Genomic DNA, 48,935 nt, shown 5'->3' with positions numbered 1-48,935 from the left:
GACCGCTAATTATCAACAAGCAGAGCTTATTGATAATAATTTATGAAACACTTAGTTTTTGAGGATTGGTAGTGATTGGCTCAAACACAGTCAGGTAATTGATTTGATGATGAGGCTAGCCTCATCGAACTCAGGTTTATAATGTCCTGGGCATCCCGATCGCGGCGGGAATTCTGTTCCCAATTACTGGCTGGTTGCTCAATCCAGCGATCGCCGGAGCAGCAATGGCATTTAGTTCGATTTCAGTTGTCCTCAATGCTCTGAGATTAAAGGGGCTAAAACTATGAAACTTGTAGTAATTTCGATTGGGGCAATGCTCTCGATCTTTCCGATGGAGATGAGTAAATCTCAAATGCAACACTCGCCCACAAATCGTTCGTTTCGTCAGATCGAGCAACCTTTACCCGTCAAAGTCGGTGTAATCCTTGGTGGACTGACGCTAGTTGGTGCCGAACTGTGGTGGTTTCTGGGACGCAAACAGCAGAAACAACAAGCGACTCAAAGTAATGGGGTGCAATCGGTATTAGTAACGGTTGATGGTGGCTATCGTCCCGATCGAGTTATTGTCAATAGTGGTGAACCCGTGCGGTTGTCATTTCATCGTTTGGATAGTAATTCTTGTCTGGATGAAGTGTTAATTCCCGACTTTGGGATTAGTACCCGTCTACCCGTCGGACAAACAACAACTGTTGAATTTACGCCAACTCAGGTAGGGGAATATGCTTTTACTTGTGGGATGAGAATGTTTCGCGGCATTATTGAAGTCAAAAAACCAAATCTGACAACAAATTCGATACTTTCTTCTGCAAACTCTAACGACTATCATCATAACGCCCGATCGCATTAAGATCTGTATGACCGCTCAAATGTTGCAGCACTGCCAATTAATTACTTGCGATCGATGGCACCTTCACACGCAAAGCCAGAGATGCAAACCTATGCTTACTCAACGGCATGGCTGCTGTACTCGGAATTCTCGATTAACGGCTGATAATCATCGTCGGCAAAAGGAGTATGATTTTTGCTGTTAATAGTAGCATGGCAGAGTATTTTGCCAAATTGGTATATATCGTGATTAATTTTGGCAATGCTGAGATTAAAAGATGCGTTATGACGCTCTGATAGATATTTGATATATCCAGGTGTTTCTCCCAGTAAATATCCATCGTGGTAAACACGCCCTTCCCGAATATTTAGCATATTGCCAACTTTTAATTGACGAATATACTCACTGATATCATGACCTTCAATGGCTCCAATTCCAAAGTAATAATGATAGAGGCCATTGCGATCTGGAGTAGTTTCGGCAAATATATCAGAGGTATCGCCTCCAGTCTTACCGCCGCTTCTGGCGATATACTCAAATGGGTCGAATTGGGCCAAGTCAGTAGATAATCCTAGTCTGTCTAATCTTTCGGTGTCATGAAAAGGTCGGTTGACGGGCATCCGCACTTTGAACGATACTTCAATATCTTTAGTAGTCTCTACTCGATCGAGCTTAATTAATCCAACCTTGACGGCAGTACCCTTAGATGGATTAGCTGCGATCGCCGATAACATTCCTTTGAGGTAGACGGTATAGTATTTGCCATTTCCCCACGTCATCTTTTTGATGGGGAACCATCTTTTGCCGATCGGATCTGTCCAGCCCATATATAGTCCAGTAATCATTTTTTAACCCATTTTTATGATGGTATGAATAAATTCCTTTGATTTTACCAAAACTTCTTTGTCCAAAGTGAATAAATCGCTAAAAACGTTGATGTGACTGTTATTCAGGCGTTTTCCTTGTTAAGTAATTACTTAACAAGAAAAACGCCTGAAAATAGCTAGCGGCAACCATTACAGCGATATCTTGCAAAGCACAATATCTGGAACGAGTGTTGACTTTGTAGAGAAGTCATTCTCATCCTCGCAAAAGAGAGGCTTTAACTTAATTAAGTTAAAGCCTCTCTTTTTTTCAAGCCCAGTCAACCAAAGTTAATGCTCTTTACTTAATTTTCTCCAATGTCAACAGATGTTGTTTTGACGCTAGATATTCTTCATCCGACATTTGTGATTCATCGTCTTCATCATCATCCTCGTCTTCGTCGTCCTCATCTTCTTCCTTAGCCTTTTTAACGATCGGAATCTCTTGTAAATCGGCAATCACCGAAGATTGTGACGGTACTGCTATAGAAGCAGATACTGCTCCGTTCTCAGAATGAGAAGCTACACCAACGATGCTAGATGGTTGTACTAACGGCAATAAACCGAGATTACTTGGCGCAGATTGATTGATAGTTACAGTGCTGAATTCGTCAGCATTCATTTTGATCTCGTCATCCCGATAATGCTTATCTATTATGTAACACATCTGTTGCTTCAATTGACTCAAGCAATAATGTTCGGCTCTGCGGATTTCTTCTGATGTACTATTGGGGGATTTGGCGATCGCTAAAGAAAGATAAAACGCTTTAAGAGCTGCAATCGATCGAGAGCTAATTTCCCCGTCTCGCAAAAAATCAACTATGATTTCCAACTCACTATCATCATCCTTGATATTGATATAGAGATTATTTTTCTTTGTCATCTTCCTCTTTCTCGTATCTATTTTGATTTTTAAATTTAGATTCAATTCAAGGGAATATTCAGGTATTCCCTTGAACTTAGTGTACCCAGAAGATCCCTTGAACATATCAAGGGAATATCAGGAGAAATGCTAGGTAAATATCAGGGAATCACCAAGTCTTTATCTTTCGATCGACGATCGAGGCTTTAAAGTGGCAAAAATCATAAAACAGCCTAGTTTTCGATCCAAAGGAATACCTAAAATTATTCAAGGGAATCCCTTGATAATACCTAGAGAATATCAAGGGATTCCCTTGGTATTAAATCCTTAATCAACCCTTACTTCGCCTTGAATTGCGCCTAATTCGACGATTCTATTGGCAATTCCCCATCTTTCTTGCTATAGTTTAAATCCCTGGTGACGGGGGCGTTGACGGTGTGCGGCGTACCCCCTGAATTCGGAGGAGCTAGCAGTGTGTATCGCCTGACGGCTTTTGATTTCTGCGAAATCAAACACAAAGCAGGTTGGGGAAACCCCAAACCCCAAAACCCTAGATTTTAATCTTTAGCTAAATATTCAGTTTTCAAACATTAGCATTACCTGATTGTAATTTTTAGCGGCTTTTTCGTATTTCACAAATGTAGTGATTCGTTTTATCTTTGAAATTAAATTAAACACATGAGTACTCGTCGTCCTGCCAAAATTAATAAGGTTACGTTGCGATTCACTGACGACGAATTGCTTATAATTCATACTCGCGCTGCTCAAGCTGGGGTAACAGTAGCGGGATATATCCAGCTCTTAGCTCTTGATCGGGAGTTGGAAACCATTACTATCCCAACTCCCGATCCGTCCAAGGCTTTACTCTTCAAAGAATTAAGAATCCAGGGTAACAACCTAAACCAGATCGCCAGGGCACTTAACCGCGCTAGTCTGGCTAGGCAATCAGTTGGCAACTATCGCCAGCAATTAATCGACATCCACCAAGAATTAAAAAAACTTTGTCATGATTGCTAAAATTTCTACTCCCGATAACTTCAGACAAATACTCGAATATCTACTCCGCGAAAATAAATGTCCTGAGATTCTACCCTCATTCATGACGGGTACTAATTCGGCAGATTTAGCTCGCGAATTTCAGGCTGTGGCAGATCTTAGACCATCGACACAAAATAATGTTCGCCATATCTCGCTAGCTTTTGCAACTGGGGATGATGTCAATAATGTCGATAAATCTTCGATAGTTGATCGAGTGATGCAGGAAATGGGATATCAAAATTGTCAATATGTGGCAATTAATCATCACCGCGACGATCCAGGTCATGACCACGCCCATGACCACGACCATTTACATATTGTGGTAAATACTATCGATTTTTATGGGGAGCGAGTCAGTGATAGTTTTGAATGTTATCGCATTCAAGAAATATTAAGAAAAATCGAGATCGATTTTGGACTTGAACAAGTTAAAAGCTCGTGGAAAGTTAAACGTGATAAAGCTCAAACTATTTACCCCACAACTAGTTTATCGGTTGCGGTGGTAAAATCTCTCGAAACTAGTTGCGATTTAAAAACTTGGCTCGATCGATTATCCGAGGATGATATCGATGTGAGGTTTACATTGAGAAAGGATGGAGCGGTGAGAGGGATATCATACTTGAAAGACGGTGAAATCCATAAAGGATCTTATACGGTTGGGGCGAGTTGGGCGATTGTCGATGAAAAGTTGGGGACTAGTCCCGCCGATCTCCCCTTAATTACCGCTGCGAACCTCAAAAGCAATCAACATCCGATAAAAATATCCCCTGAGACGCTTGAACAGTTAAATCACGCGGCAAAAATGGCGATCGCAGCTCTCAATGGTAAGTCACGACTTAAAACGGGGCGAGTCGATATCCAAATAGCGGGGGAAACCCTTGCTGTATATAGGATGCGTCCATCTAAGCAGATGTTTGTGATGTCGAAAACACCCCAGGGGTGGGAACCTGTTGGTTTTCCAAATCTAGAATTTAAAGATATGGATCTTTTGTCTAAAATATCGGGACTGCCCAAAGATTTCGTTGTTACTCTTCCAAAAATCGACGAAATTGTGGGAGTAACTGCATCTACATCGGTGGCTGTCCCCCAAAATGTCAACAAATCATCCCCAGTGAAGAAAAAGCGGCGGCCGATCGAACGTTAACGCTGGGGCAACTAGTTGGGGATTGGCGACTAGTTGGGTAACTAGTTGGGGCACTTTCTGCACACTTGCTACTCAAACACCAACAATTAAAATAAAAAATTGCATGGCAAATCACGCCTACTTAGGTAAACTCAAAATAAATAGATATAAACGGGTGCTTGGTTGTTAATTAACTAGCAATTTGAGTTAAATTCATTTGAATAACTAACTTTTTAAGGATAATTCTCTGAGCAAAAGTCAGATTTTTGCTAGCCAAGTGTAAGAATTCTGCCGTCCAGACCGATCGAATGTCATCTAGTGCCTCAAGTGCCATATCTAGAGGATAAGTAACGATATCAGCCAACGTATCAGTGCCGGACTGAATATTAACCAATTCCGCTTGGGGTAAAGGTTTCGGCTCAAACGACTCAGCCGATTGCATAGCCGCGCTCTTTATATTAGGGACAATATTAAAGACCAAGACTATATCCTCTAGGCCTAGTTCGCCAGATAGGTACTCTCGGTGCTTTTGGTCGAGGGACTGATAGATTGTTTGTCGATGAGGACAATTGCCGTTAACGACCGCATATACGCGCTCCTGCGCCCCTGCCTTGCCTACTCGCCGCACTGATTTGGCTTGGTAGCCCAGTAGCTTGATAATCTTATTCACAGTGGCGATCGCGCTATTTTGAGTCGAGCCAGCACCATAGCCTTTACCTAGAGCTGATTCCTCTTTGATAATCAATCCAAACAGATTAAAGAACTTCTTGTAGTGTTTGAGCGCGTATTGTTGAATTGCCACAACAGCTTCGTCACCAGTCATATACTCCCGACCAGTTGTTAAATCGTTGATATATGACATTATTGGTAACAGCAATTTAATTCTTTGAGATTGGATCGGAACTTGGCTGTAGATAATGTGCGGCTGTTGAGCTTGCTTGGCTAAGATGGCTAACTCGATATTTTCGGCTAAATCTGGATATTTCAACGCCCAGCTCATTTCACATTGCCGTAAGTATGTAGCATTCTTACGGCTCCAGATTGCCATCAAAAAATCCTCAGTAAATTTTTCTTCAGGTATGGAGGGGAGTCGCTCTTGGAGCACACGTTTTCGTGCTCGTTGCCGTTCCTCAAATCGTGAGTTACTGCTGTGTAATATGGCTTGCGCTTGAACGACAGATAGTTCTTCAGTATCAGAGATATACATAGTATGGTTGTCCTCAACCAAAATAGTCTCTTTAGTCTCCTGGTAAATTACTCCTAATTCCTTGCTTGATACTGCATCCTCGATATTATGATCGACCTGTTCCTGCGATCTAACTTCTTCCCAATCGACTTGAGTAACATTGTGTCCTCGCGCAATTAGCTCCAATTCTAAGTACTCAGCCATGTATTTGGAGGATAAATGCGATCGAACTGAAAACTCAGCATCTAAACAATTCCAAACATTACCCTGACGACTCATCGGAATGCGACCAGCTCCATGCAGCAAGCTAGTTTCATTAGCGATTGCCGAACGCATCCGTAACAATGCCACTGGATCGCGACCTCTAGTACTACCAGCTTCCACGCCCTTAGCTAAGACAAAAATGTCGCGGGGAATGTCGCTCCGATCGCGAGACAACATTTGAATATGAGTCCGAAGATCGAGATTGGTGAAATAACCCATCGATCGATCGAACCAGTGCTTATAGGCTTTCAGCTTGATACTGAAACCACTCTCAACGGTAGGAGATAAAAATAGGATGCGGACTGGGTGTTTCTGTTGTGCCAACCAGCCGTCAGGGTCGGCTAATAGATCGTGCAGATCGGGGGCAGTTTTAGCGTCCAAACGAACGACCGAATTCTTCAGCTCTGGCATTTGATTGATAATCATCCGCTCTAGAGTTTGAATAAACTTTTGGTTAGTACTAGGAACAATAATGTTCTGACCACGTTTGAGCCGATCGATAATTAAGCCCATGTAGTGAGTAGGATTACCACCACCCATTTTGACATCCCAGTGAAATTTCTCCATCGTGTTACGAAGAATTTCAAAAGGATATTTGCGATCGAGCAAATCTAGGATTCCATTAATCGATAGATCGGTCAGATTATCCTCTAAACCAACCACTGCGCCGCCTGTTGATAATACTCGATCGATAATCGCAACCAGATGAGCTTGAACTGCCGCTCTTTTGCTTCCTAGCGTACTGCTTTGAGTGCCGTGCTTTAAAATCGCCTCAAACTCATCAAAAAAGACGAGCGAATTCGTTGTAATACTCTCTAGACGTAACTTGAGGAGACTATCGAGACAGATCGCTAATTTTTTGTAACTATTGATTGCCGCATCATCTTGTCCGTAGCCTACTCGGTAACTAGGAATGTTCAGACGATTGCGAGTCTGATCTAATAATCCATTCCGGTATCCGAAGAAGAAAAACTTGCCCTCTGGACATTTTTTCTCCCATCTAGCGATCAGTCCGACAAGCTGTTCTGTTTTACCAGTACTGCATGGACTGGTGACAAAACTTAACTTTCCTGGCTGAGGCAATGGTAGTTCGGATAGATACTCTTCAGAACGTTCGTGGGTAACGGGTAAAGACAATTTAGATAAACGAAGAAAGATTTGGCGATCGAGAGCAGCCTGAGCAGCCCGATCGGGAAGTTTGAGAAAATAATCTAAGTCAATTAACCTTGCATTTCTGAACTTCTTGGTAGAAATCTCATCGATATCATTCTTTCCCTTATTAAACTGACTCCACCAAAGGAATTTGACCTTGAATCCCAGCGACACAAAAAATTCATACTGTCGTTGCCAGTGCAACATCCGAGCTGGGTTAGTCACGTCCCCGCCGTCTAATGTAATGACAACAGTTTTAATGACCTCCAGTGCCGCTTTAACTTGGACTGGGGAGCTACTAAAATTCCCACTACTAGCTCCGACAAAGTATGCATCGTGTTTGTAACCAGCAAGTTTAGGCTTGAGCGTACCTTCACACAAGTAAGCAATTTGTTTCTTGCTAGGACTACCGACAACTTGAATTGGCAGCTCACCGATCGCATCCCCTAGCGGCAGATGGCTTGATTTTACACCTTTAGCCCAAGGATATTTAGAAGCACCCTCAATCCGAGGCACTGACAATATTTGCCAGCCAGTAGCCAAACCAGCATCATCAAAGGTAACGATCGCGATTCCTCGACCGTTTAATTGTCGATCGCCAAATTTGGAAACATATACCCCAGGCAAATTCAGAGGATAGTCGTCGCTAACTTTCTGCCATTTCTCAATCGAAAAGAACAGACCCTCATCGATTTGAGATTGAGTCAAACCGCGATCGAGCAACATTTTTCGATGCAGTGTGTAGAGTCCAAGTTCTTTGGAAAGAGCGCGAATGAGTGGATCGCGTTGGGTGGCTGTTAGACTGCCCTGACGCTTTTCCAGATTGGCTAGGCGTTGATTCTCTTCCCGTTCGAGTCTATTGGCATCCCATTGGGCTTTTTTCTCTTGCCAGTCGGGATCGTCGCCTTCGAGCGCGAAGAGGAAATGTCCCGCACTATCTTGCTTGCTAGTCTTGCGCCAGCCATCAGGGGCGAAATCAGACCGCTTGCAGACCCACAATGAGCCACTTAAATTGTAACACCAGTCAGTATTTTGGCAGATCGGGCAAGGAGCAGTTTTAGAGGCGTGAAGTAGGTTTTTCATTACCTCACACCCCCTAAATCACAAATAACCAGTAAGTTTTTTAAGACAGACTTACACGCACATTTTGCGATGCCAGTACTGTCTGAGCAAAGCTTTGAGCTGGAGAGCCACGATATCGAGCTGTCGAAACGAGCGGCTGAGAAATTTAGAAGTTGTTTGTTATTTAGATGTTTTTGTTGTGCCATAGTCTCCTTGAGACTACAGACCTGTCAGTATGGTACAGGAAGCTCCGCCGTTGTACTGTTTCCTTGCACCAAAAATTCGGGTACAATAAGATTAACTTTTCTTTTTAACCTTGTCTGGCAGGTCTGTAGCTAGAACAATTTGGCGGATTGGTACCCTTGTTTATTCTTAGTTAGGTCGCATTAAGCGACAATCAAACTCAGAATTTACGGACAACTAATCCGCCAAACTTGGTTTGTATAGATATCTCTATCAGTGCTGTGAAATCCAAGCTTCCACGAACTCAACGATATTCTTATCCATTACTATATATATTACCCCAGGAATGTCGATAGTACTCACTTTCATGTCGCCTATTTTTCGCTGAAGGGATTTTGGAAAGTCTGGTTGAATTTGACCTTTTCCGCATAAACAGATAATTCTAGCAATGGGATGTTTGGTATCACGAGAGTTGCCTCCCATCAAGTCTCGATGTTTCTTACGAAGTGTAACCTGCTGATGAATCAGGACATCTAGTTTGTCTCGCTTGAGGTCTCTGGTTTTTCCATTCTTATTTTTGAGATAGAGTATCTTCTTGATCGGGCTGTAATGGACGTTATTATTGCCAATGCCTTGTAAGGCAACCATCAAATATTTGCGCGTAGGAAATCTGATGTAGAGGTCGATCGTCCCAGCACCTTCAAGACTCGTTCGGGGAAACACCTCAATTCCTTTATCCTCAAACTTTTCTACTAAAGCCCTAGTGATATCCCGAACCTGCAAAATTTCTAGGATTTGCATGAAAAGATTGTAAGCTGGAGCAATAAAAGGTAGTCCTAATGCAGAAAAACCCGTCCCTAACAATGCTGCAACAATCACCCCACTAGTTACACCGTAGCCAAGCATTGGGATCATTAACTCATCGCGCTCTTTTTCTAAATCCGCAATCGCATCCCAATTACGCCGATTTGGCACCTCAACCGCAAATTTGGGAAAAGGCGATCTGGTGCTATTTTCTATATGCGGCTTGGAATTGGCTATAGTAGTCATATCTGGTCGGGACACACGGAATATATCTAATATCATAACAACACAATATCCTTGGGTTTGTCGCTTATTTTAACTGTTGTTAAGAGCCGAGTTATACTTAATGTAATTTTCAAAATGTCAAAAATATAAACTTTCAAGCTTTCATATTTTTGCATTTTCACGTACTCAAAAGTTTAAAGATGATTATTACTGTAGCTGGCTATAAGGGCGGGGTGGGCAAAACTAGTACCGCAGTCCACCTCGCTTGTTACTTTCATACCAAAGGTTCGACTCTATTAATTGATGGCGACCCCAATCGCTCGGCAACAGGTTGGAGTAAGCGGGGACAGTTACCTTATCAAGTTGCCGACGAACGACAAGCAGCTAAACTCGCTCGCGATTACGACCATATTGTGATCGATACTCAAGCCCGTCCCGAACCTGAAGATTTAGCCGCTTTAGTAGAAGGGTGCGATCTATTGGTGATTCCCTCTACTCCAGATGCCCTAGCTCTAGATGCGCTGATGCAGACTGTAGATGCTTTGCGTAAATTCAAAGCCGAACAATATAAGATCTTATTGACGATCGTGCCGCCAAAACCATCGCGAGATGGCGAAGCAGCTAGAGAGGAGATGCTCGGAATGGGATTGCCAGTATTTCAGACGGGGATTCGTCGCCTAGCCGCTTTCCAAAAAGCTGCATTAATGGGCATTCCCGTTTATGAGGTCAAAGATCCCAGAGCGGCAGATGGTTGGGCTGATTATCAAGCTGTAGGCAAGGAGATTAGATCTTGAGTAAACCGAGCAAATTTAAAGCTGTCTTTGAAAATCGACAGGAAGAGGAGCCTGTAACATCCGAACACGATGGTAGAGATGCCACCACAGCTTCAATTGAAGTAGTAGCAGCTACTCCAACTCAGAGCGAGGGAAAGCTTGCCGTAGATAATGTAGCAGCTAGCTCGTCAGAGGCTGTTCAAACACCGATCGCCAAGAAAATGGGTAGACCTTCTGGCAAACGGAGCGATCCAAAATACACGCAGGTAACAGCTTACATTCAGAGCCAGACCTATCGAGACGTAAAAGTCGCATTGCTGATGGGGCAAGAGCCACAGGAATTTTCTGAATTAATCGAGGATTTACTAAGTAAGTGGTTGAGTACGCAAAAGTCTAAATAGTTAAAAACTCGAAAATACATCAGACCGATCGAGACGTAAAAATGGCATTACTGATGGGGCAGGAGCCACAGGAATTTGCCGAATCGAGCGAATATTCAACCAGCGAGTGACTGAGTACGCAAAAGTCCAAACATCTAAAAACTTAAATATACAAAAGTGCAAAAACCTGATATTATTGTGGTAGTTAATGTAAACGCGACCGCACATTGTTACTAGCAATGTGCGGTCGCTAATCTCCCAATGCCGAAACATTGGATGACTAACATGAATATAGCAGAATTTGAATTCGACCAATCGACAGCTAGCGTTCAGGCAATCGAACGCGCCACCTCGATCTTACAATCGGTAGGAGTAGATTCACCCCACATTGCGATCTGGCGACTACGCCAGTACGCTAAATTCGATCCAGTCCACGCGAATGTCTATGAAGATGCGATCGAACCAGTTGAATGGCTAATCACTCAGCCCAAGCGACCCCAAGAGTTGGTAGAAACAGAATTATTGCCTACTGTAGACATGCTAACCGCTACCCAAATCGGCAAAATGTTAGCACAACAAGTTACCGATATTACCTATTCCCCTTCGGCACAACAAATCAATCAAGCTCTCGAACAGCTCAATTTTCATAGTCGCGATGGTAAAAAAATCTGGCAGTTGACAAAACTGGGCCAGCAATACGGACGACTTATTAGTGTGACTGACGAGCAAGAAAGAACTCGGTTACAAGTACGCTGGTTGCCAACAGTAATCGAACAGCTTGCTCCACTATTTAACGTAAGCTGAGGTAACGTTTCCAGTTCGCTGAAACTTTCCCCGACCAACAAATTGTCTCCGCAGTGCGGAGACAATTTAACCGCTCTTCCTGACTGGGAAAGAGAGATTGATGATGCTTGCTCGAACTAGCTCTCACCGTGAAGATCGCGCAGCCTCGCTCTGGAAGTTAGCAAGCCCTGATTCGCTAAAGTTTCCAGACGTTAATCGCAACAGGCGATCGCTCTTTACCTGCTCGATTACATAAAGTTGGCTAATTTCCAGAGCGAGGCACTTTTTGCTGCCGCTAATTGTTGTTACTGGCAGCAAACTTTTGCCATCCTCTAATGCGATCGCATTCAAGATTAGACTACTGTAGAGAGTAAAACCTTTTTGGAGCGGACATTACAGCCTCTAAATTCTCTCCCAATCTCACTCATAGTAGGCGATCTCCTTCAAGATCGGACTCTCTCCACAAGTCTAATTAGCTTAGAGCAACAGTTTGAGCCTTAAAACTCCCAAAAGATCGAGACTCACTTAATCCGATCGTCAATAGCATTAAGTAAGTCTCGATCGGATCTCAACAAAACCCCTGGTCTAATCCCAAGGCGCAGGACGTTCTAACAACGCTTTCAATGCTGTCAATTGCTGGGGATCTGGTTCCGCTTCCAGTTGTCGTTCAAATGCCTCAAATGTGGCATCGTCAACTAAAAAGAATTTGCGATCTAGTAGGAAGCTCGTCGCCTCACCATAAGCAGCATCGAGGATAAATTCCGTCCGACTCTTACCCTGAATCGCCGCTGCCCGATCGATCGCCTCTTTTTGGGCATCTCCCACTCGCAGGTTAATCGTGCCGCTGCGCCGCTCTGGTTGTTTGGTTTTATTAGTAGTCATAATTTTTATTAATTTAACAGTGCTGAAATTTTTTCAAGCGGGTACATCAATAGCAACGGTTCGAGTTTGGACTCGACAAACCCAAATCGAGTATAAAAATTTAGAGCGTCGGGCAAGCTGTGGACGATAATCGCCCGAATTCCAATGATTTGCGCCGCCGAAGCAATCCGCAAGACGGCATCTTTTAACAGCCCCGCTCCTATGCCCCGACCGCTCCATTCTCTATCTACTGCCAATCTGCCAATTACGCCGACAGGAATCGGGTCTGGAGCATTGTGTCGCAACGACCGGATCGCACTTTGACGGGCGACCGCACCAGCGGCAATACTATAGTAGCCAGCGATCTGACCTTCGGTGGTGGCGATGATATAGGTCTTGGAGGCACCACTACCCTGGTTATTCCAGGCGTGTTTTTGCAGCCAATCGTTCATTTCTCGATCGGTGCTGGCAAACGAGCTAAGATTGTCTGTGTCTGCGAGTAATCGTGGTTTGGTGAGATGGCTTGACATCTTCCTATTTTAGATTCTTGTATACACGATGTCAATACTTAAATCGTTGGGGCGATCTCTATGGATGAGCCAACACCTACTCTAGCCGCCAACAGTACGGCTCAAAACAGTCCTCCCGTCCTCGATGCGGATAATCTGATTCGGGTGTTTACCCACTTTTTGACTTTTGATATCGCCGATGGTGCGGCTAGTGCGGAAACGATTGTCGCCTATTGGAGTCAGGTTAAAGCTTATCTCCACTGGTGCCAAACCAACTCCGTCGATCCGGCGGCAGCGAATCGCGAGACGATTAAGCTTTATCGTCACTACATCATTGGGCATGGGTATGGGCGGAATACGATCGCCTTGAAATTAGCGGCAGTAAGACGCTTTTACGATGCGGCGATCGAGTATGGTCTACTTATCTACAATCCCGCTCTAGGGATTAAACCACCCCGGACTTCCACCCACCCAGCCGAAACGATTACTTATTTGGAGCAGGATGAGGCTAATCGGCTGCTACAAGGGATCGACCACCGCAATGAGTTGAAGTTGGTCAGAGACAGGTTGCTGCTCGGTTTGATGACGATCGAGGGGACGCGGACGGTGGAGTTATATCGGTGCAATCTAGAAGATATCAAACGGTTGGGAAAGGATGTCGGGTTGAAGTTAGACGGTAAACGCCGAGTGCGGACAATTCCCTTAACGCCTGAGTTGGCGAAGTTATTGGATATCTATTTGACGCTCAGACGGGCGGCAGGGTTTAATAGTACGTTAACCGACCCGTTGTTTATTAGTTTCGGGCATCAATGCTCAGGAGCGCGATTATCGCGACGGGGGATGCGGTATCTGGTAGACCACTACTTGAATGCAGCGGATTTGAAACATCAGCCAGGACGAAAGATCTCGGCGCATAGTTTGCGGCATACGGCGGGGACGCTAGCGGTACAGAATGGGGTGGGTTTAAGGCAGGTGCAAGAGTTGTTGGGTCATGCGGATCTCAGGACGACGGCGATTTATACCCATGTCGGCGATAAGTGGCAGAATAATCCAGGGCTGAAGTTGGGTGTGAGCGTGTTTAAGCCAGTGGAGCCAGAGGGTTAGATGTCTCAACCAGTAGGTTATGCAGATGATTGGACGGAAATTGCCACGGAGATTAAGCAAACAGCGGGTTATCGGTGCAGTCGTTGCGGTTTAAGGTGTTTGTCGGGGAGTAATAGCTATCGACATCTCGATCTATCCTTACGGCGCAGACTCTGTGCCCAAGTACATCATATCGATGGCAATCCCAGTCATAACGACAAGTCTAATCTGGTGTGTTTGTGCAGCGGTTGTCACCTCAGAATGCACCGCCATCGCCCGACTCCGACACCAGGGCAATTAGCACTCAAGCTGAAGCTACCAAAGAGTCGTCGTTTGGGGCAGAGCCACTCCAGTTTTCAATTAACATTTACCGATCTCATCGACAGATTACCTCGATTGCCAATCTGCACGAGCGAACAGCTTGAGTTGAATTTAAACATCCCCCCTAAAATCAATGTCTGCTGTAATCACTCTGTTACTGCGCTCTCGGCTCGACACCAATTTGTGCCGCTCAGTACTAGTAATCATCAAATAACCTGATAAGTCTCATCAGATTTCCAAAACTGAGAAAACTTTACAAACGTTTACAATCGCGTTAATCTGAAGTCATATACATAAATATTCCGTTCTACCGAGAACAACCAGCAATCATAAACCAATGACCACAACCTTACAACGCACCCAGAGCGCAAACATCTGGGAACGCTTTTGTAGCTGGACAACATCCACCGAAAACCGCATCTACGTCGGTTGGTTCGGAGTACTGATGGTTCCCACCCTACTATCAGCCACCATCTGCTTCATCATCGCCTTCATCGCTGCTCCTCCTGTAGACATCGACGGCATCCGCGAACCAGTCGCAGGTTCCTTAATGTTCGGAAACAACATCATCTCTGGTGCAGTTATCCCTTCATCTAATGCCATCGGTCTTCACTTCTACCCAATCTGGGAAGCAGCATCCTTAGATGAGTGGTTGTACAACGGCGGTCCTTACCAACTAGTAGTATTCCACTTCTTGATCGGAATCTTCTGTTACATGGGTCGTGAGTGGGAACTCTCCTACCGTTTAGGTATGCGTCCTTGGATCTGTGTTGCTTACTCCGCACCTGTCGCAGCAGCAACCGCAGTATTCTTGATCTACCCCATCGGTCAAGGTTCATTCTCAGACGGTATGCCTTTGGGTATCTCCGGTACATTCAACTTCATGATCGTGTTCCAAGCAGAACACAACATCCTGATGCACCCTTTCCACATGTTGGGAGTAGCTGGTGTTTTCGGTGGTGCACTGTTCTCCGCAATGCACGGTTCATTGGTAACTTCCTCTTTGGTTCGTGAAACAACTGAAGTTGAGTCCTTGAACTACGGTTACAAATTCGGTCAAGAAGAAGAAACATACAACATCGTTGCAGCTCACGGCTACTTCGGTCGTCTGATCTTCCAATACGCTTCATTCAACAACAGCCGTTCACTTCACTTCTTGTTAGGTGCATGGCCAGTAGTTGGCATCTGGTTCACATCTTTGGGTGTATCGACCATGGCGTTCAACCTCAACGGTTTCAACTTCAACCAATCAGTTGTTGATGCACAAGGTCACGGCATCAACACCTGGGCTGACATCATCAACCGTGCTAACTTGGGTATGGAAGTAATGCACGAAAGAAATGCACACAACTTCCCACTCGACTTAGCTGCTGGTGAAGCTACTCCAGTTGCTTTGACTGCTCCTTCCATCAACGGTTAATATCTGTTTGATATAAGAGTTTAAAATTTAAAACCCCCCTCACACTAGTGTAAGGGGGGTTTTTGCGTTTGGGTGATTTCTCGGCATTTACGCCACTAGAACTAGGCTACACTCTAAATATGCAAGATTCTCTGTTGTCCTATGATCTATCAAAAGATTATTACGATCGAGTCAGGTAAGCGCGGCGGAAAACCTTGTATCAGAAGGATGCGGATCAGTGTGTATGATGTCTTGGGTTGGTTGGCTGCGGGAATGTCTCAGGCAGAAATCATTGATGATTTTCCAGAATTGACAGCGGAAGATATCAGAGCTTGCTTAGAATTTGTGGCAGATAGAGTTAGCCCTATTGCTATCGATCCCATTTTGGATTTACGCAGAAAGTATTTCAGCTATTCCCGATTTGATCGATAGATCGTCATTTTTATTAAGTAGTTTAGCATTTGTTGTTTATCTCCAAGTTTTTGCAGCTATTTTTAATCTGTTACCAATTCCTGGACTAGATGGGTATGGAATCATCGAATTTTGGCTACCTACATATATTCAGACCCAGGGTAAGTATATTAGATAGAAAATACAGTACTTTAATTATCATTGGTCTATTTTGGTATGCACCTTGGTTCAACATTCTGATATTTAGAGCTATTAGATTTTTTACAAGTCAAATCCTGAGAGTTCCTGAGTTTTTAGTTAATGATGGCTCCTCCTTATTTCGACAACCAATCAATAAAGCGATCTCCTTGTCAATCCTAATGATGATTGGTTGGGGTCTAAGTTCACCCAAAAATACTTGGAATCAAAATCAAAAAGGTCAAATTTTAATTAAGAAGAAGCAGTATCAAGCGGCGATTGCTATATTTAATCGATCGATTGAGATCGATCCCGATAGCGAAGAAGCTTGGTCACAGAAAGCATATTGTCTATGGTGCCTCAATCTAGAAGATCTGGCGATCGAGTGTTTCCGAAAAGTTTTGGAAATCGCTCCAGATAATGAGTATGCTCAAATGAGTATTGGCAAGATATATTTTGTTCGTGAAGAATATCATCAATCAATTTCTTATCTCGATCGAGCAGTCGAATTAAATAATCAAGATATCAGTGCTTATTATTATTTAGGCTTGTCTTGGCTCAACATAGATGAAAAAATACTTGCTTATCAAATGTTCGACCGAGCTATTCAGATAGAAGCTACTGAGGAACAAGATTGGAGTGATAAAGCATCATTTCTATGGCATCTCGATCTGTTGGATCGCGCAGTTGTTTGCTATCAGAAGGTACTCAAGCTCAATCAGCACAATACATACGCTCGAATTAGTATTGGCAAGCTTTTATTTGGGTTGGAAAAATACTCAGAAGCAATTGCCCATCTCGAAGAATCGATCGCATTAAACTTTAAATCGATCGATACTTACTATTACTTGGGAATGTCCTTTCAAAAAGCTCAGGAATACGAACAAGCAGAAGAGGTGTTCGACCAAATTCTATCCTTATTTCCAGACAATTCTATAATTTTACGCGCTAAGGGAATTTTACTTTATGAGCTAAAGGATTATGAAGTGGCAATCGCTATTTATCAAAGATTAGTAGAAATCGAACCTGAGAATCCTATTTTCTGGTATGACTTAGCTTATTGCCATGCTTTGCATAATAATCCCGAACTAGCTGTTTCTGCGCTCCAAAGATCGATCGAAATTCAACCAGAAGAATTCAAACAACATGCCCGAACCGATCTAGATTTCGCATCACTGCAAGACAATGAAATGTTCAAGCAATTAATTGAGCGATAGGTAGACTCGATCGATATTGAGGTAGAAGCAATTCATGAATTGCCCTTACCTCAATCGAATCTTAACCCACTAACTCTAAGTCCCGTTTACATAAAGCTTCCACAGTGATGCCATTAAACGCAATCAATTGACCCGCAGTAGCCGTGGTTTCACCACGTTTCCAGGCGAAGGTATCGCGAGGCGAGATCGAGCGACCGTAAAACTCTATCTCAAACATCAAGCTCTTATCACTGTGTAGATTGTAAGTGTTCTGTGAGTGCTTGGGAAATGTTATCTTCTGGACTATAGATTCGTGAAGATGAGCTATTCGCCTTTAGCTTGTCAATTAGAAAATGTAAGGCTTCATCGTCGCGATGCTGGAGTAGGTAGGGCTTGCTGAAGATCTCAGCAAGCCAATCACTGCAAGGGTTTTGAGCCTTTTTTCAGAAATTAAGTGCAAGGTTTTGACGTTGAAAGGTTCAGAACCCTTGCACTCGATCGCTTGAATCTGGCGATCGAGTGAGAATATTTGCAACAAAACCATTTTTTAGCAAGGAGTTTAGGCTTTAGAACAGCATCAGGGACTAATTCAGCAAGCCCTACATAAACATTATTGAAAGGCTGACTGAATAAAGGTTGAGTGTACTTCATGAACAAGGAAAGTGCTGTAACGTCCCCGATGACCAAATATTACCTCGCGAACATATCTAGTTTGCTGCCACTATTTCTGCACAGTTTTTCAGGTGACGCAAATCTTTAGGGATAATCCATTGACCAAGTTGTTCAAATAGTTGACGATAGAGTTGGGGTGTAGCCATTATTTTACGTGGATTTGTCTTTCGCTAAAACAATTGAACCACGGCGTAAGCCCCTTTTCTATTAATTATTGTTCTCTAGACACCACAAGCTTTCCAGGACTTTTCTACACCACTAAGACCTACCTCTTTAAATCTATCCCAACCTGGATAGGGAATAAAGTGACTAAAGGTAAAGCCATCTAAGCGAACTTGGATCGCATTCTGTTTATCAATGCTCACCAAGTCATATCCAACTGGATTATTACTAAAGCTGCTACTTAAAACAGTATTGCTAGTGCCCTCAACAGTAATACTATTTTGGAGATTGACTAATTGCTCTCGAATTTCATACTCGGATTCGATCTCAGTCGCCATCTTCAGCAGGTGAGCAACTTCCACCTCTGGCGAGCATTGCACCTTAATGCCAATCCTTGCTTCAACAATAGGCGATCGCGAGTAGTAAGCTGTCAAACATTTAAAACACTCTTTTTGTCCTGTAGAACCTTTGCTGTAAGGGATTCAGTCAAAAGATTTAGATGTAAAACAGCTTATCTAGTTTTCTCCATAACTATATTGTAAATCTAGCGGCAATAGGATGATGCCCGATCTTTACAACCATTATAGCGATCGAGACTCCTAGCTCTTCAGTTAGTGCTCAATTTAGAGACTGATTTAGCTACAATCTTCACCAGCCACTAGTTATAACTCGATAGACACCTATCTGCTGGATGGTGGCGAGGGCTTTAGCGATAGTTAGTAAATTGCAAAGCCACTGGTAAATCTTCCTGTTTCATGCGCTGCATTACGCCCTGGAGTTCATCTTTATCCTTGGCGGTAACGCGGACGACATCGCCTTGAATTGAGGGCTGAACTTTTTTAAACTCGTCCCGAATTAACTTGGAAATTTGCTTGGCAATCTCTTGACTAAGACCTTTTTTGAGGGTGACTTCTTGACGGACTCGATTGCCACTGGCTGATTCGATCGTGCCGTAGTCGAAGATTTTTAGTGATAGATTGCGTTTGATTGCTTTACTTTGAAGCATATCATGAACGGCAGTGAGTGTCATTTCACTGGAAGTGTTGATGGTAATCTTATCTTCAGCTAGTTCGACGGTTGTCTGAGTATCTTTGAGATCGTAACGACTGATAATCTCGCGATTGGTTTGATCGAGAGCATTAACTAGTTCCTGCCTGTCGAAATCACTGACAATATCAAAAGAGAATGTAGATGCCATATAGGGTGCTTAGTTAGGTGGGATATGTGCTTAGTTAGGAAAGGCTTTAGGCTTTAGGTGTTAGGTATTAGGTGTTAAGAAAATTCAATTAGTTAAACCTAGATCTTACATGCAATCCCTAAAGCCTAAAGCCTAAAGCCCAAAGCCTAACCCCTAATTCATCGTGCTGATGATGCTCATTGACATGAGTGTGTAGATTGCCACCGAACCGACTCCAAACATCAGGGAGCGACCGATCGGGAAATTGATGATATAAAAGATTGAATAAAATAACCGTGCGGCTGTAAATCCGATCGCACAATTGACTACCGTTGGGGAATCTTGATTGGTGACATAGGCCATAAATGCGGCAGCACCATACAGTATAAATGCTTCCCAAGAGTTTTGATGTGCCCAAGTTGCCCGTTTGCCATAATCTGGCATTTTGTCAAACGCTGCGCGAGGAGCACCAATATCGAACCCGACTTGAAAGCGGGTAATTGCGACTACTAGATAAGGAAAATAGACTAGAGCTGCGGCAGCGGCGATCGAGCCGAGTAAAATTGTAGATGTAGAAAGATTGGCGAAGTTCATAAAACAGGTGCTTGCAGCCAGAAAGCTAGGTGAAACCTGCGCTGGATATAGGTGTAAGGGCTAGTCGAAATAAAATAAAGTTACAACTTTCCGCTGCTCTTCAGCTTCATGGCAAGTTTGCAACAGCGTGCTACTTTCATGGAAGGCAAAACAGATCAATTGCTGACAACGAGACACAATTTCCTGATTGCATAATGCGCTGGCTTCACCTAGAGATAGCGCATCATTGTTGGGGCTTTCCACTAGGTGCATCACATTTTGTAACTGCTCTTGAGACTCGCGGGGTTGACGAGCCAGACTTTGAGGTAAAATTACTGTCAGTAGGTCGCGATCGGCTCTAATTGCGCCCCGAATCGCCGCAGAATTTGTGCCCGTTGCCCCAGAGGTAATCAGGCGGTTGCCAGATAGTACCAAGGCGTAGCTCATCATCTCAATCAGATGTTGATGAGTAATCGGAACGTGGCGGGAACCCAGTAGCGCAATTTTTTTGGAGCCAGTCTGTTGAATCGTAGCTAGTTCCTGGGCTAGGGTATCGATATCAGATACGTTAATCAAAGACGGTGCATGGCTTAACAACTTTAATATTTTAACACAACGAGGTCTAGGTTTAGGTGTTAGGCTTTAGGCTTTAGATGTTTGCGATCGATCCCAGTAGCAATATCCCAAATTTGGAGACAGGTTCGATCGTTACCAGAAATTAGTTGGCGACTATCTGGGCTAAATACTAGGCTACAACTTGCTTTGACTCGCAAATCATTGGTGGAGCGCAAAGACAATCCCCCCAAATGCTTGAGTAAAGACAGATCGATCGAATCTCGCTCCGGTAAAATTGACACGATGCAGAGTGACATCAGCTAGATAAGCCGATCGAATGGGCAACTGGGAACAGTCCAAATCTGTGAGGGTGCGATTTGGCTCCAACTCAATTAGTAAATTCAGGATATTTCCAGCTAGATAGCCAGAGGGGATCGGCTCTAGAGTCTGCCATTGGCTCAATATTTGCCGCAGGTAGTTACTTAAATCGGCACGGTTGGCAACACTCAGCAATCGCGCTAATATGGGTCGTAAAATTAACTGAATCTGGGTATGACGGAGATAATCTCTAGCTTTTGCCTGAATAATGGCATAGGTATTGAGGTGGGAAAAATACTGTTGTAGATCCGAATTTGGCAGATTTACTAAAGGTGGTGTGAGTTCGGTGACAAACAGATCGATCGATCTGTTTGTGGCATAAGCGATCGTGACTGGTTGGAGCGACCAAGTTTGCTCCCGACAAGTAATAATACAACGGCGGGATAATGACTGGAGCGCGTTGACGATCTCTCCAGGGGCATGAGGATTGAGGATCGAATTCGATCGCAATTCTACCCCAGTCACAGGTTCGCGTTCGATCGCCAGCCAATAGACTAGCTGCTGTTCGATTTCCGATAGTCGCTCAAACTGACGATCCAAGACATCATCGATATTGCGAAACTGAAGTTGACCCCGTTCGATCATCGGGTAAAGTTCGAGGACTTTTTCGCCGCCACCAGTTATTTCTACTGCTGTAATTGCCGCAATTTTGAGCGCGAGCGGATTGCCGCCGTAGTGGTTGTGTACTTCCTGCCACATTTGCGGTGGTAGCTGCGGACAACCATAGGATTGAATCAATTGATGTCCGGCAGCGGATGTGATGCCATATATTGTCATCGCTCGAACTAGCTGTGGGTTGACGATCTGCGATCGCACGATCGTATGCGGTTTTTCGCGACTGGTGAGGATCGCACAACTTTGATGGGGGAGTTCGCCCATCGCCCGAAACAATCGATCGTAGCCTTCATAACCTGGCAAATATTGACCCGATTGGACTCCTCCTGCGAGGATCGATTCGACATTATCGACGATCAGTAGACAGCGAGATCGCTTGAGACAAGCGATTAACAAATCAATCTGTCTTTCAAGCGAGTCTGGTAGATCGATCGATGGTTGCGGACTCAAGCACTGAATCAGATCGGCACAAAATTCGGTAATTGGCGGTAAATTGAGTAGCGATCTCCAGATTGTCAGATCGAAATATCCCTCAAGCTGATGAGCGATCTCCCATGCCAATGTCGTTTTACCCATGCCGCCCATCCCAATGAGGAAAATCAGCCGACAACGTTCGTGGAGACACCAATCAGTTAGGGTGGCTAACTCCTCCGTCCGCCCATAAAAACGCATATCAGTTTCGACTTCTGGCTGCTGGTTTACAGTACTCCAATCTGCGGCGCACCTGCTGGGTAATAATGCTGGAACCTCAGCTAGTGTGGCTCCCGGCTGCTTTACATACCACGATAGTACTGCTGCCAAACTCTTTTTTGTCACTTTATGTTCCAATCTTAGGCTCAGAGACTGCCACAACCGAGCAGCAGTCTCTCTGACATAGCCGATCTGATATTCTTCTATTTGCGGATCGATGCCCAACTGTTTAGACGGCAGTTGAGCTTCAATCCGTTGGTATGCCCCCGCCCCGTTCGCTGATTGTTGGCTCTGCCAAATCGATTCGGCTCCGGTTGCCGCGATTTCTTGATAGCTATTTCCAGCAATGACTCCGCGAATAATCTGGATCTGAACTACACTCAGAGATTTGGGAGCCATCACTGCCTTAATAATTGCTATCGCTCGATCGGCATCCATAATTCGATTTTGGGCTGATTGATTATAGATATCGTACCTTTTATCCTACTTTTTACATACTTTTCTAGCCATAAACTACCTATTGACAAGAGTAAAATACAAATACAGAGTGTTTGTGTGTTCAACTTTTGATTCTTTTGGTATGACTTCCTCAATTTGAGTTGTCTTCCGAATCAATCTCCCCAAGCATAGTTGGTTTCTATCCGATAGACTAGCCATGCCTGGGGGTTTTTTATTACTACCTTTCCAGTATCAAATTAGACATCTAAAGTAGTGGCTGGTGGATGGTGAATGGTGAATGGTGAATGGTGAATGGTAAATAAATGACCGACTATAGATCGAGATTGTCTAGTTCTTGAGGAGGAAGGGAGTAACTCGAATTAGCGTTGTTGCATTTACTCTCGTACCAGTGTCAAACTCCATTAGTTCGGGAAACCGCACACAGATGCACCAAAATCCGTTTAGCACTCCTAGTCATAGAGTGCTAAATTTTGGAAGAGATGATTACAAAAAAAGAATATGGCAAAAATTATAGCGTTTAACGAAGAATCCCGTCGTGCGCTCGAACGGGGTGTCAACGCCTTGGCTGATGCAGTCAAGATTACTTTGGGTCCCAAGGGACGAAACGTCCTGTTAGAAAAGAAATTTGGCGCACCTCAGATCGTTAATGACGGGATTACCGTCGCTAAAGAAATCGAATTGTCCGACCCGTTAGAAAATACTGGAGCCAGACTAATTCAAGAAGTTGCTTCCAAGACTAAAGATGCGGCTGGAGATGGTACCACTACAGCAACCGTCCTCGCTCAAGAGATGATCCGCGAAGGCTTAAAAAATGTCGCCGCAGGTAGCAATCCGATCGGTATCAAGCGTGGGATGGACAAAACTGTAGCAATGTTAGTTACAGAGATCGCCAAACTAGCGACACCTGTTGAAGGCAAAGGCATCGCGCAAGTTGCTAGCGTCTCGGCTGGGAACGATGCCGAAGTCGGCGAGATGATCTCCGCAGCAATGGATAAAGTCACCAAAGATGGTGTGATCACAGTCGAAGAATCAAAATCGCTGACGACCGAACTCGAAGTCGTCGAAGGGATGCAGATCGATCGCGGTTATCTCTCACCATATCTGGTCACAGACCAAGAGCGGATGGTAGTTGAATTTGACGATGCGCTGATTCTGATTACCGACAAAAAAATTAACTCGATTCAAGATTTAGTCCCAATTCTTGAAAAAGTTGCTCGTGCTGGTAAACCTCTCCTGATCATCGCCGAAGATCTCGAAGGCGAAGCATTGGCTACACTTGTCGTAAATAAAGCTCGTGGCGTACTCAGCGTTGCAGCGATTAAAGCTCCAAGTTTTGGCGACCGCCGCAAAGCGATGTTACAAGATATTGCGATCCTGACTGGCGGACAGATGATTTCTGAAGAAATCGGTCTGAGCCTGGATACTGCGACATTGGAAATGCTCGGCACTGCTGCTAAAATCACGATCGACAAAGAGAACACGACGATCGTTTCTAGCAATAGTAGTAGTAGTGATGTCCAAAAACGGGTGCTGCAACTCAAGCAACAACTCGCGGAAACAGATTCGGATTACGATACCGAAAAACTCCAAGAACGGATCGCTAAATTAGCTGGTGGTGTCGCGGTAATTAAAGTCGGTGCAGCTACCGAAACCGAACTCAAAGATCGCAAACTGCGGATCGAAGATGCTCTCAATGCCACTAAAGCAGCCGTCGAAGAAGGAATCGTCGCTGGTGGTGGTACCACATTGATTCACCTCGCTGATAAAGTCGCAGCCTTCAAAGCGAACTTGTCCGATCCTGAAGAAAAAGTCGGTGCAGAGATCGTCGCCAAGGCTCTCGAAGCACCACTGCGTCAAATCGCCAACAACGCAGGTGTCGAAGGCTCCGTCGTCGTCGAACAAGTCCGCGCTGCTGCCGATCATATCGGTTACAACGCGGCTACTGGTGTATTTGAAGACCTACTCGCGGCGGGGATTGTCGATCCTGCTAAAGTAGTTCGCTCCTCCTTACAAAATGCGGTATCGATCGCAGGTTTAGTCCTCACTACTGAGGCTCTGATCGTCGAGAAACCCGAACCTAAGTCTGCGGCACCTGACATGGGCGGCATGGGCGGCATGGGCGGCATGGGTGGCATGGGCGGCATGGGTGGCATGGGCGGTATGGGGATGATGTAGTCCCAGTAGATACTTAGACAGCAATAGATCCCCGACTTCTTGGAGAAGTCGGGGATCTGTCGTATCTGGCGATTGCTATAGTTAAACTTCGTCTGGATCGATACCCAATTCTCGCAGTCTAGAGGCTAATCTGGTCGCTCGATCGCGTTCTTGGGCTAACTGTGCTTGCTGTTGTGCCGATCGCGATTGTTCTTGTGCTAGCTGTGTTCGATCGAGATCGATTTGCAGTTTAGCTTGTCTAATTTGTTCTGCTGGCGTGGGATAACGCTGGTTATCCTCTGCATACCAATAGAGCCAATCTCGCGTCAAGCCACCGTATTCGCCACGCTCGTAGCCGATGCCCAAACCGATTTCTGGCATCCAGAAAGGATTACTCTCTTGCAGCTCATATCGACCATTTACGAGCTTGTGAATTTCTAGTTTAGGCTTGCGTCGCCGCTTGGAATTGTAAATGACATAGTACAAGACTCCCATGCTGGCATAGCGATCGAGCTTGCTAGTATATTCTCGACCAAGTATAATCGAGACTACTTCTAGCACGAAACTAGGAACGACTTCCTCTTCCAAAAGGTCATAATTAGAGCGAAGTTCTTCATCATAAAATCGCTCTACACCCAAGCTCAAGAAGCCATCGGGAACGATCGGTGGTTGTTCGGGATGAAAGTAAATACCCATATCGATTCCAAAGAACCAATCCATTCGATCGACCCACAAGATCTGGAGGATTGATTTAAGTAAACTAGGGATGATTTCTTGAAGTTCATTATCCACAGGGGTATCGTCAGAGCAGGGGAGTTCGTCGGCAGTGGGGAGGTATCTGGGTATACTTGGCACGGTCAAAGCTTGCGCTTTTGATAAAAACACGATCTATCGATAATGTCCCCATACCCGACAGCCCACACCCCACACCCCACACCCTAACCTCAAATTATGACCGTGCAAAGTATAGTTCGGATTGGAACATGGCTACTATACCAAAGGATCTACAGCTATTTTACTCAGAAATTTCCGGCTCATCTGCGAGCATTCTACTTTTAACGAACAGAAGCTCTGGCTTCGGGGTTGAAATCCCCAGCGGGACAACATAATTATCAATTATCAATTATCAATTAATTTAGCAGCATCGAGATCGATCGCGAGTGCCAATTGATAGACATATCGTCGCGATTGAGAGATTTGTTCGGCGACGATGCGACTGGCTTGAGAACGTGATGTGTCATTGAGCATCAATTCGATTAAGGCGCGTTCGATCGCTTCATCCGATAGGGTTGGGTGGCTGACAGGGGCACCCGCAATGACGATCGCGTATTCCCCCTGGGGTTCGGTGTGGGTGTAATGCTCGATCGCCGCACCAATTTCGCCTCGCCAAAATTCCTCATGCAGTTTGGTTAATTCTCTACCGATGACAATCTGTCGCTCTGTGCCAAATGTCGTCGCAAAGTCTGCTAAAGTCTGGCGCAAACGGTGGGGAGATTCATAAAATACGAGGGTACGAGCTTCACCTGAAACTGCTTCCAATCGCCCCTTCCGTTCCTGTCCTTTGGCTGGTAAAAAGCCTTCAAATACAAATCGATCGCTCGGCAATCCCGAAGCACTCACAGCCGTAATTACCGCAGTTACCCCAGGAATGGGAATGACGCGAATCCCTGCGGCAACACAAGCTGAGACAATCAGATAACCAGGATCGGATATCCCTGGCATCCCCGCATCTGTCACTAGGGCGATCGATTTACCTGCTTGCAATTGACCGATCAGTTCGGGAATGCGCTGTTGTTCGTTATGCTGGTGGTAACTGATTTGCGGAGTCTTAATCTCAAAGTGATGGAGTAATTTACCAGTGTGGCGGGTATCCTCAGCCGCGATCGTATCTACATCCCGCAATACCTGAATCCCCCGCATTGTCATATCACCCAAATTACCGATCGGTGTACCAACTAGATATAGAGTTTTTGCAGTGACTTCGTTTGACATATTATTTGCGATGGCGGATGTGATGGAGCGGGTGCTTAAATCGAGATTGACTTGTGCTGGGATACCCATCCAAACCTGCAATGATGCGAACAAATATCTGTGGGTAGGGATCGGCTGTCAGCGGGGAGTGTCTAAATTAGTCATCCAGGAAGCGATCGAGTCAGTATTTACCGAGCACGATCTAGATCTTGCCACAATTGCGGGGATTGCAACACTCGATCGCAAAGCCAATGAGGCGGGATTGCTCGATTATTGTCGTGAGTCGGGGTTGTTTTTAAAAACTTATCGCCCAGAACGGCTAAATTCCGTCATTGTCGATCGTCCATCGCGATTGGTATCAGAATTAGTCGGGACTGCCAGTGTAGCTGAAGCAGCGGCTCTTTGTGCGGCACAAACCAAGACTTTACTAGTCCACAAGCAAAAACTTCGGATCGCTGGTAATGGTGTAACGGTAGCAATTGCTCAGAGCGATCGGAATTTAGCGTAGATAACCAAAGTTGTTACAGCACTTTCCTTGTTCATGAAGTACACTCAACCTTTATTCAGTCAGCCTTTCAATAATGTTTATGTACTCCACATAGCTGGAAAGTGCTGTATTGATAACCTCAGCGGTTTCTAACCCCTGCTCTTCATACGAAGTCCGCCGACGCAGACTAACATCTTTAACGTGAGTTGGGGCTGTTGGGTTTCGCCTTGCTCTACCCAACCTACAGATCCGTGTACTAAAGTGGAGTGAATGCCGCTCTAAGCTTCACACAAGCCATCCATACGCAGGGGAGTTTGAGGGGCGGCGTTCCGCCTCTCAACGGGGGGTCTGGGGGTCGGAACCCCCAGATCCGGGTTCTGTCCATACAAGTAAAACTCGCACCATACAAATTCTCATCGTTGCCGATTAGCTTCTCACCGAAAGATCTCAAATAGGTTATGTAAGTTAGATCGTCCCATCGCGCTGAAATAATCGAGAAATTTTGCTAAAAATCACCGTAAATACAAATAATTGTGAGCTATGTAACAACCCTATACCAGTTGTTGGGTACAATAGATGTAGTGGTGCGATTTAGACCGACTGTTAGTTCAGCGGTCAGCACCAATATTGAGTTAAATACATTTATCACATGGCATCAATCCCCCCTGGCAAGTCCAAAACCGAACCTCCTCGACGCAGATGGGGAGAGTTTTGGGGAAGTGCGATCGCGATTTTTACACTGATCTTACCTGTCGCGGCGATCGTTCACTACTCGCCAGCTAGCAGCGTTCAAGCTTTACCTACTTCCACGACAGCAGAGTTACCCGAATGATCTAAAAAACAATATTCGGACTCGAAAATAGCTATTATCCAATTCCCAATCCCTAGTAAAATGCAATTAGGGGATTACTTCCCCTAGCTTGTTTGAATTGGAGAATTTTATTTTGGACTTAACGCTCATTCCCGCTCAACCTAAATTCGGGATTATCAATGTTTTAATCGAGATTCCCGCTGGGAGTAAAAATAAATACGAATTTGATAAAGACATGAATGCGATGGCACTCGATCGCGTGTTGTCTTCTTCAGTCCAATATCCCTGCGACTACGGCTTCATCCCCAACACACTGGGTGATGATGGCGATCCGCTCGATGCAATGGTGATGATGGATCAGCCGACTTTTCCAGGTTGTGTAATTGCTGCACGTCCGATCGGAATGCTAGAAATGATCGATGGTGGCGATCGGGATGAGAAAATCCTCTGTGTCCCCGATAAAGATCCCCGCTATGCTAATGTAAAGTCGCTCAAAGACGTTGCTCAACATCGCTTGGATGAAATTTCTGAATTTTTTAAGACTTATAAAAATCTCGAAAAAAAAGTTACCGAAATCCTCGGCTGGAAAGATATTGATGCGGTAATGCCTCTAGTTCAAGAATGCGTTGCGGCGGCGAAGAAATAAGCAATGGGAAAATGGGACCCGGCAAATTACCAATTTTTTCCCATTTTTACCAAGCAGATAACAACTAATAGCTGCATCACATGCAGGGGGTGACTTTCCTACCTGTACAGGTGGATTGTTGTTGGATTCGGGCTTGATTTCTCGTTCCAACAAATCCCTAACCCCTCATCCCTTATTCCCAACTCCTAACTTATGCAGCGCACGTTACTAGCAGCTAAAATTCACAGTTGCACGATTACAAATGCTAATCTCAACTATATGGGCAGCATTAGTATCGACGAGCTGTTACTGACTGCTGCGGGCATAGTACCCTACGAGCAAGTGCATGTTGTCAATGTAAATAATGGCGAAAGGTTTATTACCTATGCGATTGCTGCTGCACCTGGTTCTGGATCGATCGAGTTGAATGGTGCAGCGGCTAGACTGGGCGTTAAAGGGGATAAATCGATCGTCATGAGCTACGCCCAATTCAACGACGTGGAAGCTCAAAATCACCAGCCAAAGGTAGTGATGGTAGACGATCGCAATCAAATTACTGAAATTAAATCTGACATCCCAACTGGATTGGGCTAAGTTCGACTCATCGACGAGCGCAACGCGAATAGGTTTACCATTTTCAAATTAGTTGCAAACTATTGTCATTTGCTTGCCGATCCGATATAGTAACAGTAACTGAGGAAACCAAAATAAATCTCTTGACTAGCAAATTTGAGGTGTGTGCAGTTGTTCCTGGTGTGGCGGGAGAATGCAAGCCGTTGTATAGTTGGCGATCTGGTAAATGAGTGACCAGACGGGCTAAATCAATCTGGAAGTTAGGCTGAGAATCTAGATCTATTGTACGATCGATATTTCATGGCGAATTAATCGTCGCCACTATTTAAAAAAATAGTAAGAATAATTATCAGTAACTATAAAAAAGGCCCTTTAGAAAGCACTATTTATGAGCAATCACCAGCGAAAACTTACTCGATCGCTAACAGGTCATTTTCTCGGCTGGGGGGACGATCGCACACCACACCGTTACATCAGATTAGCCACTCCCAATGGCGAACAACTAGTCAAAATTGCTAAAAGTCTCCGCCCGCAAATTCAGGATTGGCAACCAGGCATCTGGCTGACATTACTCAGCCAAGAACGGATCGGCGCTACAGGTGAGATCGAGATTAAAGTCAAACAGTTATTGACTCTACCACAAATGAAGTCGCCGCTGGAGAGTGGTTTCACCGCGCCAGTACCGCCCACAATCGAGCGTTACCCAGCAGCCAATAGCCCCGTCTTACCAACAAAAATTCAAGTGTGTCAGGGTTCAAGCTGTCGGCGACGGGGGAGCGAGGGGATCTGTCACGCCATGCAAACATATCTCGATCGCCACGATCTCACCGATCGAGTAGAAATTGAGACAGTAAAATGTCTCCATCAATGTAAAGCAGCACCACACGCGATCGTCACTAACCCAGCCGGAGCAATATTACCTGGAAAAACTCACTACCGCCAAATTCAACCTACTCAAGTATCAGCACTTTTAGCCAAGCATTTCCCGATCGATGTACAACCGGAATCGATCGGCTCTAATTTCATCGAAAAAATTGGTGCTTATTTGCAGCATCAGGTTTCCACCGCCGTTACTCATTAACTTAAATTTTTAGATTATGCAAGATTTAGACCAAGACAAAGCGATCGACGTGCTGCGATCGCTGATGGAATTTGAGCTAGCTGGAGTAGTGAGATATACACACTATGCACTGATGATTACAGGCCCCAACCGGATTCCAATTGTGGATTTTTTCAAAGCCCAAGCGACAGAATCTCTACTCCACGCCCAGCAAGTTGGTGAAATTCTAACTGGCTTAGAGGGTCATCCATCCCTGCAAATTGCACCGATGGAAGAAACCTACAAGCACTCTGTCAAAGACATCTTAGAAGAAAGTCTGACTCACGAAAAAAGCGCATTGCAAATGTATAAAAAACTCCTCGATATCGTCGAGGATGCAAGTGTTTATCTCGAAGAGTTCGCGCGAACGATGATTGGTAATGAAGAGCTACATACGATCGAAATCAAAAAGATGTTGCGCGATTTTATCTAACACTTAATTTCAGCACATCCTCAGTCCAATTATTAACACAGATTAGTCTCGATCGTGAAATCCCCTAGTAGAGGGTTTCGCGAGTATCGTGCTGTAAAAATAATCAAACCTGAAATATAGCAATCCTAAACGATCGGCTATGTTGATGTAGAATGTGTTGGGCGTAAGCCGTAACGCACCAGGATCGATACTAGCATACACATCTCAATCGCCCCTTGTTACTTAGTTATCTCAGGATTAAATATGTTGAACCGAACACTAAACTGGCTTTCAATTACATCAGGTAGCCTAATAGCAACATTATTGCTAATTACTAGTGCCCAAGCCGCAGACACCATCTTGGCATCCAATTCACTCAATTCAACACTCGATCTACACAGCCCCAACCAGCTCATCGCACTTAGGAACAAAAAACGCCTCAAGCGCAAAGTTAAGTCTAAAGCAAAAACAACTGCCACTACCTCATCAACTATCGCCGCTCCAACAAATCTCACTCAAATAACTCCCCCGCCAGCTCCAATCGCCCCCTCCACACCTACCGAAGCAGTTCCGCCGACACCACCCGTTACCCCCACAGCCCCACCGACAGCAGTTCCAGCAGCTCCAGCTCCTAACCAATTTTCCTTAAATACCAAACTGAAAGGATCGGTAATTTTTGGGGCAACTGGCACTCTATCTGGTGATTACTCACGCAATACAGCCTTTGGAAATCGAACTAGGCTCGAACTCCAAACCGAGATTGGTAGCGGCATTCTCACCACTCGGCTCCAAGCAGTCGGATTGGGTTTGTCCACCAAAAATGCTAATTCAGGTACTAGTGCTGTCTCTACCAATGAAGGCAGTTTATCTTGGACTGACGGTACAACCAATAGTAGTATCGGCATTGATGCACTTAAATATGAGTTTCCGCTGACCCCACAAACACAGGTAGTCGTCGCCGCCAATGCTGGTGCCGCTGATGACTTTACAGACACCATCAATCCTTACTTTGATGGCGATGGGAATAGCGGCTCGATTTCCACCTTCGGTAATCGTCCCTCGATTTACTATACAGTCCAAGGTCAAGGTGTCGGCATTCGGCACAAGTTAAACGACAAAACTGAACTCAGCGTGGGTTATCTAGCGCGTAATGGTAACGATCCAGCCCCAGGAAATGGATTGCTAGGTGGTGGGTTTGGTGCCCTCGCTCAGATCGGTTTTCAGACGGGAGAAAATTCTAAAGTTGCTGTGACTTACACGCGGACTTTTAATTCAGATCCAGGTACGGGTAGCATAAATGCTAATTTAGGTGGAATTAGTAATAACTTCGGGTTGCAAGGTTCCTTTCAGTTATCGCCTCAGTTAGCTCTGGGTGGTTGGGCTGGCTATACCCAAAATCAAGCAGCGGGTGGCGACAGACAGATCTGGAACTGGGCACTTACAGCCGCTGCACCGGATCTAGGTGGTAAGGGGAACTTAGCTGGGTTCCTGGTTGGGCAAGAGCCGCGCGTTGCTGCTTCTAGTATCGATCCTGCTACTGGCAACAATACGACGGACACTAAAACTGGACTACATATTGAGGGATTTTATCAGTTTAAAGTCAATGACAATCTCAGTATCACGCCAGGGATTATCTACCTGACAGCACCCAATCAGGATGCAAATAGTAGCAGTGTTGTAATTGGTGCTTTGCGAACTACTTTTAGCTTTTAGGTGCTGAAAATCTAACGTTACGAGAATATTTGCCGTGTCTCCTTTGCGATCGAACGCGGCAAATTATTGAGAATTGAGATGCAAATAGTCGCAGTACCGACCTCAGCATCTTGCTAAAATTATATTTTTTAGTCACCGCCTTTTGTGCTATTTGCGCCACTTTCAAGCAGGTGGCTATAGCCGAAGGCAATTTAAAGATTGGGTGATTGACAACGGGATCTATGATAAAAAAGCTAGTTCGATCGCGACAATGACAGCTCTAATACTCGAAGTGACCGAACGAGGCAAAATGACTTCCTTGGTAATCTGTACGCTCGGTGCGATTGTCCAGAAACTGGGAGAAAGATGGGTTTTACAAATCAGGCGTTGTACCTTAGATGGGCAACGCTGATTCTGTTCTAAGACGAGCTAGAAATTATAAATTGCTCATAGACAGCGAGTCTAACCTCCAGCTACAGCCGGAACGATACTTACTTGGTCGCCATCTTTTAGTGGGGTTCCAGTACCATCGAGAAAGCGGATATCTTCATCGTTGACATAGAGATTGAGAAACCGTCGCAATTGACCGCTTTCATCACATAGTCTAGCTTTCACACCAGGACAGCTCACTTCCAGCGCATCTAGCAACTCAGCAATACTATCGCCGTCACATTCAATGGTAGCTCGATCGCTGGTGAATTTTTGCAGTGCTGTGGGGACTAAAACTTTAACAGTCATTTAGAGGGTAGAGGGTAGAGGGTAGGAAGGCTTTAGGCTTTAGGCTTTAGGGGTATGAAGGCTTTAGGCTCTAGGGGTAGAGGGTAGAGGGTAGAGAAAACACTGTTTACCATCTACTCTCCATCCTCTTACCCTAAAGCCTAAAGCCTACAGCCTAAAACCTAGACCAAGACTTGTTGCCAGTCGAGGCGATCGAGTGTTTGGGAGCGTTCTAGGGCGCGTTCAAAGCTGTCTAATTTTGCTTCGATGGTAAAAGGCTCGCTGACGTAACCTTGGATTGATTCCTGGGTCTTGAGTCCATTCCCAGTGATATAGACAACGGTGGTTTCATCAGGATCGATCTTACCAGCTTCGACTAGTTTTTTGAGGACGGCGATGGTTGTACCACCAGCAGTTTCGGTGAAGATACCTTCTGTTTCTGCTAGGAGTTTCATCCCTTCGATGATTTCGGCATCGGTGACGGATTCGATGTTTCCGTTGGTTTTGCGGGCGAGTTCGAGGGCGTAAATTCCGTCAGCAGGGTTGCCAATGGCGATCGATTTAGCGATCGTATCTGGTTTGACTGGGACGACAAAATCACGACCTGCGGCATATGCTTGAGCGATTGGCGAACAACCTTCAGCCTGTGCGCCACTGAACCGGACTGGTTTGTCTTCGACTAAGCCGATTTTGACAAATTCTTGGAAGCCTTTGTGAATCTTGGTAAATAACGAACCAGAAGCTAGGGGTGCAACGATGTGATCGGGCAATTCCCACCCTAATTGTTCGGCAACTTCATAACCGAGGGTTTTGGAACCTTCGGAGTAGTAAGGGCGAAGATTGATATTGACAAATCCCCAACCATATGTATTAGCAACTTCACAACACAAGCGGTTTACTTGGTCGTAGTTACCTTTGACTGCCATCACCGTTGGGCCATAAATCACCGTACCGAGGACTTTACCTGCTTCTAAGTCAGAGGGGATGAATACACAACACTCTAAACCAGCATGAGCCGCGATCGCCGCAGTGGAGTTGGCGAGGTTGCCAGTACTGGCACAAGAAATCGTTGAAAATCCAAATTCTTTGGCTTTGGAAAGTGCCACTGATACTACCCGATCCTTGAAGCTCAAGGTAGGCATATTTACAGCATCATTTTTGATGTAGAGATTCTTCAGACCCAAGCGACGCGCCAAGCGATTTGCTTTGAGTAGTGGCGTCATGCCAGTGCCGACATCGATAATATGCTCGTCGGGAACTGGGAGTAAATCTTTGTATCTCCAAATGGAGTGAGGGCCGGCTTTAATACTTTCGCGAGTCACCTTGGTACGGAGGTAATCATAATCATATTGCACTTCCAATGGCCCAAAGCAGAGTTCGCAAATGTGGGTAGCTTTGAGTTCGTATTCAGTACCGCACTCTTTGCAGGCTAATCCTTTGGCGGCGGTGGTTCGATTGCTGTTTAAGGTTGCTTGGGTCATGGTTGGATGTCGCGATGATTTAGATATCCGTTAACTTGTTGAAAACAACGATATCACGTCTCGATCGAGCCGTCAAACATACCCGACTAATTTAGTCGGGTATAAGAATTATGCTGAAAACTCAAGTCTCGGCGGACTATCGTTGTGTCCCAATAGTTGGGTTTCAAACAGCAAGGTAAATAGACCAGGATAAATAGGGATTATAATATGGAGGCAGACTTCAAAATCTTAATCGATATGCGCGTTCAGGTGATTGGTGGTGGTTTAGCAGGTACCGAAGCGGCTTGGCAAATTGCCCAGGCTGGCGTACCAGTGACTCTACATGAGATGCGTCCCCACACGTTGAGTCCCGCGCATCATAGTGAAGAATTAGCCGAATTGGTCTGTAGTAACTCATTTGGTGCCCAATCTGCCGATCGCGCCGCCGGATTATTGCATGAAGAATTGCGCCGCTTGGGTTCGATTATTATTGGCAAGGCTGACTATCATGCCGTCCCCGCAGGTGGCGCATTAGCAGTAGATCGCGGTAAGTTTAGTCACGATTTGACCGAAACATTGGCAAACCATCCCCTTGTTGAATTTCGCCGCGATACAGTACCCGAAATCCCCCGCGATGGGATCGTAGTTTTAGCCACTGGGCCGCTGACAGCTCCCGCTCTAGCCGAGGATATCCAAAGATTGGCGGGGATGGAGTATCTCAACTTTTTTGATGCGGCGAGTCCGATTATCGTTGGGGACTCGATCGATAAAGAAGTCGCTTTCTTTGCCTCCCGCTACGACAAAGGCGAAGCAGCTTACCTAAATTGCCCGATGAATAAGGAGCAGTACCTCCACTTTCAGCAAGAACTGTGCAACGCCGAGCAAGCCGAATTAAAAGATTTCGATCGCGAAACTGCTAAGTTCTTTGAAGCCTGTTTGCCGATCGAGGAATTAGCCCAACGTGGTGAGGAAACCATGCGTTATGGCCCCCTGAAGCCTGTCGGCTTGTTCGACGGTCGCAGAGGCGATTTCAAAGCCCCTGAGAACCAAATTCACCGCCCTTATGCTGTCATCCAACTACGTCAGGAAGATAAAGCCGGACAACTGTGGAATATGGTGGGTTTTCAGACCAATTTGAAGTGGGGCGAACAAAAGCGGATCTTCTCGATGATTCCTGGCTTGGAAAATGCCGAATTCGTGCGGTTGGGAGTGATGCACCGCAACACTTTTATCAACTCGCCGAAATTACTATCTTCCTCACTTCAATTCCATACTCGGAGCAACCTATTAGCAGCCGGACAAATCATCGGTACCGAAGGTTATGCAGCGGCGGCGGCTGGTGGTTGGTTAGCGGGGACAAATGCCGCCCGATTATTCTTGGGACAACAACCGATGACGATGCCGCGTGTGACGATGATGGGTTCGCTCTTTGATTTTATCAGCACTGCCGAACCCAAGTACTTCCAGCCGATGCCCCCAAACTTTGGAATTTTCCAAGAGTTGCCAACTAAAATTAAGAATAAGCAAGAGCGGTATGGAGCTTATCGCGATCGATCTTTGAGTGCGATCGATGAGCTGATTGCCGAGCATTTAGCTCCGAAATATGCTTATAGCTAGATTAGACTTTCTGCGAAAGTCAGGCTTTAGGCTTTAGGGAAAACTATAGACAAAAATAATACTGAAAAAGATTATGTTTGTTTTCGCAGGAGGTCTATTGAGATCGATCGATTTACTAGTTTGTGGGTTGAATCATCTCCCTGACACGATCGATTTTACTGCTTCCGAGCAGAACGAGCGATCGATTTTTGACCCTTGCTCGAAGTTGCAAATCCCAAAAATGCCTTGACTGCATCGTTGGGCTGACCCTTGTAGACGTAAGCTAAAGTTCGCTTGTAGGGGTAATTGTCCGCTTCGGGTGCGATCCCATCGATCGCAATCGATCGTACCGTTGACTGTTTGGCAACTTGGGCAAAGGTCGCATAGCCAATCCCGTCAGCACCCAAAGCTTGCAATAGCGGTGTCGTCGCATCTCGATCCAAGATCTTGAAGTTTCCGCCGGAACCAAAGCTTTTACCCTTTAAGCCGACCTCTTGAAAAGATTGGTGAGTGCCACTATTAGTCGGTCGCAAAATCGGTCGAATCGGTAAATCTTTGCCGCCGACTTGCGACCAGTTATTGACTTCACCTGTAAATATTTTAGTAACTTGGTAGGAAGTTAGACCCGTACGGAGATCGTTATTATTGCCAATGACGATCGCGATTTTGTCTTGACTGACAATTGGTACTGAGACTAAGCCTTGACTTTTTTCAGCGGCTGTCAGTGTGCGAGAAATCCCCGTCAGATCGATCGACCCAGCGGCGAGATCCGTTAAGCCTTGGCTAGAACTAGAGGCTTGAGGGATGGCGCGAACGCCAGGAAATTTTTTCTCAAAGCTTATTTTTAAAGATTGATTGACTTGTGCCAAACTGGTGGAACCACCAATTTTGAGGATCGTGCCCGCTGGAACTGCGTTCGGTAAGTCGAATGCTACTTGGGGTTGTGAGTTTGGGCGATCGCCATTGTTATTATCGCTCGACACAGGCAATTTGGCAGCCCGATCGCCGAAGACAGAGTAGGCGATCGCCCCCAGAGCCAATGCTCCAGCGATATAGACGATTGGTGGCGGACTGTTTTTGGAACTACTCATAAATTTAATTAGGGGGTTCAGCACGACCATTTTTCAAATTTGCCAGTCGCTCATTGACTTTGACTTGAAGTTGGGCATCATTATCTTCATCGATTAATGCCGATCGATTGAGCGAAATATCCGCGACTAGCTTTTGCTGCATTTCATATTCGGTGGCTTGAAGTTGGGCATTTTCCAAGGTAGATTTGGCGGAACCACCATCGAATTCATCGTTAGCACGGGCAATTTCCTGTAAGGCAAGATTGACGCGGGACAGATCGCGGGTGTTCTGAATTTCGGTACGGTAGCGCGCGACTTCTAACTGTTCTTGAGTCAGGCGATTTTGCGAACTAATCAAGACGGCTTCGGCGCGATCGATTTGGGTATGAAGTTGTGCGAGTAATGTTTCCTGTTGGATGACTTGCGCCAATGTCAGCCGTGCATCGCGATCGCGCCCTTTTTTAGCCGCAATCTGTGCCGCTTGCTCCAAGGCTTGGATCTCTTGCTGTTTAGTCTCGGATTGAGCTTGCAAATCTCGGTAGGAAGTTGCTTGCTGGGCGACAGCCGCCGACAGACTGGCAACCGATTGGGACATCTGAGCCAGAGCGCGTTCGGCAATCGCCAATGTGTCCGCTTGATTTGGCGGTACTTCTGGGGGTGTTTTGCCCCACAACCAATCCCAGACATCTGTGACGACTTGCCCTGCGCGATCGCCCATCAACCAGTTTACAAAGTTTTGACCTTTCATCAGTCTGGAGTTAGAAGCTGAGTGAGTTTAGCCAGATTATAGCGCAGCAATTAGGCTTTAGGCTTTTAGAGAAAAATCATCCCTCAAATCAGTAATGCCGATCTATGTTGGAGATCGAGCCTGAACTTCACTAACGCCCAAAACAGGATCGCAGTACGATAAAAATTCCCGCACTCAGAGCAGTCGCGATCGGAATTGTGACAATCCAAGCCAGCCCGATCGATTTGAGTGTATCGAGACTGAGCGATCGCCAATTCTTCACCGCACCTACTCCCACGACAGCACCCACTAGCGCGTGAGAAGTGGAGACGGGTAGCCCCTGACTCGAAGCAATCAAAACCGTGGCTGCGGTGGCGAGTTCTGCGGCAAATCCGCTACTCGGTTCGAGCTTGATAATCCCTTCCCCAATGGTAGCAATGACTTGTTTGCCCCAAATGGCTAAACCAGCCACAATTCCGACTCCGCCGAGTACCAGCACCCACAAGGGGATTTCTAGACTGGATTGGGGGACGGTACCAGTACGTTGAATATACAAGATGGTGGCTAATGGCGCGATCGCATTGCCCACATCGTTGGAACCGTGAGCAAATGCCACACAGCAAGCACTGAGCAATTGAAATCTGGCTAATTGACGTTCGACAACTGCTTGGACTTCTGCGGACTTGACAGCGATCTCATGCCTCAGTCTTCGCCAGCCTAAGAGCGTAATCGAGAGCGCGGAAATCCCACCTAAACCCAGGGAAAAATCATGACGGGGAACATCGGGCAAAAAGTCCGACGGCAATGTTTCGACAACAGTAGGTAACACGATGACACCAAACACACTGACGAGAATCGATGATAACCACGGGATCCACTGTGCGAGTTGAATCAGTGGTTGAGCTGGTTCTAGAATCCAGCGTTTAATTAGCAGATAAAAGCCAGCAGCTACCGTCCCGCTGACGATCGGCGTAACTACCCATGCTAGCGAAATTGTCCCTAACGATGACCATTCTACCGCTTGCGTACCTGCGGCTACCCAACTAAATCCGGCGATCGCACCTACCACCGCATGGGAAGAAGCTACAGGCAAATTTTTGGCAGTCGCAATTTGGAGCCACAATCCACAGCTAATTAATACCGAAATCATCCCCAATAGCAGCGTATTTGGCTGACTGGCAAACAGATCGGGGTTGGCGATACTAGTAGCTAAAGTTGAAGATACCTGTCGCCCAAATAATACCGCGCCTGTAAATTCTAAGACTCCAGCAATGACGATCGCTTGTTTGAGTGTAATCGCTTTGGAGCCAACAGATGTGCCCATGGAGTTGGCAACATCATTAGCCCCTAGATTACAGGCAACATAGAGAGCTAAACAGCAAACAAATACAATAAATAACATCGATCGGGATGATAATAGGTAAAATTAAGCTAGGGAATATGTTCTAATTTTACTGTAGTGGTAACATAATCATTGACGATCTCAGTCACTTTACCCTCACCCCAAATCCTAAACATTATCCCCTAGCCCCCTAATTAAATGGCGCAACACAATCCTCAGAATATCCAACTTCAAATTAATCGCATGTATGAAAGTGGTCAATCTTTATTTGCGAAAACTAAAGTAGAGGATTGGCTCAAACAGCGAAATGAAAATCCGGCTGACTACAATATTATTTTTAATAAACAACCTGCACCTGTAGGTTCTAGAGCTGTGATGACGATCGCGATCGAGTTGCAACGCAAAGATGGACAACAAATAGATGAGTGGTTACTCGCCCAATTAAACGATATACAATAAATCGATAAATATTGACGATGAACACATCATTAACTCACTCAGATATCTCTATGTCCGATCGTCCTCCCACACCTTTACCACAATTCAAGATTTTGGGTCAACCAGTACATCTAGCTACTGACTACAGCTCATGGCTGATCGATCGACTTCAACAAGGGATTGGCACCCATGTCGTGACGATGAATGCCGAAATCGTCATCCAGGCAAGTCACGATCTCGAACTAGCTAAGATCATTAGCAACGCTGAACTAGTGACTCCAGATGGATCGGGGATTATTATGGCGTTGCGATTGTATGGTATCGAGCAGCCGCGATACGCAGGTATCGATCTAGGGGAAGATTTGCTCCGCTTGGCGGCAAAGCCAGAGCACAACTACTCGGTTTTTTTCTATGGCGGTAAGCCAGAAATAGTCGATCGAGCGGCTCAAAAGTGGCAAACTGAGCTACCTAATCTCAAAATTGTCGGGATCGAGCATGGTTATATCGATACCGAACAGCAAGCTAATTTATTGCACCAGCTCCAGGTTGCACAGCCGAAAATCATTCTGGTAGCCTTGGGAATGCCGCGACAAGAAATTTGGATCAGAGATAATTTTCATCTATTTCCCCAGGCGATCTGGATTGGTGTGGGTGGGAGTTTCGATGTCTGGTCTGGAGTAAAAAATCGCGCACCACAATATATTCGTAATTTGAATTTAGAATGGATGTATCGGATCGCTCAAGAACCCAGCCGCTGGCGGAGATCCCTAGCCTTACCTAAATTTGCCGTGTTGGCCGTGGCAGAGAGAATTTGGGGCAAAGATCGGCTGGCACCTCACTAACTTCCTTCCATTAGCTCGTGGATGGTAGATAGTGTGCAATCCAAGTAGCTCATCGATTCGGCACCGACGCTACAGAGGACGGTAGTTTGTCTGTTTTTTTAGGTGAGAAGGGGGTAGCTATCGTAGCTACCAGCTTCAGAGCAGGTACACTGGAGACAGTATTTAAGACAATCCTTCATTCTTGGTTTCATGTCCCTAACTGCGGAATTAGTGCTAGTTTTCGTCCTAATATTACTTAACGGTGTATTTGTAATGTCGGAGATGGCGATCGTCTCAGCACGGAAAGTGAGATTGCAACAACTGGCAAATCAAGGCGATCGACGTGCGATGGTCGCGTTAGGCTTGTCAATGACCCCCGATCGATTTTTGCCGACAGTTCAAGTTGGGATTACCTTGATGGCGATCCTATCTGGCGCACGGGGAGAGAGTGCGGTTTCCAGGCTACTGGCACCACAACTGGAACTAGTATTACCGCGCCAATATAGCGAACCGATTGCGTCAATTCTGGCAATTGCGATTATTACTTATTTGACGATCGTCATCGCTGAATTGGTACCTAAACAGATCGCGCTCAATAGTCCCGAAAAAATCGCCAGTTTTTTTGCTAAACCGATCGATCTGCTGGCGCGGCTATCGACACCTTTGATCTTTCTGCTGAGTCGTTCTACCAATTTTGTTGTCAAGCTATTAGGCATCAAACGCTCCAATCAGCCAGAAGTCACGGAAGAAGAAATCAAGGTAATGATCGAACAGGGCACCGAGACGGGCATGTTTGAGGAGTCCGAGCAGGATATGGTTCAAGGGGTATTGAGTTTAGGCGATCTCAAAATCGGTGCGCTGATGACTCCCCGCCCAGATATTACTTGGATTGATATCAACGATCGGATCGCGATTACCCGTGACAAAATTATCGATAGTGATTATTCGAGATTACCTGTATGTGAAGGCGAACTCGATCGAGTCTTGGGTGTGATTCATGTTGCCGACTTGCTCTCTCAAACTCTCAAGGGCGAAGAAATAAATCTGACTGCATCCCTGAGTCAACCACTCTTTATCCCTGAAAGTACACGCGGCTTAAAAGTACTGGAGCAATTCAAGAAATTTGGCACCCATATCGCGATGGTGGTAGATGAATATGGTGTGATTCAGGGTTTAGTCACCATGCACGATCTGTTTGAAGAGATTTTTGGTGATATTACTGACTTTAATGAAGAACCAGAAGAACCCCAAATCATTCAGCGCGAAGATGGTTCATGGTTATTGGATGGAATGTTATCTATCGAAGAATTACTCGAACAATTTGATATCCCCGAACATGCGATCGATCGCGGTAACTATCATACTCTGGGAGGCTTTGCAATCATGCAGCTAGGTAAAATTCCCATTTCTGGAGAATACTTTGAATGGCGACGATTGAGATTTGAAATCATCGACATGGATGGCAAAAGAGTCGATAAAGTTTTAGTAAAAGCATCGGAAATTATCGAAAATCAGGAGGAAGTCGATCGGAATTAATGTGAGTTTCTCCTTGCAAAGAGGCTATTTGTGCCGATCGAAGTCATCGGCGTAGCCTCGATCGACAATGCTATAATTCTGACATAGATATAATTGAGCAGGTTAAATTAGTATGAGCAATCATCCTCTTCTCAAAGTTGAAATTTCTCAACTAAGTATTGCCGAGCGGATTCAACTTGCTGAAGATCTATGGGATAGTATTGTGGATCGACAAGATGAAATCGAATTAGATCTGGCACAACAACAAGAACTCGATCGAAGATTGGCACAATATCGCCAAGATCCGAATGCTGGCTCTAGTTGGGAAACAGTCAAGCTGCGATTAGGCGTTTCCCAATGAATTACAGGCTGATTATCCGTCCAGAAGCGGAGTTAGACTTGGAAGATGCTTTCACATGGTATGAGTCACAAGAGACTGGTTTAGGTTCTAAATTTGTGCGGGCTATCGATAATTATATGTCTACAATTGGGCGTAATCCTCTTGAATATCGGCTCATCTACCAATTCGAGCTTGACTACTGCTATATCTTCAACTATCAACTATCAACGATCGACTATCGACTATCTACCCCGCCATCGCCACCCGATAAATATCACTCGGCGTCAGATGAGAATGGATCACCTGCCCATCTCTAAACCACACAATTCGTCTAGTTTGTTTTGCCACATCGGGTTCGTGAGTAACCATGACGATCGTAATTCCCGACTCGTTGAGCTGAGTAAAAATATCCATCACCTCCTGAGTAGTCCGCGAATCTAGGGCACCTGTAGGCTCATCAGCGAGTAATACACGCGGTTCGCCGACAATTGCTCTAGCGATCGCCACCCGCTGCTGTTGCCCCCCAGAGAGTTGATTGGGGCGATTTGCCATCCGATTGCTCAAGCCAACTTTTTCCAACGCTACTACGGCCCGTTCCTTGCGTTCGCTTTGAGCCAGTCCCCCGTAGATCATCGGCAGCATCACATTATCTAAAGCTGTCAGTTGGGGTAGAAGATGAAATTGTTGAAAGATAAAGCCGAGTTTACGATTGCGAATTTTGGCTAAATCGGCATCAGGAACGGTGGATACGTCTAATTTGTCGAGGTAGTAACGTCCGGTGGTGGGCTGATCCAGACAACCGATAATATTCATCGCCGAGGATTTGCCCGAACCAGATGGCCCCATGATCGAGCAATATTCACCTTCAGCGATCGTCAAATTGACCCCATCTAATGCTTTGACTAAGGTGTCACCGATGCCATAAGTTTTATTTACTTCTTCTAATCGGATGATAATTGGTTGGTCGTCGTTCATGGGGATTAAGTTAATTGATAATTGATAATTGATAATTGATAATTGGGTTTTTAAAATGTAGGATCTAGCTTCATTTTTCGACCCAATTTCCGCAGATATTTAGTGATGATGCGATATTAAATGCTGATGACTGATATCGGTATACGAATGGCTGTGACTGAGTTGTGAATGGACGTGTGGGTGTTGATGGCTTGATTCAATCTCAACCTCAATTAGATGTTCATGATGGTGTTGGAGATCGTGGTCGTGGGTGTGAACATGGGAGAATTCTAGATGAGTATGGGTAAATCGATCGGGTGATAAAAACAGATGCACGACAACCAATAAAGCTAATCCGATCGAACTACCGTATACAAAAGTTCGATCGGGAAAAGTTGTCCCCAGCCACCCAGCTAATGGGTAAGCTCCCGCCCACCAGAGATGGCTCCAGGCAAAATGCGCCCCATAAACGCGCCCCTGCATATTTGTCGGGGTGCGATCGGCAATTAGTGTTTGCAGCGATAGATTGATGAGACTTTGCCCAAATCCCCCGATCGACCATAAGAAAATCAGGGGTACTAATCCGACATAATTAGCACCAATTAATGACGCGGTAATTAACATGCCGCCACTGAGTATCGTCAAGATTTTCGATCGATATTGTGGGTAAATCCCGATCGCCATCGCCCCACCTGTGGCACCTAAACCAAAGCCCATCATCACCCAGCCATACTGTACCCCTGTCTGATGGAGCGTACCCTGGACATAGCTGACAGTATTGACTAAAATCTGAGCACCTGCAATCGACGCAACTAGCTGCATCATCAAACCATACCGAATCGGCGCATCAGTCCAGAGCCTAGACGTTCCAGCCTGAATATCTGCCCAAATCTGCCCTACAGATCGATTTCCAGGTTCCGCCACATCCGATCGCAAGCTACCAGGAAGAGTCCCAATTAGGATCGCCGCGATGATAAAGCTCAACCCGTCCCAGAAAAATAAATCCCTAGCACCAATAAATAGTGCCAGTACCCCCGCAATTCCTGGCCCAAATACGCCCAAAATTTGATAAGTAGTTCCCGATAAAGCGATCGCTTGACGATAGTCAGCATCACCAGTGACTAAGGGAATCGTGGCTTGATAAGTCGGTGCAAAAAAAGCATTGAGGATATTCAAACCCAGTACCAGCGCATAGATTTGCCAGATACTCTGTACGAATGGTAGTAGACAAACCAGCAGCATCCGCCCTAAATGAGTAACCATCAAGATCGGCTTGCGATCGAATCTGTCAGCGATCGATCCTGCTAATGGTGATAGTAATGTAAAAGCTGTCACTCTCAACGTCAATGCACCTGCAAGGGCAACTGGAGCAGATTTACCAGCTAGTTCAAAAGCCAACAATGCTAAACCCAACCAAGTCAAAGCATCTCCAAATAAGCTAATTGTTTGGGCAAAATATAGCTGTCGAAAAATGGGGTTATTTAGACAGGTAGGTAAGCCAATTTTGTTCACAATTGAGTCAGGAGTATTCCATAAATGTTAACATCGAAACAACTAGTTGTTAGAGATCTGCTATGAGTATTACACTCGATCGGTTAACCTTTGCCGAATACCTTAAATACACTGATGGTAGCGATCGCCGTTACGAGTTAGTGAATGGAGAACTAATCCCAATGAGTTTAGGGACTGGACAACACGGCGCAATTATCAAATCGATCGAACGTTCTTTAGAAACAGAAATTGCCAGCCAGAATCTAGATTGGGTTCTTTTACCTGGATTGGTGGGGATTCGCAGTCCTAGAGGCGGAAAGTGGGATACTTGTCGCATCCCCGATGTCGTCATTATTCCAGTGGAACAATGGCGGACATTAGCAACTCGTGAAGTTGTAATTGAATTTACCCAATCCCCACCCCTATTGGTAGTAGAAGTTGTAAGTGAATCGACTAAAACTACCGATTATCGTGCAAAACGTTCTGAGTATAGTATTTTAGATATTCCTGAATACTGGATTGTCGATCCGCTACTCGCCAAAATTACTATTTTCACTCTAGATGAAGGTTGGTATGAGCCAGCCGAATATCAAGGCAACGAGCCGATCCAATCGCCTACATTTCCCTCCCTCCAACTGAGTCTAGATCGAATCTTCCCCTTATAATACTTCCTTCTCACCAAAGAAATAGGCATTCATAATTCACCATCCACCATCCACCATCCACCCCTACACTAGATGTTTAATTTTTCACGAGTCAGGGAATAGTTAAACACTTCTCAAAGCTTCGATCGGGTCTAATTTTGCTGCTTGTCTAGCGGGAACAACACCAAAGAATAAGCCAATTCCACCAGAAACACTCACGGCTAAGATAATTGCGGATGGTGAAATAGCGGCTGATTTGAGCGGCGAGAAATTCGCAATTAGCAAGATGCTCCCGATCCCGATCAGAGTACCAATTATCCCACCAACTGTAGAGAGAATGATCGCCTCGATCGTGAATTGAATCAGGATATCATTTTGAGTTGCCCCAATTGCTTTTCTGAGTCCAATTTCTTGAGTTCGCTCAGTCACAGATACTAGCATAATGTTCATCACGCCAATTCCCCCAACTAAGAGCGATATACCTGAAATCGCACCTAATAGCAATGTCAGCGCACTAGTAATAGTAGTAACAATAGTCAGCGCATCTTTTTGATTGCGAACTGTAAAATCATCGTCACCAACTATTTTGTGTCTCCGGCGGAGCAAATTAGTGATTTGAAACTCGGCTGCATCCATACTCTCACTATTTTTTGCAGCCACCGAAATTAATGACAATCGGATTCCAAAGGGCGATGTTCTCCCAATCACCCGCTTACTCATCGTGGTAATCGGAATAAAGATCGCATCATCTTGATTGCTACCAAAGGAAGAGCCTTTTCCTTCCATCAAGCCAACTACTTCAAAACTCAGATTATTAATCCGAATCTGCTTTCCCAATGGATTTTCGTTGCCAAATAGTCGCTGGGCGATGTCTGTACCTAGCGCAGCAATTTGCTTATCAGTTTTGACATCTAGAGCATTGACAAATCGCCCTTTATCGACTGCAAAATTACGAACGGTTGTAAATTCAGCAGTCGTACCTTGAAGAATCGAAGTCGTCGTAATATTTTGGTAACTAATCACCGCCGAAGATTGCACAATTGGCGCAACACCGGATACAGAAGGCACCTGACGAGCGATCGCCCGTGCATCACTCAGTACCAGCGTTGGCGGTGTTCCACCACTCCGAATATTCTGAGCTTTCGGGCTACCAGGCAAAATAAATAATGTATTTGGGCCGAGATTTTTGAATTGATCTGTTGCTAGTATTTGTGTACCTTCGCCGACTCCGATCATCGTGATTACCGAAGCATTTCCAATCACAATTCCCAGCATAGTTAAACCACTTCGTAACTTGTTAGATACGAGAGTTGTCGCCGCCATATTTAAGCTTTCAAATAGATTCATTAGAAGTTGGGAATTGGTTTTAGCTTTACCTTTACCTGGATCGATTGCCGATTACTTACTATTATCGCCCATCATTTTATCTTTGAATCCTGGGGGAATATCAATAAAGACTCGATCGCCAGATTTTAGACCTTCAATTACTTGGATTCTATCTTTAACTGTGCTACCAACTTTAATTGCTTTAAATTTAGGTTCGTTATTTTCACCAGTTATATAAACACCAGTTTGACCGCGCTTGGAACTGATGGCGACTGTGGGAACAGTTAAAGCATTATTTGTACGTTGTCCACTAAATACTGTGTTGACATTCATACCCGATCGCAATACATCTTTACCAGTATCGAGAGCAACGCGGACTTCAAATGAGGTGACGTTCTGCTCGATTACTGCTTCTGGTGCAACCAATCGAACTGTACCTTGATAAGGCTTGTCGCTAAAAGCATCTGCGGTGATTTCGACCTTTTGACCGAGCTTAATCTTGCCGATATCTACTTCTGGTACCTTCGCCCTGACTTCCATATCCTTGGCTAGAGCGACGATCGAAGTTGAAGTCGCCGAAGAGCTGCTCGAAGCTGAAGTCGTCGGTGTCACAAATGCGCCGATACTAGCATAGCGTTGGGTAATTAACCCCGCAAAAGGTGCCACAACTGTTGAGTCATTTAGTTGAGATCTCGCGGATTGGAGCTGGGCATTTGCTACTGCTAATGCAGCCGTTAATTGAGCGATATCTTCAGGGCGAGAGCCATTTTTTGCTTGTTGATATACTGCTTGAGCTTGTTCGACTTGAGCGGCGAAACTGGCGACATCTTCAGAGCGGCTCCCACGTTGTGACTGGCGGAGTGCTTGTTGAGCTTCAGTGACGGCGGCTTGGCGTTGGCTGACTTCGGAGCGGCTGCTATTACGCACCTGTTGGAGTTTTTGTTGAGTGTCAAGGAGATTGGCTCTAGCGGTTTGATCCTCAGCGGTGGCACGATCGAGTGCGTCTTGAGAGACTGCTCCAGACTTTCTGAGCGATTGATTCCGATCGACAGTCGCTTGAGCCAGTCGAAGTTTGGCTGTAGCGGATGATATTTGGGCTGTAGCTTGTTCGATCTGTTGCGGCGCGATCGATTGACTTAGATTGAGATTGGCTTGTGCTTGAGCCAGTCTTGCCTGAGCCTGGGCGGTTTCTTCGGGGCGATTACCATTTTTCGCCTTATTGAGATTGGCTTGCGCTTGGGCTAGTTTGGCTTGTGCTTGAGTTATTTCTTCGGCTCTGGTACCATTTTTTGCCTTACTCAAATTAGCCTGAGCTTGCTGCACATTGGCTTGAGCTTGAGCAAATCCAGCTTGAGTCTCAGCATTTTCCATTTGGGCGATTTTTTGCCCTTGAACCACGCGATCTCCCTGCTCTACGTAAAGGCTGGCAACCCTTCCGGCTGTTTTCGGACTCAGGTTGGCAGTTTGGAAGGGGATGATATTACCGCTAGCCGTAATTTTATCGGTCAGATCTTGCGATTTGGCTACCGTAGTATAGCGGGCTAGATCGATTTTAGGGGCTGGCTTGAATCGAGTTACCGCAACAGTTCCGAGTGCCGCAATCCCGATCGCTGCCGCCGCAATACCTACGATGACTGGGAGAGGGTACTTAATATCTTTTATAAAAGGTAGTTGCATAGGAGATTGATGTTCATTAATCTTTAATTCAAACTCTCAAACGGTTTCTCAATCGATCGACCTGTTCCACTGACAAAGCAACGACCGACTTTGGTAGAGTCGAGGGCAGGTATTATCCTGCGCCCCTCTCTGTTCGATCTGTACGTGCGGCTTTCACCGCATACAGCTCTCGATATTCTTAGATTGCTCTTTTGCTTGTGCTGGGTTCAGATTTGCATGGTTCGTGTATTG

Annotated in this window: 52 protein-coding genes; 26 read left to right on the top strand and 26 right to left on the bottom strand. The window is 45.3% G+C overall.

Translation table 11 applies throughout. The features are described from left to right. The first annotated feature begins 283 nt into the window (after nucleotides 1–283). Nucleotides 284–847, top strand: a complete 564-nt coding sequence (locus tag ACEW9I_RS09500) for a cupredoxin domain-containing protein (protein ID WP_373540107.1) — start codon at nucleotides 284–286, stop codon at nucleotides 845–847. 95 nt (nucleotides 848–942) lie between these two features. Here the strand turns inward: ACEW9I_RS09500 and ACEW9I_RS09495 are convergent, their stop codons facing one another. Together ACEW9I_RS09495 and ACEW9I_RS09490 are read right to left on the bottom strand one after the other, a co-directional pair. After that, nucleotides 943–1,671, bottom strand: a complete 729-nt coding sequence (locus ACEW9I_RS09495) for a hypothetical protein (protein WP_373540106.1) — start codon at nucleotides 1,669–1,671, stop codon at nucleotides 943–945. A gap of 319 nt (nucleotides 1,672–1,990) precedes the next feature. Next, a complete protein-coding gene (locus ACEW9I_RS09490) occupies nucleotides 1,991–2,572 on the bottom strand; it encodes a hypothetical protein (protein WP_373540105.1) in 582 nt (193 codons plus the stop codon). Between the two features lie 657 nt (nucleotides 2,573–3,229). Between ACEW9I_RS09490 and mobC the strand changes: the two genes are divergently transcribed. Together mobC and ACEW9I_RS09480 are read left to right on the top strand one after the other, a co-directional pair. Then, on the top strand, nucleotides 3,230–3,568 hold the full coding sequence (mobC, locus tag ACEW9I_RS09485) for a plasmid mobilization relaxosome protein MobC (RefSeq protein ID WP_373540104.1): 339 nt from the start codon (nucleotides 3,230–3,232) through the stop codon (nucleotides 3,566–3,568). Beyond that, nucleotides 3,558–4,733, top strand: a complete 1,176-nt coding sequence (locus ACEW9I_RS09480) for a relaxase/mobilization nuclease domain-containing protein (RefSeq protein ID WP_373540103.1) — start codon at nucleotides 3,558–3,560, stop codon at nucleotides 4,731–4,733. The genes mobC and ACEW9I_RS09480 overlap by 11 nt, the downstream gene beginning before the upstream one ends. Before the next feature lie 169 nt (nucleotides 4,734–4,902). On the opposite strand, the gene ACEW9I_RS09475 is transcribed toward ACEW9I_RS09480, so the two are convergent. Both ACEW9I_RS09475 and ACEW9I_RS09470 read right to left on the bottom strand, forming a co-directional pair. Beyond that, nucleotides 4,903–8,397, bottom strand: a complete 3,495-nt coding sequence (locus ACEW9I_RS09475; protein WP_373540102.1) for a hypothetical protein — start codon at nucleotides 8,395–8,397, stop codon at nucleotides 4,903–4,905. Nucleotides 8,398–8,832: 435 nt separating this feature from the next. Next, entirely contained in the window at nucleotides 8,833–9,609 is a 777-nt protein-coding gene (locus ACEW9I_RS09470; RefSeq protein ID WP_373540101.1) for a hypothetical protein, read from the bottom strand. A gap of 179 nt (nucleotides 9,610–9,788) precedes the next feature. Between ACEW9I_RS09470 and ACEW9I_RS09465 the strand changes: the two genes are divergently transcribed. The 3 genes from ACEW9I_RS09465 to ACEW9I_RS09455 all read left to right on the top strand — a co-directional run bounded on the left by ACEW9I_RS09465 (nucleotide 9,789) and on the right by ACEW9I_RS09455 (nucleotide 11,545). Beyond that, complete coding sequence (locus ACEW9I_RS09465; RefSeq protein ID WP_373540100.1) at nucleotides 9,789–10,382, top strand: ParA family protein; 594 nt, start codon at nucleotides 9,789–9,791, stop codon at nucleotides 10,380–10,382. Further along, nucleotides 10,379–10,762 (top strand): hypothetical protein, encoded by a 384-nt coding sequence (locus tag ACEW9I_RS09460; protein WP_373540099.1) that lies wholly within the window; start codon nucleotides 10,379–10,381, stop codon nucleotides 10,760–10,762. The genes ACEW9I_RS09465 and ACEW9I_RS09460 overlap by 4 nt, the downstream gene beginning before the upstream one ends. A 264-nt stretch (nucleotides 10,763–11,026) precedes the next feature. After that, nucleotides 11,027–11,545 (top strand): hypothetical protein, encoded by a 519-nt coding sequence (locus tag ACEW9I_RS09455; RefSeq protein ID WP_373540098.1) that lies wholly within the window; start codon nucleotides 11,027–11,029, stop codon nucleotides 11,543–11,545. A gap of 564 nt (nucleotides 11,546–12,109) precedes the next feature. Here the strand turns inward: ACEW9I_RS09455 and ACEW9I_RS09450 are convergent. Beyond that, nucleotides 12,110–12,406 carry a DUF1778 domain-containing protein gene (locus ACEW9I_RS09450; RefSeq protein ID WP_373540097.1) on the bottom strand — a complete coding sequence of 99 codons (297 nt, stop codon included), beginning with the start codon at nucleotides 12,404–12,406 and terminating at the stop codon, nucleotides 12,110–12,112. Nucleotides 12,407–12,414: 8 nt separating this feature from the next. Further along, nucleotides 12,415–12,915, bottom strand: coding sequence for a GNAT family N-acetyltransferase (locus tag ACEW9I_RS09445; protein WP_373540096.1), 501 nt, complete (start codon nucleotides 12,913–12,915; stop codon nucleotides 12,415–12,417). 60 nt (nucleotides 12,916–12,975) lie between these two features. Between ACEW9I_RS09445 and ACEW9I_RS09440 the strand changes: the two genes are divergently transcribed. The 5 genes from ACEW9I_RS09440 to ACEW9I_RS09420 all read left to right on the top strand — a co-directional run bounded on the left by ACEW9I_RS09440 (nucleotide 12,976) and on the right by ACEW9I_RS09420 (nucleotide 17,502). Then, complete coding sequence (locus ACEW9I_RS09440; RefSeq protein WP_373540095.1) at nucleotides 12,976–13,998, top strand: tyrosine-type recombinase/integrase; 1,023 nt, start codon at nucleotides 12,976–12,978, stop codon at nucleotides 13,996–13,998. Then, nucleotides 13,999–14,517 carry a restriction endonuclease gene (locus ACEW9I_RS09435; RefSeq protein ID WP_373540094.1) on the top strand — a complete coding sequence of 173 codons (519 nt, stop codon included), beginning with the start codon at nucleotides 13,999–14,001 and terminating at the stop codon, nucleotides 14,515–14,517. It abuts the gene before it with no gap. A gap of 118 nt (nucleotides 14,518–14,635) precedes the next feature. Then, nucleotides 14,636–15,718 carry a photosystem II q(b) protein gene (psbA, locus tag ACEW9I_RS09430; protein ID WP_373540093.1) on the top strand — a complete coding sequence of 361 codons (1,083 nt, stop codon included), beginning with the start codon at nucleotides 14,636–14,638 and terminating at the stop codon, nucleotides 15,716–15,718. Between the two features lie 141 nt (nucleotides 15,719–15,859). Then, nucleotides 15,860–16,129: a DUF433 domain-containing protein gene (locus ACEW9I_RS09425; protein WP_373540092.1), complete on the top strand. Its 270-nt coding sequence runs from the start codon at nucleotides 15,860–15,862 to the stop codon at nucleotides 16,127–16,129. A gap of 338 nt (nucleotides 16,130–16,467) precedes the next feature. Beyond that, nucleotides 16,468–17,502, top strand: coding sequence for a tetratricopeptide repeat protein (locus tag ACEW9I_RS09420; RefSeq protein WP_373540091.1), 1,035 nt, complete (start codon nucleotides 16,468–16,470; stop codon nucleotides 17,500–17,502). A 61-nt stretch (nucleotides 17,503–17,563) separates the two neighbouring features. Here ACEW9I_RS09420 and ACEW9I_RS09415 read toward each other — a convergent pair whose 3' ends face one another. The 9 genes from ACEW9I_RS09415 to ACEW9I_RS09375 all read right to left on the bottom strand — a co-directional run bounded on the left by ACEW9I_RS09415 (nucleotide 17,564) and on the right by ACEW9I_RS09375 (nucleotide 22,741). Then, nucleotides 17,564–17,719, bottom strand: coding sequence for a hypothetical protein (locus ACEW9I_RS09415; protein WP_373540109.1), 156 nt, complete (start codon nucleotides 17,717–17,719; stop codon nucleotides 17,564–17,566). 10 nt (nucleotides 17,720–17,729) lie between these two features. Continuing rightward, nucleotides 17,730–17,828: a hypothetical protein gene (locus ACEW9I_RS09410; protein ID WP_373540108.1), complete on the bottom strand. Its 99-nt coding sequence runs from the start codon at nucleotides 17,826–17,828 to the stop codon at nucleotides 17,730–17,732. Next, nucleotides 17,828–18,025, bottom strand: coding sequence for a hypothetical protein (locus tag ACEW9I_RS09405; RefSeq protein WP_373540090.1), 198 nt, complete (start codon nucleotides 18,023–18,025; stop codon nucleotides 17,828–17,830). The genes ACEW9I_RS09410 and ACEW9I_RS09405 overlap by 1 nt, the downstream gene beginning before the upstream one ends. A gap of 349 nt (nucleotides 18,026–18,374) precedes the next feature. Beyond that, complete coding sequence (locus tag ACEW9I_RS09400) at nucleotides 18,375–18,749, bottom strand: TIGR04255 family protein (RefSeq protein WP_373540089.1); 375 nt, start codon at nucleotides 18,747–18,749, stop codon at nucleotides 18,375–18,377. Nucleotides 18,750–19,021: 272 nt separating this feature from the next. Then, complete coding sequence (locus tag ACEW9I_RS09395) at nucleotides 19,022–19,513, bottom strand: YajQ family cyclic di-GMP-binding protein (protein WP_373540088.1); 492 nt, start codon at nucleotides 19,511–19,513, stop codon at nucleotides 19,022–19,024. 153 nt (nucleotides 19,514–19,666) lie between these two features. Then, nucleotides 19,667–20,086, bottom strand: coding sequence for an MAPEG family protein (locus tag ACEW9I_RS09390; protein WP_373540087.1), 420 nt, complete (start codon nucleotides 20,084–20,086; stop codon nucleotides 19,667–19,669). Nucleotides 20,087–20,146: 60 nt separating this feature from the next. After that, a complete protein-coding gene (locus ACEW9I_RS09385; RefSeq protein ID WP_373540086.1) occupies nucleotides 20,147–20,641 on the bottom strand; it encodes a DNA recombination-mediator protein A in 495 nt (164 codons plus the stop codon). 59 nt (nucleotides 20,642–20,700) lie between these two features. After that, a complete protein-coding gene (locus ACEW9I_RS09380) occupies nucleotides 20,701–20,856 on the bottom strand; it encodes a hypothetical protein (RefSeq protein ID WP_373540085.1) in 156 nt (51 codons plus the stop codon). Then, a complete protein-coding gene (locus ACEW9I_RS09375; protein ID WP_373540084.1) occupies nucleotides 20,840–22,741 on the bottom strand; it encodes an NB-ARC domain-containing protein in 1,902 nt (633 codons plus the stop codon). Before ACEW9I_RS09375 ends, ACEW9I_RS09380 begins: the two co-directional genes overlap by 17 nt. A 519-nt stretch (nucleotides 22,742–23,260) precedes the next feature. Between ACEW9I_RS09375 and groL the strand changes: the two genes are divergently transcribed. Beyond that, nucleotides 23,261–24,937: a chaperonin GroEL gene (gene groL / locus ACEW9I_RS09370; RefSeq protein ID WP_373540083.1), complete on the top strand. Its 1,677-nt coding sequence runs from the start codon at nucleotides 23,261–23,263 to the stop codon at nucleotides 24,935–24,937. 81 nt (nucleotides 24,938–25,018) lie between these two features. Here groL and ACEW9I_RS09365 read toward each other — a convergent pair whose 3' ends face one another. Together ACEW9I_RS09365 and rsmI are read right to left on the bottom strand one after the other, a co-directional pair. Continuing rightward, complete coding sequence (locus ACEW9I_RS09365; RefSeq protein ID WP_373540082.1) at nucleotides 25,019–25,801, bottom strand: Uma2 family endonuclease; 783 nt, start codon at nucleotides 25,799–25,801, stop codon at nucleotides 25,019–25,021. A 234-nt stretch (nucleotides 25,802–26,035) separates the two neighbouring features. Continuing rightward, complete coding sequence (rsmI, locus tag ACEW9I_RS09360; RefSeq protein WP_373540081.1) at nucleotides 26,036–26,908, bottom strand: 16S rRNA (cytidine(1402)-2'-O)-methyltransferase; 873 nt, start codon at nucleotides 26,906–26,908, stop codon at nucleotides 26,036–26,038. On the opposite strand from rsmI, the gene ACEW9I_RS09355 reads away from it, so the two are divergent. From ACEW9I_RS09355 to ACEW9I_RS09325, 7 genes are all read left to right on the top strand, one after another. Further along, nucleotides 26,892–27,395 (top strand): cobalamin biosynthesis protein, encoded by a 504-nt coding sequence (locus ACEW9I_RS09355; RefSeq protein ID WP_373540080.1) that lies wholly within the window; start codon nucleotides 26,892–26,894, stop codon nucleotides 27,393–27,395. The two genes, rsmI and ACEW9I_RS09355, sit on opposite strands and share 17 nt — an antisense overlap. Nucleotides 27,396–28,023: 628 nt before the next feature. After that, nucleotides 28,024–28,206, top strand: a complete 183-nt coding sequence (locus tag ACEW9I_RS09350; RefSeq protein WP_373540079.1) for a hypothetical protein — start codon at nucleotides 28,024–28,026, stop codon at nucleotides 28,204–28,206. A gap of 112 nt (nucleotides 28,207–28,318) precedes the next feature. After that, nucleotides 28,319–28,831, top strand: a complete 513-nt coding sequence (locus ACEW9I_RS09345) for an inorganic diphosphatase (protein WP_373540078.1) — start codon at nucleotides 28,319–28,321, stop codon at nucleotides 28,829–28,831. A 192-nt stretch (nucleotides 28,832–29,023) separates the two neighbouring features. Next, nucleotides 29,024–29,404, top strand: coding sequence for an aspartate 1-decarboxylase (gene panD, locus ACEW9I_RS09340; protein ID WP_373540077.1), 381 nt, complete (start codon nucleotides 29,024–29,026; stop codon nucleotides 29,402–29,404). A gap of 367 nt (nucleotides 29,405–29,771) precedes the next feature. Beyond that, complete coding sequence (locus ACEW9I_RS09335) at nucleotides 29,772–30,464, top strand: (2Fe-2S) ferredoxin domain-containing protein (RefSeq protein WP_373540076.1); 693 nt, start codon at nucleotides 29,772–29,774, stop codon at nucleotides 30,462–30,464. Between the two features lie 16 nt (nucleotides 30,465–30,480). Further along, nucleotides 30,481–30,915, top strand: a complete 435-nt coding sequence (locus tag ACEW9I_RS09330) for a bacterioferritin (protein ID WP_373540075.1) — start codon at nucleotides 30,481–30,483, stop codon at nucleotides 30,913–30,915. A gap of 303 nt (nucleotides 30,916–31,218) precedes the next feature. Further along, a complete protein-coding gene (locus tag ACEW9I_RS09325; protein ID WP_373540074.1) occupies nucleotides 31,219–32,607 on the top strand; it encodes an iron uptake porin in 1,389 nt (462 codons plus the stop codon). A 441-nt stretch (nucleotides 32,608–33,048) separates the two neighbouring features. Here the strand turns inward: ACEW9I_RS09325 and ACEW9I_RS09320 are convergent, their stop codons facing one another. Together ACEW9I_RS09320 and thrC are read right to left on the bottom strand one after the other, a co-directional pair. Then, entirely contained in the window at nucleotides 33,049–33,324 is a 276-nt protein-coding gene (locus tag ACEW9I_RS09320) for a MoaD/ThiS family protein (RefSeq protein ID WP_373540073.1), read from the bottom strand. Between the two features lie 161 nt (nucleotides 33,325–33,485). Next, on the bottom strand, nucleotides 33,486–34,784 hold the full coding sequence (gene thrC / locus ACEW9I_RS09315; protein ID WP_373540072.1) for a threonine synthase: 1,299 nt from the start codon (nucleotides 34,782–34,784) through the stop codon (nucleotides 33,486–33,488). A 207-nt stretch (nucleotides 34,785–34,991) separates the two neighbouring features. Here thrC and trmFO point away from each other — a divergent pair, with 207 nt between their 5' ends. After that, nucleotides 34,992–36,380 carry an FADH(2)-oxidizing methylenetetrahydrofolate--tRNA-(uracil(54)-C(5))-methyltransferase TrmFO gene (gene trmFO, locus ACEW9I_RS09310; protein WP_373540071.1) on the top strand — a complete coding sequence of 463 codons (1,389 nt, stop codon included), beginning with the start codon at nucleotides 34,992–34,994 and terminating at the stop codon, nucleotides 36,378–36,380. A gap of 155 nt (nucleotides 36,381–36,535) precedes the next feature. Here trmFO and ACEW9I_RS09305 read toward each other — a convergent pair whose 3' ends face one another. The 3 genes from ACEW9I_RS09305 to ACEW9I_RS09295 all read right to left on the bottom strand — a co-directional run bounded on the left by ACEW9I_RS09305 (nucleotide 36,536) and on the right by ACEW9I_RS09295 (nucleotide 39,558). Next, nucleotides 36,536–37,450 (bottom strand): substrate-binding domain-containing protein, encoded by a 915-nt coding sequence (locus ACEW9I_RS09305; protein ID WP_373540070.1) that lies wholly within the window; start codon nucleotides 37,448–37,450, stop codon nucleotides 36,536–36,538. Between the two features lie 4 nt (nucleotides 37,451–37,454). Beyond that, nucleotides 37,455–38,177 (bottom strand): PspA/IM30 family protein, encoded by a 723-nt coding sequence (locus ACEW9I_RS09300; protein ID WP_373540069.1) that lies wholly within the window; start codon nucleotides 38,175–38,177, stop codon nucleotides 37,455–37,457. Nucleotides 38,178–38,307: 130 nt separating this feature from the next. Then, nucleotides 38,308–39,558 carry an inorganic phosphate transporter gene (locus ACEW9I_RS09295; RefSeq protein WP_373540068.1) on the bottom strand — a complete coding sequence of 417 codons (1,251 nt, stop codon included), beginning with the start codon at nucleotides 39,556–39,558 and terminating at the stop codon, nucleotides 38,308–38,310. Nucleotides 39,559–39,696: 138 nt separating this feature from the next. Here ACEW9I_RS09295 and ACEW9I_RS09290 point away from each other — a divergent pair, with 138 nt between their 5' ends. The 5 genes from ACEW9I_RS09290 to ACEW9I_RS09270 all read left to right on the top strand — a co-directional run bounded on the left by ACEW9I_RS09290 (nucleotide 39,697) and on the right by ACEW9I_RS09270 (nucleotide 42,929). Then, nucleotides 39,697–39,957 (top strand): hypothetical protein, encoded by a 261-nt coding sequence (locus ACEW9I_RS09290; protein WP_373540067.1) that lies wholly within the window; start codon nucleotides 39,697–39,699, stop codon nucleotides 39,955–39,957. 17 nt (nucleotides 39,958–39,974) lie between these two features. Beyond that, on the top strand, nucleotides 39,975–40,778 hold the full coding sequence (locus ACEW9I_RS09285; RefSeq protein WP_373540066.1) for a WecB/TagA/CpsF family glycosyltransferase: 804 nt from the start codon (nucleotides 39,975–39,977) through the stop codon (nucleotides 40,776–40,778). A gap of 189 nt (nucleotides 40,779–40,967) precedes the next feature. Beyond that, nucleotides 40,968–42,293, top strand: a complete 1,326-nt coding sequence (locus tag ACEW9I_RS09280) for a hemolysin family protein (protein WP_373540065.1) — start codon at nucleotides 40,968–40,970, stop codon at nucleotides 42,291–42,293. Nucleotides 42,294–42,405: 112 nt separating this feature from the next. Then, the gene (locus ACEW9I_RS09275; RefSeq protein WP_373540064.1) at nucleotides 42,406–42,633 is read left to right on the top strand and encodes an addiction module protein; all 228 of its coding nucleotides are present in this window, start codon (nucleotides 42,406–42,408) and stop codon (nucleotides 42,631–42,633) included. Next, entirely contained in the window at nucleotides 42,630–42,929 is a 300-nt protein-coding gene (locus ACEW9I_RS09270; RefSeq protein ID WP_373540063.1) for a type II toxin-antitoxin system RelE/ParE family toxin, read from the top strand. The genes ACEW9I_RS09275 and ACEW9I_RS09270 overlap by 4 nt, the downstream gene beginning before the upstream one ends. Here ACEW9I_RS09270 and ACEW9I_RS09265 read toward each other — a convergent pair. Both ACEW9I_RS09265 and ACEW9I_RS09260 read right to left on the bottom strand, forming a co-directional pair. Continuing rightward, nucleotides 42,859–43,587 (bottom strand): ABC transporter ATP-binding protein, encoded by a 729-nt coding sequence (locus ACEW9I_RS09265; RefSeq protein WP_373540062.1) that lies wholly within the window; start codon nucleotides 43,585–43,587, stop codon nucleotides 42,859–42,861. The genes ACEW9I_RS09270 and ACEW9I_RS09265 overlap by 71 nt on opposite strands. A 99-nt stretch (nucleotides 43,588–43,686) precedes the next feature. Continuing rightward, a complete protein-coding gene (locus ACEW9I_RS09260; protein WP_373540061.1) occupies nucleotides 43,687–45,078 on the bottom strand; it encodes an MFS transporter in 1,392 nt (463 codons plus the stop codon). 62 nt (nucleotides 45,079–45,140) lie between these two features. Between ACEW9I_RS09260 and ACEW9I_RS09255 the strand changes: the two genes are divergently transcribed. Further along, complete coding sequence (locus ACEW9I_RS09255; protein ID WP_373540060.1) at nucleotides 45,141–45,722, top strand: Uma2 family endonuclease; 582 nt, start codon at nucleotides 45,141–45,143, stop codon at nucleotides 45,720–45,722. A gap of 102 nt (nucleotides 45,723–45,824) precedes the next feature. Here the strand turns inward: ACEW9I_RS09255 and ACEW9I_RS09250 are convergent, their stop codons facing one another. Next, nucleotides 45,825–47,048: an ABC transporter permease gene (locus ACEW9I_RS09250; RefSeq protein WP_373540059.1), complete on the bottom strand. Its 1,224-nt coding sequence runs from the start codon at nucleotides 47,046–47,048 to the stop codon at nucleotides 45,825–45,827. A gap of 51 nt (nucleotides 47,049–47,099) precedes the next feature. Beyond that, the gene (locus ACEW9I_RS09245; RefSeq protein ID WP_373540058.1) at nucleotides 47,100–48,704 is read right to left on the bottom strand and encodes an efflux RND transporter periplasmic adaptor subunit; all 1,605 of its coding nucleotides are present in this window, start codon (nucleotides 48,702–48,704) and stop codon (nucleotides 47,100–47,102) included. Nucleotides 48,705–48,935: the final 231 nt, after the last annotated feature.

Source organism: Chamaesiphon sp. (assembly GCF_041738855.1).
Taxonomy (GTDB): Bacteria; Cyanobacteriota; Cyanobacteriia; order Cyanobacteriales; family Chamaesiphonaceae; genus Chamaesiphon.
This window is presented reverse-complemented; position numbering and strand designations above follow the sequence as displayed.

Coding starts and splice junctions, on each gene's coding strand:
- ACEW9I_RS09500 (WP_373540107.1), top strand. CDS start 284: ATGAAACTTGTAGTAATTTCGATTGGGGCAATGCTCTCGATCTTTCCG.
- ACEW9I_RS09495 (WP_373540106.1), bottom strand. CDS start 1,671: ATGATTACTGGACTATATATGGGCTGGACAGATCCGATCGGCAAAAGA.
- ACEW9I_RS09490 (WP_373540105.1), bottom strand. CDS start 2,572: ATGACAAAGAAAAATAATCTCTATATCAATATCAAGGATGATGATAGT.
- mobC (WP_373540104.1), top strand. CDS start 3,230: ATGAGTACTCGTCGTCCTGCCAAAATTAATAAGGTTACGTTGCGATTC.
- ACEW9I_RS09480 (WP_373540103.1), top strand. CDS start 3,558: ATGATTGCTAAAATTTCTACTCCCGATAACTTCAGACAAATACTCGAA.
- ACEW9I_RS09475 (WP_373540102.1), bottom strand. CDS start 8,397: ATGAAAAACCTACTTCACGCCTCTAAAACTGCTCCTTGCCCGATCTGC.
- ACEW9I_RS09470 (WP_373540101.1), bottom strand. CDS start 9,609: ATGACTACTATAGCCAATTCCAAGCCGCATATAGAAAATAGCACCAGA.
- ACEW9I_RS09465 (WP_373540100.1), top strand. CDS start 9,789: ATGATTATTACTGTAGCTGGCTATAAGGGCGGGGTGGGCAAAACTAGT.
- ACEW9I_RS09455 (WP_373540098.1), top strand. CDS start 11,027: ATGAATATAGCAGAATTTGAATTCGACCAATCGACAGCTAGCGTTCAG.
- ACEW9I_RS09450 (WP_373540097.1), bottom strand. CDS start 12,406: ATGACTACTAATAAAACCAAACAACCAGAGCGGCGCAGCGGCACGATT.
- ACEW9I_RS09445 (WP_373540096.1), bottom strand. CDS start 12,915: ATGTCAAGCCATCTCACCAAACCACGATTACTCGCAGACACAGACAAT.
- ACEW9I_RS09440 (WP_373540095.1), top strand. CDS start 12,976: ATGGATGAGCCAACACCTACTCTAGCCGCCAACAGTACGGCTCAAAAC.
- ACEW9I_RS09435 (WP_373540094.1), top strand. CDS start 13,999: ATGTCTCAACCAGTAGGTTATGCAGATGATTGGACGGAAATTGCCACG.
- psbA (WP_373540093.1), top strand. CDS start 14,636: ATGACCACAACCTTACAACGCACCCAGAGCGCAAACATCTGGGAACGC.
- ACEW9I_RS09425 (WP_373540092.1), top strand. CDS start 15,860: ATGATCTATCAAAAGATTATTACGATCGAGTCAGGTAAGCGCGGCGGA.
- ACEW9I_RS09420 (WP_373540091.1), top strand. CDS start 16,468: ATGATGATTGGTTGGGGTCTAAGTTCACCCAAAAATACTTGGAATCAA.
- ACEW9I_RS09415 (WP_373540109.1), bottom strand. CDS start 17,719: ATGTTTGAGATAGAGTTTTACGGTCGCTCGATCTCGCCTCGCGATACC.
- ACEW9I_RS09405 (WP_373540090.1), bottom strand. CDS start 18,025: ATGGTTTTGTTGCAAATATTCTCACTCGATCGCCAGATTCAAGCGATC.
- ACEW9I_RS09395 (WP_373540088.1), bottom strand. CDS start 19,513: ATGGCATCTACATTCTCTTTTGATATTGTCAGTGATTTCGACAGGCAG.
- ACEW9I_RS09390 (WP_373540087.1), bottom strand. CDS start 20,086: ATGAACTTCGCCAATCTTTCTACATCTACAATTTTACTCGGCTCGATC.
- ACEW9I_RS09375 (WP_373540084.1), bottom strand. CDS start 22,741: ATGGATGCCGATCGAGCGATAGCAATTATTAAGGCAGTGATGGCTCCC.
- groL (WP_373540083.1), top strand. CDS start 23,261: ATGGCAAAAATTATAGCGTTTAACGAAGAATCCCGTCGTGCGCTCGAA.
- rsmI (WP_373540081.1), bottom strand. CDS start 26,908: ATGTCAAACGAAGTCACTGCAAAAACTCTATATCTAGTTGGTACACCG.
- ACEW9I_RS09350 (WP_373540079.1), top strand. CDS start 28,024: ATGGCATCAATCCCCCCTGGCAAGTCCAAAACCGAACCTCCTCGACGC.
- panD (WP_373540077.1), top strand. CDS start 29,024: ATGCAGCGCACGTTACTAGCAGCTAAAATTCACAGTTGCACGATTACA.
- ACEW9I_RS09335 (WP_373540076.1), top strand. CDS start 29,772: ATGAGCAATCACCAGCGAAAACTTACTCGATCGCTAACAGGTCATTTT.
- ACEW9I_RS09330 (WP_373540075.1), top strand. CDS start 30,481: ATGCAAGATTTAGACCAAGACAAAGCGATCGACGTGCTGCGATCGCTG.
- ACEW9I_RS09320 (WP_373540073.1), bottom strand. CDS start 33,324: ATGACTGTTAAAGTTTTAGTCCCCACAGCACTGCAAAAATTCACCAGC.
- thrC (WP_373540072.1), bottom strand. CDS start 34,784: ATGACCCAAGCAACCTTAAACAGCAATCGAACCACCGCCGCCAAAGGA.
- trmFO (WP_373540071.1), top strand. CDS start 34,992: ATGGAGGCAGACTTCAAAATCTTAATCGATATGCGCGTTCAGGTGATT.
- ACEW9I_RS09305 (WP_373540070.1), bottom strand. CDS start 37,450: ATGAGTAGTTCCAAAAACAGTCCGCCACCAATCGTCTATATCGCTGGA.
- ACEW9I_RS09300 (WP_373540069.1), bottom strand. CDS start 38,177: ATGAAAGGTCAAAACTTTGTAAACTGGTTGATGGGCGATCGCGCAGGG.
- ACEW9I_RS09295 (WP_373540068.1), bottom strand. CDS start 39,558: ATGTTATTTATTGTATTTGTTTGCTGTTTAGCTCTCTATGTTGCCTGT.
- ACEW9I_RS09290 (WP_373540067.1), top strand. CDS start 39,697: ATGGCGCAACACAATCCTCAGAATATCCAACTTCAAATTAATCGCATG.
- ACEW9I_RS09285 (WP_373540066.1), top strand. CDS start 39,975: ATGAACACATCATTAACTCACTCAGATATCTCTATGTCCGATCGTCCT.
- ACEW9I_RS09280 (WP_373540065.1), top strand. CDS start 40,968: ATGTCCCTAACTGCGGAATTAGTGCTAGTTTTCGTCCTAATATTACTT.
- ACEW9I_RS09275 (WP_373540064.1), top strand. CDS start 42,406: ATGAGCAATCATCCTCTTCTCAAAGTTGAAATTTCTCAACTAAGTATT.
- ACEW9I_RS09270 (WP_373540063.1), top strand. CDS start 42,630: ATGAATTACAGGCTGATTATCCGTCCAGAAGCGGAGTTAGACTTGGAA.
- ACEW9I_RS09265 (WP_373540062.1), bottom strand. CDS start 43,587: ATGAACGACGACCAACCAATTATCATCCGATTAGAAGAAGTAAATAAA.
- ACEW9I_RS09255 (WP_373540060.1), top strand. CDS start 45,141: ATGAGTATTACACTCGATCGGTTAACCTTTGCCGAATACCTTAAATAC.
- ACEW9I_RS09250 (WP_373540059.1), bottom strand. CDS start 47,048: ATGAATCTATTTGAAAGCTTAAATATGGCGGCGACAACTCTCGTATCT.
- ACEW9I_RS09245 (WP_373540058.1), bottom strand. CDS start 48,704: ATGCAACTACCTTTTATAAAAGATATTAAGTACCCTCTCCCAGTCATC.